Raw genomic sequence first — 42,758 nt, 5'->3', positions numbered from 1 at the left:
CTGCCGTCGACGCGCTCGTGGTGCGCCGCGGCGAGGTCGGCGAGCGGGGCCAGCGCGGGGCAGCGGCGCAGGATCCGGTCGGTCCAGTAGGCGTGCAGCCGCACCCGCTCCCGGTCGGCCGCGCCGAGCGGCCCCGGCCGGTCCCACACCTCGCTCGACACCGCCGCCCGGCCCAGGTCGTGCAGGTGCGCGGCGGCCCGCAGCGTCGCGCGCTCCCCGTCGGCGATCCCGGCCGCGCCCGCCGCGGCGTCGGCGACCGCGGCGACGTGCCCGGAGTGCCCCAGCAGGTGGGTCCCCTTCAGGTCGACGACGACGGCGAGCGCCGCGCACAGGCCGTCCAGTCCGTCCGGGCCGACGACGGCGCCGGGCCCCGGCTCCGCCGCGACGACCGCGGCCGCCAGGTCGGGCACCTCCAGCACCGCCAGCAGGGCGTCGGCGTCGCGGAGGAACGCCGACGCCAGGTCGGGATCGAGGTGCCCGCCGGCCCGCCGCGTGACCTCGGCGCGTGCACCGGCGACGCCGCCGTCGGCGTGGGCGAACACCGCCTGCTCCGCGACGTGCACCGCGCGCCCGACCGTCGAGAGCTGCTCGCCGCTGCGGCCGTCGGGGATGCCGAGGCCGTCCCAGCGCTCGTAGACGTCGTCGAGCGCGTCGATCGCGGCGGCGGGGAGGCCGAGCCGCCCGCCCAGCGCCCGGCTCACCTCGCACCCGGCCCGGGCCGCCCGCGGCCCCTCCGTGGCCGCGACGGCCGTGAACCGCTGTGCCAGCCCGCGCCCGGGCGCCCAGTCACCGAAGCGCGCGAGCTGCGCGGTGAACACGGCCGGGTCGCCGGGGTCCAGACGCTTGAGCGCGGCCTGGAACGCCGTGTCGTCGACGAACAGCGCCGCGTTCTCCGGCGCGTGCGAGGTGCAGCCGACCGAGCGCAGCAGCGCCGTGTGGAACACCGCGAGCCGCTCGTCCCGGCTCCAGCCGAGCGCCCCGGCGAACGCGGTGGCCACGACGCAGGTGCGCAGGCCCTTCTCGAACGGCACGCCGGAGGCCAGGTCGGTGGTGAGCGACAGCGCGGCGAACACCCCCGCGACCCGCAGCCGGGGCATCGCAGCAGGGTAGAACCGCGCCCGGCCGCGGCGACAGGACTCGCGGACGGAATCCGGGGGACTTGCGGACGGAAGTCGGCGGACTCGCGGACGGAATCCGGGGGACTCGCGGACGGAAGTCGGGGGACTCGCGGACGGAAGTCGGGGGACTCGCGGGTGGGGGCCCCGCGAGTCCCCCGTTCCCCGCCCGCGAGTCCCCGGTGAAGCGCGTCACGGGTCCTCGTCCGGGAAACGACCGTGCCCATACCCTGTGCTCGCCGCCGACGAGGGCGGCGACGACCGGTACCCGCCCAGCGGGACCGGAACGGGTGCAAGGAGATGGGCATGGCTGCCGGCCGTCCTGCGCGGCTCGCCGTCGGAGTGGTCTCCGCCGGTCGGGTGGGCGCCGTCCTCGGGGCCGCGCTGGCCGCCGCGGGCCACCACGTCGTCGCCACCTCCGGTGTGTCGCGGGAGTCCGTCCGGCGGGCGGAGTCGCTGTTGCCGGACGTGCCGCTGAAGTCCCCCGACGACGTCGTCGCGGGCGTCGACCTCGCCCTGCTCGCCGTCCCCGACGACGCGCTGCCCGGCCTGGTCCGCGGGCTCGCCGCCGCCGGGTGCTTCCGGCCCGGACAGATCGTCGTCCACACCTCGGGGGCGCACGGGGTGGGCGTGCTCGCCCCCGCCGTCGAGTACGGCGTGCTGCCGCTGGCCCTGCACCCGGTGCTGACGTTCACCGGCCGCGTCGAGGACGTCGCCCGCCTCGCGGGGGCCAGCATCGGCGTCACCGCCACCGAGGGCGACGAGGTGGGCTGGAGCGTCGGCGAGGCGCTCGTCGTCGAGATGGGGGCGGAGCCGGTGCGGGTGCCCGAGGGCGTCCGCCCGCTCTACCACGCGGCGCTCGCCCACGGCGCGAACCACCTGGTCACGCTGGTGCGCGACTGCGCCGACCTGCTCGACCGCGCCGGGGTCCGCCCCGCCGAACGGCTCATCGCACCGCTGCTCTCGGCTGCGCTGGACAACGCGCTGCGCCACGGCGACCGCGCGCTCACCGGGCCCGTCGCCCGCGGCGACACCGGCACCGTCGCGGTCCACCTGCGCGAGCTCGACGCCGCCGACCCCGATCTCGCGCGTACCTACCGCGCGCTCGCCGCCCGGACCGCGCACCGTGCGCAGGCCGCCGGGCTGCTCCCCGACCACGCCGCGCAGGACGTGCTGCGCACCCTGGAGGACCCGCAGTGACCGCCACCAAGCCCCGGGGCTACACCCCCGGCCAGCTCACCGTGCACGCCGACCCGCCCGCGCTGCACGCCGTCACCCGGACGCTGAAGGGCGCCGGGCGCCGGATCGCGCTCGTCCCCACGATGGGGGCGCTGCACGACGGGCACCGCGAGCTGATCCGGCACGCGCGGCTGGCCAAGGGGGCGTCGGTCACGGTCGTGTCGATCTTCGTCAACCCGCTGCAGTTCGGGCCGGGGGAGGACCTGGAGCGCTACCCGCGCCCGCTGGAGGCCGACCTGGAGATGTGCCGGGAGGAGGGCGTCGAGCTGGTGTTCACCCCGGGGGTCGAGGACATGTACCCGGCGGGCGCCGACACCACCGTCTCCCCCGGCGCGCTGGGGGACGAGATGGAGGGCGCCGTGCGCCCCGGGCACTTCGCCGGCGTGCTGACGGTCGTGTCGAAGCTGTTCCACGTGGTCGCTCCGGACGTCGCGTACTTCGGCGAGAAGGACTACCAGCAGCTCGTGCTCGTCCGGAAGATGGCGCGCGATCTGGACTTCCCGCTCGACGTCGTCGGCGTCCCGACCGTCCGCGAGGACGACGGGGTGGCCCGGTCGAGCCGCAACGCCTACCTCTCCGCCGCCGACCGCCCCCGCGCGGCCGTGCTGCAGGAGGCGCTGCGGGCCGGGGCGTCGGTCTCGGCGCAGGGGCCGGAGGCGGTCCTGGCCGCCGCCCGCGCGGTCCTGGCCCGCGAACCCGCACTCGAGCTCGACTACCTCGAGCTCCGCGACCCCGACCTGCGCCCCGACGTGCGGCAGGGCAAGGCCCGGCTGCTGGTCGCCGCCCGTCTGGGCACCACCCGCCTGATCGACAACATCACCGTCCAGCTCGAGATCTAGGGGACCCGCCATGCTCCGCACGATGATGACCTCCAAGATCCACCGCGCGACGGTGACGCAGGCCGACCTGCACTACGTCGGCTCGGTGACCGTCGACCTCGACCTGATGGACGCCGCCGGCCTGCTGGAGGGCGAGAAGGTGGCGATCGTCGACATCACCAACGGCGCCCGCCTGGAGACCTACGTGATCCCCGGCGCCCGCGGCAGCGGCGTCATCGGGATCAACGGGGCCGCGGCGCACCTCGTGCACCCCGGCGACCTGGTCATCCTCATCGCCTACGGCCAGCTCGACGAGGCCGAGGTCGCCGCCTACGCACCGCGGGTGGTGTTCGTCGACGGGGCCAACCGGGTCGTCGAGCTGGGTTCCGATCCCGCGCACGCGCCGGAGGGCTCGGGCCTGTTGTCCGGCGCGGCGTAGATGCTGCTCTGCGTCGACGTCGGCAACACCCAGATCGCGCTCGGCCTCTACCCCGACACCGACCCCGACGAGGTGCGGCCCGCGCTCGTCCGCGACTGGCGGATGCGCACCGACCCGCGGATGACCGGCGACGAGCTGGAGGTCGCGTTCGGCGCGTTGCTCGGCCGGCACGCGGCCGGGGTGAGCGGGGTCGCGGCGCTGTCGACGGTGCCGAGCCTGCTGCGCGAGCTGCGGATCCTCATCGAGCGGCGCGGCGACCCGCACGTCATCGTCGGGCCGGGGGTGCGCACGGGGGTTCCGCTGCTCGTCGACAACCCGCGCGAGGTCGGCGCCGACCGGGTCATGAACACCCTCGCCGCGCACCGGATGTTCGGCACCGCGTGCATCGTCGTCGACTTCGGGACGTCGACGAACATCGACGTGGTCTCGGCGAAGGGCGAGTTCCTCGGCGGTGCACTGGCACCGGGCATCGAGATCTCGATGGACGCCCTCGCCGCCCGGGCGGCCGCGCTGCGCACCGTCGAGTTCGTGGCGCCGCGCTCGGTGATCGGCAAGAACACCGTCGAGTGCCTGCAGTCCGGCGTGCTCTACGGCTTCGCCGGCCAGGTCGACGGCCTGGTGCGCCGGATCCTCGCCGAGCTCGGCCCCCGGACCGGTCCGGTGACGGTGCTCGGCACCGGTGGCCTCGCCCCGCTGATGGCCGGGGTGTCGGACACGATCACCGAGTACGTCCCCGACCTGACGCTCGTCGGCCTGCGCCTGACCTACCTGCGCAACGCCGTGCCGGCCCGCGCCGCGCGGTAGCCGCGCGCACCCTCGGGCCCCGCGCGCACCGTCGACGGTGCGCGCCGCGGCGGGGCGTGCGCGGCGGGGCGTGCGCGGGAGGGCGGCCGGTCAGCGCCGCTGCGCCCGCTGCACCGTCGTCACCAGGGGGAGGGTGAACCGCCCCGGCCGGTCGCCGAGGTGGTCCCGGACCCGTCGCTCGAACGCGGCCCGCTCGGCCGGATCCGCCGCGAGCATCCACGAGTAGGTGCCGAGCCGGGCGATCTCGGCGTCGACGTCGGTCGGCCGCGGATTCGGGAAGCGCCGCTGCGTCACCTCCCCCAGCAGGTCGTGGACGGGCGGGACCCGCCCGTGGTCGTGCCCGACCTCCGGCGCCGAGAGCGGGTCGGCCCGCAGGAACGGGCCCAGCAGCGGGGCGTCGGGATCCTCGTCGTTGCGCACCAGGGCCAGCACCCCACCCGGCCGCAGCACGCGCACGATCTCGGCCGTCGCGCGGTCCCGGTCGAACCAGTGCCAGGCCTGCCCGACCAGCACGGCGTCGACCGCGGCGGCGGGCAGCGGCACGTCCTCGGCGCCACCCACCAGCGCCCGGACGCCGGGCAGCCGGGCGCGGAGCTCGTCGAGCATCGCCGGGTCCGGGTCGACCGCGGTCACCTCGGCCCGGCCGGCCAGCGCCTCGCTGAGCTTCCCCGTGCCCGCGCCCAGGTCCAGTACGTGCGGCGAACCGACGGCCACCGGGGCGAGGGCCCAGGCGACGGCCTCGTCGGGATAGCCGGGCCGGTGCGCGGCGTAGGCCGCCGCCACGGCTCCGAACGACCGTGCCCGCGACCCCGGTTCGTGGTGGTGCATCGTCCCGAGGCTACGGCGCCTGCGCCCACCCCGTGCGGTGCGATCCGGCCGTCCCGCGCCGCGGGCGACGATCCCGACCACCGGTGCGGGGACCCGGGAACGGGGCTCACTAGCCTTGGCGCGTGAGCACCGACGCGCCGGACACCGGAGAGAACGAGCTGCCCGAGCAGATGCGGGTGCGCCGGGCCAAGCGTGCCGACATGCTCGCGGCGGGCCTCGACCCCTACCCCGTCTCGGTGGAGCGGACGACCGGCCTGCGCCAGGTCCGCGACGCCCACCCCGACCTCCCGCCCGACACCGCCACCGGCGAGATCGTGGGCGTCACCGGTCGGGTGATCTTCCTGCGCAACACCGGCAAGCTCTGCTTCGCCACCCTGCGCGAGGGCGACGGCACCGAGCTGCAGGCGATGCTCAGCCTGGCCCTGGTCGGCGAGGACGAGCTGGCCCGCTGGAAGGCGAGCGTCGATCTGGGCGACCACGTGTTCGTCCACGGCGAGGTGGCGACGTCGCGGCGCGGCGAGCTGTCCGTCATGGCCGACGCCTGGGCGATGACGGCGAAGTCGGTGCGGCCGCTGCCGGTGGCGCACCGCGAGCTGTCCGAGGAGACGCGGGTGCGGCAGCGCTACGTCGACCTGATCGTGCGCCCGCAGGCCCGCGAGATGGTGCGCACGCGCGCGGAGGTGGTGCGCACGGTGCGCGCCGCGCTGCACGACGCGTCCTTCGTCGAGGTGGAGACCCCGATGCTGCAGCTGCAGCACGGCGGGGCCACCGCGCGGCCGTTCGTCACGCACGCGAATGCGCTCGACACGGATCTGTACCTGCGGATCGCCCCCGAGCTGTTCCTGAAGCGCTGCGTGGTCGGCGGAATCGAGCGGGTCTTCGAGATCAATCGCAACTTCCGGAACGAGGGGATCGACTCCACCCACTCGCCGGAGTTCGCGATGTTGGAGGCGTATCAGGCCTACGCCACCTATGACGACATGGCGCGGCTCACACAGCACCTCGTGGTGGAGAGCGCACGCGCCGTGTTCGGTTCCACGATCGTCCGTCACGCGGACGGGTCGGAACACGATCTGGGCGGTGAGTGGCGCTCGGTCACGCTGCACGACGCGGTGGCGCAGGCGGTCGGCACCGACGTGGACCCGGACACCTCGGTGGCCGAACTGCGGAAGATCGCCGACGCGCACGACGTCGATCTCAAGGATTCCTGGGGCGCCGGCGAGATCGTGCTCGAACTGTTCGAGAAGCTGGTCGAGCACACGCTGCAGGAGCCCACGTTCGTCCGCGACTACCCGGTCGAGGTCCGGCCCCTGACCAGGCAACACCGGGACGACCCGCGCCTGGCCGAGGCGTGGGACCTGATCGTCTTCGGCACCGAGCTGGCCACCGCGTACTCCGAGCTGGTCGACCCGGTCGTGCAACGGGAACGGCTCACCGCGCAGTCGTTGCTGGCGGCGGCGGGCGATGTCGAGGCGATGCAGCTCGACGAGGACTTCCTGCGGGCGATGGAGTACGGAATGCCCCCCACCGGGGGTATGGGAATGGGGATCGACCGGTTGCTGATGACGCTCACCGGGGCCGGAATCCGGGAGACGATCCTCTACCCGCTCGTGCGTCCGGAGTAAGCAACCTACGCGCGAGTAGGTATCTTGTCCGGGAACGGCGGGAATCGCCGCCCGGACGACGGAAAAGAGGCCGCACAGTGGCACAGGTCAAGGAGATCCGGCTCGTCGACGACCTGGACGGGAAGTCCGCCGACGAGACCGTCGAGTTCGCGATCGACGGAAAGAGCTACGAGATCGACCTCTCGGCGAGCAACGCCGGACGGCTGCGCGACGCGTTCGCCGAGTTCGTGGCCTCGGCGCGCAAGGTCACCGGAGGGCGCGCCCGCCGCGGTGCGGCCGCACCGCGCCGGCCGGTGATCGACCGCGAGCAGAACCAGGCCATCCGCGACTGGGCCCGCAAGCGGGAGATGAAGGTCTCCGACCGCGGGCGCATCCCGTCGGAGGTGCTGGAGGCCTACCACCGGGAGAACAACTGATCCGGAATGCCGCGTGACCGTCGCATGTTGCGACGACCACGTACGTGCGGTCCGCAACGGAGGCGCACACCCGGGGACGCCCGATACAGTGGCGTAGGCGCGTAGCACGGCGCAGCAGGCGAGGAGACGAAATGTTCGAGAGGTTCACCGACCGAGCAAGGCGTGTTGTCGTCCTGGCCCAAGAAGAGGCCCGGATGCTCAACCACAACTACATCGGCACCGAGCACATCCTCCTCGGCCTCATCCACGAGGGAGAGGGAGTGGCCGCGAAGGCCCTGGAGTCCCTCGGGATCGCCCTGGAGGGCGTCCGGCAGCAGGTCGAGGAGATCATCGGCCAGGGCCAGCAGGCACCGAGCGGGCACATCCCGTTCACGCCGCGGGCCAAGAAGGTCCTGGAGCTCTCGCTGCGCGAGGCGCTCCAGCTCGGCCACAACTACATCGGCACCGAGCACATCCTGCTCGGCCTGATCCGCGAGGGCGAGGGTGTCGCGGCGCAGGTCCTGGTCAAGCTGGGAGCCGACCTCAACCGGGTCCGCCAGCAGGTGCTGCAGCTCCTGTCCGGCTACCAGGGCAAGGAGCCCGCCGAGGGCGCCTCCGGTGGCCGCGGCGAGGGCACCCCCAGCTCGTCGCTGGTGCTCGACCAGTTCGGTCGCAACCTCACCCAGCAGGCCCGTGAGGGCAAGCTGGACCCGGTCATCGGCCGGGAGAAGGAGATCGAGCGGATCATGCAGGTCCTCTCCCGGAGGACCAAGAACAACCCGGTCCTGATCGGTGAGGCGGGCGTCGGCAAGACCGCGGCCGTCGAGGGCCTGGCCCAGAACATCATCAAGGGCGAGGTCCCCGAGACCCTCAAGGACAAGCAGCTCTACACGCTCGACCTGGGCTCGCTGGTCGCCGGATCGCGCTACCGCGGTGACTTCGAGGAGCGCCTGAAGAAGGTGCTCAAGGAGATCCGCACGCGCGGCGACATCATCCTGTTCATCGACGAGATCCACACCCTCGTCGGGGCGGGTGCGGCCGAGGGCGCGATCGACGCCGCCAGCATCCTCAAGCCGATGCTGGCCCGCGGCGAGCTGCAGACCATCGGCGCCACCACCCTCGACGAGTACCGCAAGTACGTCGAGAAGGACCCGGCCCTGGAGCGTCGCTTCCAGCCGATCCAGGTGGGCGAGCCGACGGTCACGCACACCATCGAGATCCTCAAGGGTCTGCGCGACCGGTACGAGTCGCACCACCGCGTCACGATCACCGACGGGGCGCTGGTGTCGGCGGCCACGCTGGCCGACCGCTACATCTCCGACCGGTTCCTGCCGGACAAGGCGATCGACCTGATCGACGAAGCGGGCGCGCGGATGCGCATCCGCCGGATGACCGCGCCGCCGGACCTGCGCGAGTTCGACGAGAAGATCGCCAACGTCCGTCGCGACAAGGAGTCCGCGATCGACGCGCAGGACTTCGAGCGCGCGGCGAACCTGCGCGACTCGGAGAAGCAGCTGCTGGCCCAGAAGGGCGAGCGGGAGAAGCAGTGGAAGTCCGGCGACCTCGACGTCGTCGCCGAGGTCGACGAGGAGCAGATCGCCGAGGTCCTCGCCAACTGGACCGGCATCCCCGTCTTCAAGCTCACCGAGGAGGAGACGACCCGTCTCCTCAAGATGGAGGACGAGCTCCACAAGCGGATCATCGGGCAGGAGGAGGCCGTCAAGTCGGTCGCGAAGGCGATCCGTCGCACGCGCGCCGGCCTGAAGGACCCCAAGCGCCCCTCGGGCTCGTTCATCTTCGCCGGCCCGTCCGGTGTGGGTAAGACCGAGCTGTCCAAGGCGCTGGCGAACTTCCTGTTCGGCGAGGACGACGCGCTCATCCAGATCGACATGGGCGAGTTCCACGACCGCTACACCGCCTCGCGCCTGTTCGGTGCCCCTCCCGGGTACGTGGGCTACGAGGAGGGCGGCCAGCTGACGGAGAAGGTGCGTCGCAAGCCGTTCTCGGTGGTGCTGTTCGACGAGATCGAGAAGGCGCACCAGGAGATCTACAACACGCTCCTGCAGGTGCTGGAGGACGGTCGCCTGACCGACGGCCAGGGCCGCACGGTCGACTTCAAGAACACCGTCATCATCTTCACCTCGAACCTCGGCACGCAGGACATCTCCAAGGCCGTCGGCCTGGGCTTCGCCCAGAACAACGACGAGCAGTCCAACTACGAGCGGATGAAGTCGAAGGTCAACGACGAGCTGAAGAAGCACTTCCGCCCGGAGTTCCTCAACCGCATCGACGACATCGTGGTGTTCCACCAGCTCACCGAGCAGCAGATCATCACGATGGTCGACCTCATGATCACCCGGGTCGAGGGTGCGCTGGCCAACAAGGACATGGCCATCGAGCTCACCCCGGCCGCCAAGGGCCTGCTGGCCCGCCGCGGCTTCGACCCGGTGCTGGGGGCGCGGCCGCTGCGCCGCACCATCCAGCGCGAGATCGAGGACCAGCTGTCGGAGAAGATCCTGTTCGGCGAGATCTCGCCCGGGCAGATCGTGATCGTCGACGTCGAGGGCATCGACCCCGACGCCGAGGACTCGAAGGCCGCCGACGACAAGGCGAAGTTCACCTTCCGCGGTGAGCCCAAGCCGGTCATGGTCCCCGACGCCCCGCCGGTCGACCTGGCGAAGTCGGGCGAGGAGTAAGGCACCCGCACCACCGCGAACGGCCCGTCGGGACCTCGGTCCCGGCGGGCCGTTCGCGTAGGTTCTGTCCGTGAGTTCGGTGCGCGCGGTCCCGGAGACCGAGCTGATGGGCGAGGACCTCTCCGCCGACGACGCGTGGCACACCGTGCGCCGCTACCACCTGGGCCACCTGTTCGTGACGGCCTTCGTCCGCTTCCGCTACGGCGACGGGTTCAGCCACGCCCGGGCGTTCGCGCTGCAGCTCGCGCTCGCCGCGGTGCCCCTGGTCATCGCCGGGGCCGGCCTCGCGACCGCACTCGGCGCCGAGTCGATCGCCCAGGTGGTCGCGCGCACCGTCGTCGCGATCTCACCGGGCAGCAGCGACGCCTTGCTCGCGGACGTCCTCGCGAGCGACGACGAGGGCAGCGAGCGTGGCGAGGTCGTGGTCGTCCTGGGTCTGGTGACCGCGTTCCTGGCGGCGACGTCGCCGTTCGCCCAGCTCGAACGCGGGGCCAACCGCATCTACGGCACCAAGCGCGACCGGCCCGCCCTGCGCAAGTACGGCAACGCGGCCCTGCTCACCGCGACCGCGGGCGTCGCCATGGCGCTGGGCCTGCTGCTGATCGTGGCCGGGGAGCCGTTCGGGGAGGCGCTGGAGGAGGTCTACCGCTGGGGTGACCCCGCCGAGACCGTCTGGGACGTCGTGCGCTGGCCGGTGGGGCTCGCGCTGCTCGTCGTCGCCGTCACTCTGCTGTTCCGGTACGCGCCGCGGCGCCGCCAGCCCGGCCTGAGCTGGCTCGCGGTGGGGGCGGCGGTCACGGTGCTGGCCTGGCTCGTGGCCTCCGGGCTGCTCGCGCTCTACGTGGTGGCCGCCGCCGGGTTCGACGAGACCTACGGCCCGCTCACGGCCGTGATGGCGCTGCTGATCTGGGCCAACCTCACCGGGATCGCCCTGCTGGCGGGGATCGCGCTGGCCGCGCAGCTGGAGGCGGTGCGGGCGGGCCGGCCGGATCCGCTGCTGCTCGACAGCGACGACGACGGCATCCCCGACGACCTCGACGAGCACCCGGACTCACCCAGTCGCTGACACCCCGCGCGGCCGCGGTCGCGGGAACAGCCGCACGAAGCGTTCCGCCAGCGCCCGGTCGCCGGTGACGGCGCCGGGCGGCAGGTCCGCACCGCCGAACACGATCCCCTGCGCGGCCGCGGCGTCGGTGGTGAGCACCGCGTCGGGATCGGCGGCCTCGCCCCGGGAGATCCGGAAGCGCCCGTCGGCGATCTCCGCGGTGAACCGGTCCGCCCCCAGGTGCAGGGCGAGCGTGCCCCGCATGCCGCCCGCCGCGTCGGCGTCGAACGTGGTGCGCAGGGCCAGGGCGAAGGCGTCGGCGGTGAGCGCGCCCCGCTCGTGCCGCGGGGCGCGGCTGCCCCACCGGGCCAGGGCCAGCACCGTCTCCTCCAGCTCGTACCCCGCTTCGGTGAGCTCGTAGACCCGGGCGCCCGACGGCGGTCCCAGCACCCGCCGGCGGACGATCCCCTGGCCCTCCAGGTCGCGCAGCCGCTGGGCGAGCACGTTCTGGCTCATGCCGGCGAGCCCGGCGGCCAGGTCGGTGAAGCGTTTCGGCCCGAGCAGGAGGTCGCGCACGACCAGCAGCGCCCAGCGCTCGCCGACCGCGTCGAGTGCCCGGGCGACGCCGCAGGGATCGTCGTAGCTCCGCATGCCACCACTTTAGCTTGCACTTCAGGAGTTTCTACTCCTAGTCTAGGAGTGTGATGGCGCCGACCCAGCGTGTCCCCGGCCTCCCCGCCGCCGACCTCGCCCTCCTCGACCCGACGGAGCCCGCCCGGCTCGCTACGTTCGTGCTGGTCCCGGGAGCGGGCGGCTCGGCCTGGTACTGGCACCGCGTCGTCGCGGAGCTGGAGGGCCGCGGGCACGAGGCGATCGCCGTCGACCTGCCCTCCGGCGACCCGGACGCGCGCGTCACCGACTACGCGGCCGCGATCGTGGCGGCGGCGGGAGGGCGCACCGGCGTCGTGCTGGTGGGGAGCTCGCTGGGCGGGTTCAGCGCCCCGCTCGCCTGCGGACCGCTGGACGCCGCCGGGCTGGTGCTGGTCAACGCGATGATCCCGCTGCCGGGTGAGGACCTGGGGTCCTGGTGGGACGCCACCGGCTTCGAGGCGGCGATCGCCGCCGCCGCCGAGTGCGACGGGCGTGACCTGCAGTCCGACCCCGACCAGCGGGAGACCATGTTCCACGACGTCCCCGCCGACGTCGTCGAGGCGGCGTTCGCGCGGCTCGTCGAGCAGGAGGACGGGATCTTCGCGGGCACCTGGCCGCTCGAGGCGTGGCCGGACGTGCCCACGCGGGTGCTCGCCACCCGCGACGACCGCTTCTTCCCGGTCGACTTCCAGCGCCGGATCGCTCGCGAACGCCTCGGCCTCGACCCCGACGTGCTGCCCGGCGGCCACCTCGTCGCCCTGTCCCGCCCGGCCGAGCTGGCCGGCTACCTGGTCTCGACCACCGAAGGAGCTCCCCGTGTCTGAATTGATCCGGCCCCGCGTGCTGCTCGACGGCCTCGCCTACGTCGAGTCGCCGCGCTGGCACGACGGCCGCCTGTGGTTCGCCCACTGGGGGGCCGGGGAGATCGTCGCCGTCGACCTGGACGGACGGGCCGAGGTGGTGGCCGCGGGCCCGGACGGCCTGGGCTGGTCGTTCGACTTCCTGCCCGACGGGCGGATGCTCGTCACCGGCGAGCGCCTGCTGCGCCACGAGCCCGACGGCACCGTCGTGCCGCACGCCGACTGCGGCGGCGCGGAGATCGTCGTCGACGGGGCGGGCAACGCCTACGTCAACGGGTTCGCGTTCGACTTCCTCGCCGGTGAGGCGCCCTCGCCCGGCTGGATCGACCTGGTCCGGCCCGACGGGGAGGTCCGCCGCGTCGCCGACGGGCTGCGGTTCCCCAACGGCATGGTGATCACCCCCGACGGGCGGACGCTGCTGGTCGCGGAGTCCTTCGCCGGTGTCCTCACGGCGTTCGACGTCGACGCCGACGGCGGGCTGTCCGGTCGCCGCACGTGGGCCGAGGGCCTGGGCCCCGACGGGATCACGCTCGACGCCGCCGGGGCGGTGTGGACGCACGCGGCGAAGGAGCCTGGGGCGACCGGCGGCGACGTCTGCGTGCGGGTGCTGGACGGGGAGGTCACCCACCGCGTGCCGCAGGAGCAGTTCGGCTTCGCGGCCATGCTCGGCGGGCCCGACGGGCGGACGCTGTTCGTGTGCGACGCCGACTGGCGGGGCGTCGAGGGCGTGGAGTCGGCGCTGGCCGACCGCACCGGCCGGATACTGGTGGCCGACGCGCCGGAGCCGCGGGCCGGGTGGCCCGGCGGCTGAGGTGCTACCCGCGGCGCAGGTCGACGGGGCGCGCGTCGTCGGGCGGGGTGCCGAAGACCGTCGCGGGGTCGTGCTCGGGCGCCGGTTCCGTGGTCAGGTGGGCGGCGAGGATGCGATCGGTGCGGAACCAGCGCGGGCCCTCCCGCAACCGGCACCAGGCCAGCAGGTGCCAGTGCCCGCCGGTCGCGGCGAGCGCGGCCGGCTCGACGGCCCGCTCGGTGACGGTGCCGTGCCGGTCGGCGAAGCGCAGGACGGTGACCTGGCGGCGGCGCACCGCCTCGTCGAGCACGCGGGCGACGGCCGGGCGCGGCGGCTGTTCCGGGACGCGCAGCCACAGCCGGGACGCGATCGACTCGGCGCGGGCCAGCTCGGCCTCGGGCATCGCGGCGAGGACCTTGCTCAGCGCGGTACGGGCGTCGGCGGCGAACGGGAGGGTCGGCAGGGCGGCCAGCGCCACCGCGATCGCCGCGGCCTCGGCGCCGGTGAGGTTGAGCGGGGGCAGCGTCGCGACGTCGTCGAGGACGTACCCGCCACCGGGTCCGGACTGCGCCCACAGCGGCACGCCCGCCTGCAGCAGCGCGTCGACGTCGCGCTTGATGGTGCGCGTCGAGACCTCCAGGCGCTGCGCCAGCCAGGCGCCGGTGCGCCCGGCCGGTCCGGCGGCGCGCAGCTCCTCGGCGATCGCGTACAGGCGTTCGGTGCGGTTCACGGGACGAGAATGCCCCGGAACCGGTGACACCACGGTGTCACCGACCCCGCGCGATGCTCGTGTCATGACCATCTGGCACCTGGACCGTCCCGACGGCCGACGCGTCTCCGTCCACGAGCTCACCCCCGACGCCCCCGCGGACGCCCCGGTCGTGCTGCTCCCACGCCGCCCCCGGCTCGGGCGACTTCGACCCGGACCCGGCGGCGACGGCGGGGGTCCGGCTGATCGCCCCGGACCGTCCCGGCTACGGCGGCTCCGACCCGGTGCCCGGCCTCGCGACGGTGGACCTGGCCGCCGCCGACGCCGCGGCCGTGCTCGACCACGTCCTGCCCGCGGGCGGCCGTGCGGGCGTCGCAGGCTGGTCGGCCGGGGGGCGGGTGGTGCTCGCGCTGGCGGCGCACCGGCCCGAGCGGGTCGGGCGCGTCGCCGTCGTCGGCACCCCCGCCCCCGACGAGGAGGTGCCCTGGTACGGCGAGTCGCGCGCCCTGATCGACCCGATGCGCGGCCTGACCGAGGACCGGGCCCGGGCCGCGCTCGACGCGGCGTTCGGACCGATGCTCCAGCAGCTCACCGGCGACGCCCGGTTCACGCTGCTCACCGACCCCGAGGTCGACGCCGCGCTGCTGGCCGCCCCCGGCGTCGCCGACCGGCTGCGCGCGATGCTCGACACCGCGTTCGCGGCCGGGGCCGCGGGGATGGCGGCGGAGGTGGGCGGCTACACACTCGCACCGTGGGGCTTCGACCCCGCCGACGTCCGCGCCGAGGTCCTGCTGGGCTACGGCGCCGCCGACAGCGTGGTTGATCCCGCGCACGGGCGGTGGTGGGAGAAGGCGCTCCCGTCGGCCCGGCTGGAGATCGTGCCGGACACCGGCCACCTGGTGGTCGTCCCGTTCTGGGCACGGGCACTCGCGCATCTGGTCGCCTGACGGGGACTCGCGGACGGGACTCGGGGGACTCGCGGACGGGATCGGGGGGACTCGCGGACGGGATCGGGGGGACTCGCGGGGTGAGCTCGCGAGTCCCCCGATCCCCGCCCGCGAGTCCCCCGGGTTCCGCTCGCGAGTCCGCGCGTCAGGGGGCGGCGATCGTCAGTCGGGCGGTGAGGACGGGACGGCGGGGGTCGCGGGCGGGCAGGGCACGGAGCAGGCGCCGGGAGAGCTCGGGGTCGTCGACGCCGTCGACGGTCCCGGCCATCGCCCACATCGCGTCGACGTCGCGACTGTCGAGCACGGCCCGGCGCAGAGCGGCGGCGAGCAGCTCCCGCTCCTCCCGCACGCCGGGTGCCTCGGAGCGGGGCAGCAGGGGGCCGCGGTGGGCCCGGGCGGCGCCGCGCACGTCGCCCCCGGCCAGCGCCGACCGCACCGCGACGAAGTCGGCGTCGACGCGGGCGCGCAGCCGGTAGGGCTGGGTGCGCAGCACCCCGGCCCCGAGCGCGGCCCGCAGCCGGTGCATCTCCGCGCGCACGGTGACGGCCTTGCCCGCGTCGCCGTGCAGGGCGGTGGCGAGCTCGTCGGCGGTGAGCCCGTCGGGGTGCAGGGCCAGCAGGGTGAGGACCTCGGCGTGGCGCAGCGTCAGCCGGACGTGGCCCCCGTCGAGGCAGGCCAGCGGGCGGACGGCGCCGAGGAACGGCAGCGACAGCACCGGCCGGGGCGGCGAGCCGGTGCGGTGCAGCCGCATCAGCCAGCCCTCGGCGAGCCGCTCCAGCACGCCCTCGCCCGTCTCGCCCAGCGCCACCCGGTCGCCGACCGCCGGCAGGTCGACGCGGGCGGGCAGCCAGTTCGGCGGGTTGGCGGCGAGCACCCGGCCGCCGGGGGTGAGCAGGGCGCCCGGCTCGTCGCGCAGGCCGATCAGGTGGGTGAGGTTGCGGGCCAGCAGCCGCTCGTCGCGCATCGCGAGCCGGGCGCCGAGGTGGCCCTCGGCCAGCCGCGCCGCGGCGACGACGAGCGCGAGCGTCGTGGGGTGGAACGTGCGCACCGGCCCGGTGACGTCGACGGCGCCGATCACCTCGCCGGAGTCGGGGTCGTGGATCGGGCAGGCCGCGCAGGTCCAGCTGTGGTAGGTCCGGACAAGGTGCTCGGCCGAGTGGATCTGCACGGCACGGTCGGCGGCGAGCGCGGTGCCCATCGCGTTGGTGCCGATGCTGTCCTCGGTCCAGCGCGTGCCCTCCACCAGCCCGACGCCCTCGGCGCGGCGCAACACGTCGCGCTGGCCCTCGCGCCACAGGATGTGTCCCTGGGCGTCGGTCACGATCATCATGTGCATCGCCTCGTCGGCGATGGAGACCAGTGTGTCGCGCAGGACCGGGATCACGGCCGCGAGCGGGTGCGCGCCGCGGATGCCACCCACCTCCGCGGGCGAGTAGACGTGCGGCGGGTCGCCGTGCTCGGGATCCACGCGGGCGTCCAGGGAGCGCCGCCACGACTCCGAGACGACCTCGCGCGGCGGCGGCCCGGAGCGGTCGCCCGCGAGCGTCGCCTCCCGCACCCGTGCGAGTACGCGGGCGCGCTGCACCTGGTCGTCGGCCGACACGGTGCCGATCGTCCCCCGCCAGGTCAGTTGAGGCAACCCTGAGTCGTAGTCGCACTGTCGGACCGGTCAAGTGTTGACATCCGCATCTGCGTGCAACCCTCCTGCAACCCCGGCCTTCCTAGTGTCCGCCATCACGTGTCCGAAGACGATGTGAGAGGACCACAGATGGCCATCTACGCGGCACCGGGCCGGCCCGGCAGTGTCGTCAGCTTCAAGTCCCGCTACGAGAACTTCATCGGCGGCGAGTACGTCGCCCCGGTGAAGGGCCGGTACTTCGAGAACCCGACACCGCAGACCGGGGCGATCTTCACCGAGGTCGCGCGGAGCACCGCGGAGGACGTCGAGCTCGCCCTCGACGCCGCGCACGCCGCGGCGCCCGGCTGGGGGAGGACGAGCGTCACCGAGCGGGCCAACATCCTGAACCGGATGGCCGACCGCATCGAGGCGAACCTCGAGATGATCGCCATCGCGGAGAGCTGGGAGAACGGCAAAGCCTGCCGCGAGACCCTGGCCGCCGACATCCCGCTCGCGATCGACCACCTGCGCTACTTCGCCGGGGCGATCCGCGCGTAGGAGGGCGGCATCTCCGAGATCGACAAGGACACGGTCGCCTACCACTTCCACGAGCCACTCGGCGTCGTCGGACAGATCATCCCGTGGAACTTCCCGATCCTCATGGCGATCTGGAAGCTGGCCCCGGCGCTGGCCGCGGGCAACTGCGTGGTGCCCAAGCCGGCCGAGCAGACCCCGGCGTCGATCCACGTGCTCAACGAGCTCGTCGCCGACCTGCTGCCCGCGGGCGTGCTGAACATCGTCAACGGCTTCGGGGTGGAGGCCGGCAAGCCGCTGGCGGCCAACAGCGCATCCGCAAGATCGCCTTCACCGGGGAGACCACCACCGGCCGGCTGATCATGCAGTACGCGAGCGAGAACCTGATCCCGGTGACGCTCGAGCTGGGCGGCAAGAGCCCCAACGTCTTCTTCGACGACGTGGCGGCGCAGAACGACGGCTTCTACGACAAGTGCCTGGAGGGCTTCGCGATGTTCGCCCTCAACCAGGGCGAGGTGTGCACCTGCCCGTCGCGCGCGCTGATCCAGGGCGGCATCTACACCGACTTCCTGCAGGACGCGGTCAAGCGCACCGAGCAGATCACGCAGGGCAACCCGCTCGACACCGACACCATGATCGGTGCGCAGGCGTCGAACGACCAGCTCGAGAAGATCCTGTCCTACATCGACATCGGCCGTCAGGAGGGCGCCCGCGTGTTGACCGGGGGCGAGCGCGCCGACCTGGGCGGCAACCTCTCCGGCGGCTACTACGTGCAGCCGACGGTCTTCGAGGGCGACAACTCGATGCGGATCTTCCAGGAGGAGATCTTCGGCCCGGTCGTGTCGGTGGCCCGCTTCTCCGACTACGACGACGCCATCACCACCGCCAACGACACGCTCTACGGCCTCGGCGCGGCGGTGTGGTCGCGCGACGGCAACGTGGCCTACCGCGCGGGCCGCGATATCCAGGCCGGCCGGGTGTGGGTGAACAACTACCACGCCTACCCCGCGCACGCGGCGTTCGGCGGCTACAAGCAGTCCGGGGTGGGCCGCGAGAACCACAAGATGATGCTGGACCACTACCAGAACACGAAGAACATGCTGGTCAGCTACTCGCAGAACGCCCAGGGCTTCTTCTGATGCCCGAGCGGGTCGCGCTCACGCAGGCGGCTGCGGACCTGCTCGTGCGGCTCACGGAGATCCACGGTCCGCTGATGTTCCACCAGTCCGGAGGGTGCTGCGACGGCAGCTCGCCCATGTGCTACCCGGACGGGGACTTCCGGCTCGGCGGCTCCGACGTGCACCTCGGCGACCTCGCCGTCGAGGGGCTGGCGGAGCCGATCGGGTTCCACATGTCGGAGTCCCAATTCGAGTACTGGAAGCACACCCACCTCACCGTCGACGTGGTGCGGGGCCGCGGCAGCGGGTTCTCGGTCGAGGCGCCCGAGGGCGTCCGGTTCATGATCCGCTCGCGGCTGTTCACCGACGAGGAGTCGGCGGCACTGAACGGCGACTGACACCGCCCGTGCGCGGATATCGTCGCCCTGGCCACGATGTCCGCGCACGAGTCCCGGAGGGATCCATGTCCGAACCCACCACCCTGCGCACCCTGGTCGGCCTGCCGGGGGTACCGGCCAGCCTGGCCGCGTCGACGCTGATCATGGTCGACCTGCAGAACACCTACACCCGCGGCGTGATGGAGCTGGAGAACGTCCAGCCCGCCATCGACGAGGCCGCGGCGCTGCTCGACCGCGCCCGCTCCGCCGGGATCCCGATCATCCACATCCAGCACGACGGAGGCGCGGGCTCGCCCTACGACGTGCGTGCCGAGATCGGGGCGATCGTCGACCGCGTGGCGCCCCGCGACGGTGAGGCCGTCATCGTCAAGAACTTCCCGAACGCGTTCACCGCCACGGACCTGAACGACCGGCTCGCCCCCGGCAGCGACCTGGTGCTCGCCGGGTTCATGACCCACATGTGCATCAACTCGACGGCGCGCGGCGCGTTCAGCCTGGGCCACCGCCCGTCGGTCGTGGCCGCGGCGACGGCCACCCGCGCCCTCCCGGGCGTCGACGGCGACCCGATACCCGCCTCGATGCTGCAGGCCACCAGCCTCGCGGCGATCTCGGACCTGTTCGGCGTCGTCGTGCCGACCCAGGCCGCCGTCCCGGACTAGCGGATCCGCAGCCGGGCGAGCACCGCCCGGTGGTCGCTGCCCGGCACGTCGTGCACCGACGCGCCGGTGCAGCGCACCCCGTCGGGCAGGAGCACGTGGTCGATCCGGATGCCCGCCCAGCGCGGCAACCGGGTCGGCCACGTCGCCACGCCGACGGGGCCTGCGCTGCGCCCGACCGCGCGCAGCAGCCGGTGATCCACCGTCGCGTTGACGTCGCCCGCGACGATCGCCCCACCCGCACTCCACGCGGCCGCGGTCCGCAGCTCGTCGCGCCAGAGGCGGACCGTGCCGGGGCGGGCCGGCGCGGTGGTGTGCACGGCGTACAGCGCCCGGTGGCCCAGCAGTCCCCCACCGGCGCGGACGTGCGGCAGCCGCATCTCGTGCCCCGCCTCCAGCACCACGCCGGCGGCCCGCGGCCCGGCCAGCACCGTGACGCCCCACCCGTCGCGCGCCCCGGGGGCGAGGGCCGCGAGGCCGCGGTGGTCGGGGAGCAGCGGCAGGATCCGGAGGCGGTAGCCGGGTCCTGCCTCCGGGAGCACGACCAGGTCGGGCCGCTCCCGCCGGACCAGGGCGGCCAGCGCGGCGGGGTCGGCCCGGCCGTGCCAGACGTTGAGCACGAGCACGGCGAGGTCGTCGGGCGACGGGAGGGGCCGGTGCCCGGGTCGCCGCCGGTGCAGGGCCGCCGGCACGGCCGCGGCCAGCCCGAGGGTCGCCGCCGTCATTGCCGCCGCCCGCGACCGGCGGACCGAGCCCGCCGCCACCGCAAGCAGCGCGACGCCCAGGTGCGGGCGCCAGGCCAGCACCGGCACCGCGGGGAAGCGGTCCGCGATCGTCATGATCGCGCAACGGTGGGGCCGCCGGGGCGGTTCCCGGGAGTAGAGTCCCCGCCGGCGTCTCCCGTACGCCACCGGTCCGCGGGCAGGGCAGAGCCCCACGGGAGTACTCGGTACTGCCCGGACGCATCCACCTCCTCACTGCGCCGGCGACGCGGACCGCGGGCGAGTGAAGGAGATCGCGATGCCGACCGTCCCCCTGCCCGACGACCCCGATCTCGGTCAGCTGCGCACGCAGGCCCGCGACCTGCAGACGAGCGTCCGCCACGCCTGGCCCGGCTCGCTCGAGCTGGTCGCGGAGCTCCACCCCGACGGCGTTCCCGCTGATCCCGCGCGCTGGCCGCTGCACGCCGCGCAGCTCGTCATCGCCCGGCTGTACCGCTTCCCGAGCTGGCCCGCGCTGGTTCACCACGTCGGCGTCGTCACCGAGCACCGCCGCAGGCCCGACACCGTGGCCCCGTCGGACGACCCGGCCACGGAGTTCCTGCGCCGGGCGAGCCTCACCTTCGGCCCCGCCGACGGCCCGTTGCAGGCGAGCGCGGGAGCAGTCCTCGAGGCGCATCCCGGCATCGCCCGCGGCGACGTCTGGGTGGCCGCAGCCCGCGCCGACGTCGACGAGTTGGCGCGCCTGCTCGCCCTCGACCCGCGACTGGCGGTGCGGGAGGGTGGCCCGCACCGCTGGCCCCCGATCGCCTACCTGGCGTTCGCGCGGCACGAACCGGCACCGGGGCGCGAAGCCGTCGTCGCGACGGCCCGGCTGCTGCTGAGCCACGGGGCCGACCCCGACACCGGCTACCTCTGGCACGGCATGCCCTCGCCGTTCACCCTGCTCACCGGCGCCTTCGGGGGCGGGGAGGGCGGGCAGCCGCCGCATCCCCACCAGCACGCGCTGGCCCGGGTGCTGCTCGACGCGGGTGCCGCCCCCAACGACGCGCAGGCCCTCTACAACCGCATGTTCGACCCCGCCGACGACCACCTGGAGATGCTGCTCGCCGCGGGGCTGGGCCGTGGCGACGGCGGCCCGTGGCGCCGCCGCCTCGGCGACGCGCTGGACGCCCCGCCCGACCTGCTCCGCGCCCAGCTGGCCTGGGCGGTCGTCCACGATCTCACCGGGCGCGTCGCCCTGCTCGCCGCGCACGGCGTCGATCTGCGTGCCCCGCTGCCTGGCCGCTACGGGGTCCCGCAGCGCCCGCCGTACGTCGTCGCCCGCACGAGCGGCCGGTCCGCGGTGGCCGAGCTGCTGGACCGGCTCGGCGCAGCGGTGGATCTCGCACCGCACGAGCGGGTGCTCGCCGCCGTTCTCGCGGGCGACCGGACCGCGGCCGACGACCCGGGCGCACTCGCGCGCGCCCGCGAGGCCCGCCCGGGACTCGTGGTGTGGGCAGCCGTCGCGGCCGGCGCCGACGCCGTGCGGCTCGCCGTCGAGCTGGGCTGGGACGTCGACGCCCGTGCCCGCACCGACGTCCCGTCGGACCAGGAATGGGAGACGGCCCTGCACCACGCTGCCCACGGCGGTGACGACGGGCTGGTGCGGCTGCTGCTCGACCTGGGTGCCGACCCGGGTGCCCGGGACGGCCGGTTCGACGGCACCCCGGCCGACTGGGCGGAGCACGGCGGGCACCCCGAGCTCGCCGGCGTGCTCAGACGCGCTCGTCCAGCGCGGTGAGGGTGGCGGCCGCGGGGGCGGCCAGGCCGACCCCGCGGCCGTGGCGCACCTCGGGTTCGCGGGGGTTGATGCGGACCAGCGCGCCCGTGGCGGCCGAGGCCAGCTCGGCCTCGCGGCGCACCGTCGGGATCTCCGTGCCTGCGCCGATCTCGACGACGGCCAGGTCGGCGCGGTGCTCGCGCAGCCACGCCCGGTGCGCGGTCATCTGCCGACCGGACCGGGCCGGGTCCCACTCGACGTCGCCGAACATGAGGATGTTGGGCCGCGCCAGCTCCGCGCACGACGGGCAGCGCGGCAGCGGCGAGACCGCGCGCATCGTCGCCTCGTCGACGGTGACCGCGACGCCGTCGGCGGGCCAGACCGGCTGCCCGCAGTCGCGGGTGCACTGCAGGTGGTGGATGGACCCGTGGCACTCGGCGACGTCGACGAACCCGGCGCGCTGGAACTGCCCGTCGACGTTGGAGGTGAACACCCGGGTGGGCCGGTGCCGCGCCCACGCGCGCAGGACCGCGAACCCGGCGTGCGGGACGGTGCGGCGGTAGATCGCGAGGCGGTGCCCGTAGAAGCCCCAGGCGAGCTCGGGGTCGTCGAGGAAGTGCACCGGGTCGGCGATCTCGGCGAAGCGCAGCCCCAGCTCGCGGTACGGCGGGTAGGCGCGCCAGAAGCCCTCGGGGCCGCGGAAGTCGGGCAGCCCCGAGTCGACGCCCATACCCGCACCCGCGCACACGAGCAGCGCCCCCGACCCGCGGAGCAGGTCGGCGGCGCGGTCGAGCTCGATGGTCAGGACGGCCCCGGGTCTCAGGACGACGCGACGGAGCGCTGCACGACCTCGAACTCGAGCACCGCCGACCCCGTCCCGACCGGGCGCGCCCGTTCGCCCGCGTGCGCGGCCATGCCCGAGCCCTCCAGCCACGCGCGGTACGACGCGTCGTCGGCCCAGTGCGTCATCACGAAGTAGCGGGACTCCCCGGCGACCGGGCGCAGCAGCTCGAACGACTCGAAACCGGGCTGGCCGTCGACGGCGCCCAGCCGGTTGGCGAACCGCTGCTCCAGCTCCGGGCCCGCGCCTTCGGGGACCTCGATGGCGTTGATCTTCACGACCGACATGCCACCCAGGTTAGCCCGGCCTTGCGAGCGCCGCGGCGACGACGGGTGGGGGCCGGTCAGGAGTCCATGTGGAACAGCTCGAGCTGGATGTCGTCGGGGTCGCGGAACACGATCGTGGAGTACGGCACCGGCTTCGCGGCGTCGATGACGCCGCTGTGCGCCACGCCGATCTCGTCGAGCCAGGCCGCCCAGGTGTCGAGCGCCGCGCGGTCGGCGACCTGGAAGGCGACGTGGTCGAACCCGGTGCGCCGCTCGTCGAAGCGCTCACCCGGATTGGCCTCGTGGTGGTGCAGCCCGATCGCGATCCCGGAGTTCGGGTCGGTCAGCAGCACGGCGTAGCCGCCGTCCTCGTCGCCCCAGTGGGGGAAGGTCACCGGGACGCGGTCCATCCCGAACACCCGCGCGTACCACCGTGCGCTGGCCTCGACGTCGGACACGGTCGGGGAGAAGTGGTGGATGCGGGTCACGGCGGGAGCGGGCACGGCGTCTCCTCGTTCGGCGCGGGATCCTCCATGATGCGAGGGCGCCCGCCGGTCGGACATCCTGCGGAACGACGGACCGGAGCGGCCGACCAGGTGATGCGGAGCGGACGGGGATGGACCTCGCGGTACACGACTTCGGCGGCGACGGTCCGCCGATCCTGTTGCTGCACGGGCTGATGGGCCGGGCGCGTACGTGGTCGCCGGTGGCGCGCTGGCTCGCCGCGCACGGCCACGTCCTCGCCCCCGACGCCCGCGGGCACGGCCGCTCACCGGCTCGCGGGCCGTGGACGGTCGAGGCGATGGCGGCCGACGCGGGCCGGGTGCTGCCGGGGCCGGGCGTGGTGGTCGGGCACTCGATGGGCGGGCTGCACGGCATCGCGCTGGCCGCCGCGCGCCCCGACCTGGTGCGCGCGCTCGTCGTCGAGGACATGGGGGTCGACTTCGTCGGGCACGACGCGGGCGCGGCCCGGGCCTGGTTCGCCGCGCTGCCGCAGCCCTTCCCCTCCCTCGACGCGGTGCGCCGCTGCTTCGGTCACCCGCGCCCGGAGTTCGGCGACTACATGGCGCAGTGCGTGCAGCGCCGGGCCGACGGGTTCCACCTGCTCGCCTCGGTGGAGCACACGACCGCGATCGCGGCGGAGTGGGCGCGGCGCGACTTCTGGGCCGAGCTCGACGCCGTGCGCTGCCCGGTCCTGCTGATCGAGGCGGCCGAGTCGGTGGCCCCGCCCGGGCAGATGGCGGAGATGGCCCGCCGCCTGCCCGACGCCCGGCACGTCCGGATCCCCGGTACCGGCCACCTGGTGCACGCCGCCGATCCCGGGGCCTACCGCGCGGTCGTGGAGGAGTTCCTCAGGCGACCTCGACGCCCACCACCCGCGCCCTCACCGGCGCCACCGGGTGCAGCGCGGTGAACGCCTCGGCCGGCCGTTCGGTGGCCAGCACGCAGTGCGGGAGCCACGCGCCGGGCAGGTAGGCCGCCACCGGCCCCCTGACGCGCCCGGCCAGCGCGTCGTGGACGGCGGCGTGCACCGCCAGCAGCTCGGCGTCGACGACGGCGGCGAGCACCAGCTCGTCGGGGCGCCCGGCCACCGTGCCGAGGGTGGCCAGCCAGATCGAGGGCAGCATCAGCAGCCGCAGCTCGGCCTCCAGCGCCGCCCGGGCCGCCGGGGGGACGGCCGCCGCCGCGGCCACGGTGACCGCCGGCTCGTCGACGGCCGCGAGGTGCCGCGGCAGACGGGCCCGCAGCGCGCGCAGGGCCGCGACGGCGTCGGGATCGAGCCGGAACCGCACGTGCTGGGCCATCGGCTTCCCTCCCGGCTAGCGCGGCAGCGCGTAGCGGCCGTCGTCGTGCTGCTCGGCCAGGCCGTCGACCAGCAGCGAGTGCAGGCACCGGTCGCGCTGCGGCGCGTCCGGCCAGGCGGCGTCCAGCGCGGCGCGCGGCACCGGTTCCGCGGTGCCGCGCAGCACGTCGAGCAGCCGGCCGCGGACCTGCCGGTCGGTGCCCGTGAACCCCTGCACCGGCCGGCGCGGGCCGTCGTAGGCCGGGCGGCCCGCCGCCTGCCAGGCGCACTCGGCGCGCACCGGGCAGGTCCCGCAGCGGGGTGCGCGGGCGGTGCAGACCAGCGCGCCGAGCTCCATCAGGCCCGCCGAGAGGGTCGCGGCCGTCGCGTCGTCGGCGGGCAGCAGGGCGTCGACGTCGGCCAGGTCGGCCCTCGTACGGGCGGGTCCGGCGTCACCGGCGCCGTGCACCGCCCGGGCGACGACGCGGCGCACGTTGGTGTCGACGACCGGCGCGCGCCGCCCGTAGCCGAAGGCGAGCACGGCGCGCGCGGTGTAGGAACCGATGCCCGGCAACGCCTCCAGGGCGTCCACATCGGACGGGACGGTGTCGCCGTGGGACGCGGCGATGGTGGCCGCGGCCTCGTGCAGGCGCAGCGCGCGCCGGGGGTAGCCGAGCTTGCCCCAGGCCCGCAGCACGTCGGCGCGGGAGGCGGCGGCGAACGCCGACGGGGTGGGCCAGCGGGTCATCCACTCGACCCAGATCGGCTCGACGCGGGCCACCGGCGTCTGCTGGAGCATGAACTCGCTGACCAGCACGCCCCACGGGGTGGTGCCGGGGCGGCGCCACGGCAGGTCGCGGGCGTGCGCCCGGTACCAGTCGAGCACGAGAGCGGGCAGCGGCACGACACGAGATCGTGCCACCGCCCGCTCCCGGTACGTCAGACGACCTCGTTGAGCTTGCCGGTGGCGACGTCGAAGACGAAGCCGCGGACGGAGTCCTTGTTCGGGATGAACGGGTTGGCCGTGATCCGGGCGATGGACTGGCGGACGTCGGCGTCGGCGTCGGGGAACGCCTCGGCCGACCAGGTGGGGCGCAGGCCGGTGTCGTCGAGGATGGACTTCTTGAAGTCGTCGTCGGTGAAGGTGACCATGCCGCAGTCGGTGTGGTGGATGAGGATGATCTCCGTCGTGCCGAGCAGGCGCTGGGAGATGGCGAGCGAGCGGATCCCGTCGTCGGTGACGACGCCGCCGGCGTTGCGGATGACGTGGGCCTCGCCTTCGTTGAGGCCGAGGATGCGGTAGACGTCGAGGCGGGCGTCCATGCAGGCGACGACGGCGACGCCCTTGGCGGGGGGCAGCGGCAGCGGGCCGGTGAAGGACTCGGCGTAGGTGGCGTTGTGGGCGAGCAGTTCGTCCGTGACGGACATGGGTGTACTCCGTGGTCTGCGGTGAGGTGACGTCGCGGGCGGGCGCCCACGACAGGTGGGCCCAGCAGGCCGCGCGGCGACCGGGCGGAGGGGAGGGGCGCGGTCGCGCTACGCGGCCGGGCGACAGAGTCCGTCGAACTCCCAGATGCGACGGCTGGGCCAGAAGGCCTCCAGCAACATGCGCATCATGCGATGAGTCAACCCCGGCGCGCGGCGCGGGGCAAGCGGGTCCGCCGGACGGGTGGTTACCGTGGTGTCCCGACGCGCCGACGCAGCGACGGTCCGCAACCCGTGGTAACTGTTCGGATACGCTGCGTGACATGTGGGAGCCGGTCGGTCCGCTTCCCGCCTCGGTCTACTGGAGGCGGCGGTTCGTGGCGATCCTGTCGGCGGTCGCCGTGATCGTCGCGACCGTCTGGGCGGGCGCCGCACTGCTCGCCCCCTCCGCCCCCACCCCCACGGCCCAGCCCGGCCGGGCCGCCATGACCGCTCCCCAGCAGGCCGACCCGTCCCCGGCGCCGGGGACGGGTCCGCCTGACGCGGCCGGCACCGCGGAGGAGACCACCGCCGGTGGCGAGTCGTCGTCCGAGCCGTCGCCGGAGCCGTCCGCGACGACGTCGGAGGTCGTGCTGCCCGACGACACCCCGCGTGCGGCCGTCCCCGTGCCGCCGTCGGTGCCCGTCCCGCCGACCGGCCCGGTGCCGTGCACCAACGAGATGATCTCGGTCGGCGCGGAGATCGACCAGCCCGAGCACCGCGTGGGCGAGCGCCCGACGCTGCGCCTGGTCGTGGTCAACATCAGCGAGCAGCCGTGCGTGCGCGACCTCGACGGCGCCCGCCAGGAGATCGTCGTGTGGAGCGGTGACGGCGTCGACCGGCTCTGGTCCAGCAACGACTGCGTCAACCCCACGACGGTCGACCTGCGCACGCTGATCCCGGGGCAGCCGGTCGCGTTCGCCGTGCGCTGGGCAGGCCGGACGTCGACGCCCGGGTGCGCGGAGGAGCGCACCGAGGTGCCGGCGGGGGCCTACCGCGTCCTCACCCGCGTCGACGACGTCATCAGCGGCCCGGCGCCCTTCCTGCGCAATCCCTAGCGCATCGTCGCGACGACCGAGCGCAGGTCGTGCACCTCGGTGATCCGCATCCCCGCCGGGGTCGTCCCGGGATCGGGGGGCACGAGTGCGTGGGCGAACCCCAGCCGGGCGGCCTCGGCGAGGCGGCGGTCGAGCCCGGTGACGCGCCGCACCTCCCCGGCCAGCCCGAGCTCGCCGAGCACCACCACGTCGGCGGGCAGCGCGACGTCGGTGCGGGCCGAGGCGATCGCCAGCGCCATCGCCAGGTCGGCCGCGGGCTCGGTGACCCGCATCCCGCCGACGGTGGCCGCGTAGACCTCCGCGTCGTGCAGCTTCACCCCCGCCCGCTTCTCCAGCACGGCGAGCAGCATCGCGACGCGGGAGTTGTCCAGACCGCTGACGGCCCGCCGCGGGCTCGGGATGTCCTTGCCGGTGACCAGCGCCTGGAGCTCCGCGGGCAGCGGCCGCCGCCCGTCCATGACGACCGTGACGGCGGTCCCGGGCACGGGCGGGCCGCCGAAGCGGGCCAGGAACAGCCCCGACGGGTCGGGCAGCCCCACGATCCCGGAGTCGCGCAGCTCGAAGCAGCCCACCTCGTCGGCGGGGCCGAAGCGGTTCTTCACCCCGCGCACCATGCGCAGCGTCGAGTGCTTGTCGCCCTCGAAGGACAGCACGACGTCGACGAGGTGCTCCAGCACCCGCGGGCCGGCGATGTTGCCGTCCTTGGTGACGTGCCCGACGAGCAGGACCGGCAGCCCGCGGTCCTTCGCGAGCCCGGTCAGCGCCACGGTGACGGCGCGGGTCTGCGTGACGCCCCCCGGCGAGCCGTCGACGTCCGATGTGGACATCGTCTGGACCGAGTCGACGACGAGCAGGTCCGGCCGCAGCTCGTCGATGTGGGCGACGATCGCGCCGAGGTCGGACTCCGCGGCGAGGTACAGGTCGTCGTGGACGGCCCCGGTGCGCTCGGCGCGCAGCCGCACCTGCCCCGCGGACTCCTCACCCGTCACGTACAGCACGCGCCCGGTCGCCTTCGCCGCCACCTCGAGCAGCAACGTCGACTTGCCGACGCCCGGCTCACCGGCCAGCAGGACGACCGCGCCCGGGACGATCCCCCCGCCGAGCACCCGGTCCAGCTCGGACACCCCGGACGGCCGGGCCCGTGCGACGTCGAGCCCGACGTCGCCGATCCGGCGCGCGGGCGAGCTGGGCGCGCCGGCGGCGACCAGCCGCGACCGCGGGGCCGCGGCGGGTGCCGCTGCGGCCTCCAGCGTGCCCCACGCCTGGCAGGACGGGCAGCGCCCGACCCACTGCGCCGCCTGGTGCCCGCAGTCCGTGCAGCGGTAGGTGCTGCGCGGGGCGCGGGTGCGGCCGGTCACTCGGCGGGCTCGTCCTCGCGCGGCTCCTCGGTGCCGCCGACGGGGGCCTGCACGCGGACCTCGCCCGCCCGCTCGAAGACCAGCACGACGTCGTAGGAGACGCCGGCGCGGATGTCGTCGAGCAGGCCGGTGAGGACGATCTGGGTGCCCTCCGCGGGAGCGGCCTGCACGGGGGCGGCCTCCGCGGTGGGCGTGGCGGACGGCGTGGCCGACGCGTCCTCGCCCTCGGGTGCCTCGGGGGCCTCCGGGGCCTCGCCCTGCACGACGATCGAGCGCCCGGCGGGGATCTCGGTGACGCCGCTGATGGTCACCGAGCTCGCCCACGGGCTGCTGGCGGAGACCAGGCGGTCGGCCTCGGTGCCCTCGTTGACGATCGTCATGCTCATCGGCGCGGAGGCGCCGCGGGGGTACACCGCGCCGCCCTGGGCCTGGTCGCCGAAGGCGATGACGGCGTCGCGCACGGCGATCGGGCCGACGGAGGTGTTGGCGCCGCTCACGGCGGCGACCTGCTCGGCGGTGCCGGCGATCTGGCCGGCACCGCAGCCGGTCAGCGCGAGCGCTCCGACCAGGGCGCCGGCGAACAGAGCGGTGTACGTCCGGGGCGTGCGCACGGTGCGGCTCACGGTTGCTTCGTCCTCTCCGCGCCGGCGGGGGATTCGTCGCGCCAGGGGCGCACCGGCGACCAGGGCTTCCAGCCTAGTCAAGCGATCACGACGGGGCGGACGCGGCTGCTCCCACCACGTTTGGCCCTGCTTGTCAATCCCCTGACCTGCAACGACGGTCCGGGTCGCACGGCGGGGTGCTGGTCGCCCGTGTTAACCTGGGTACAGCGAAAGGGGCTATGGACACATGGTTTTCAAGGTCGGAGAGACCGTTGTCTACCCGCACCACGGTGCCGCTCTCATCGAGGCCATCGAAACCCGCACGATCAAGGGCGAGGAGCGCAAGTACCTCGTCCTGAAGGTCGCACAGGGGGATCTCACGGTGCGTGTACCCGCCGAGAACGCCGAGGTCGTCGGCGTTCGTGACGTGGTGGGCCAAGAGGGTCTCGACAAGGTGTTCGAGGTGCTTCGCGCACCGCACACCGAAGAGCCCACGAACTGGTCGCGCCGGTACAAGGCCAACCTCGAGAAGCTGGCTTCCGGTGACGTGAACAAGGTGGCCGAGGTCGTCCGCGACCTGTGGCGCCGCGAGAAGGACCGTGGGCTGTCCGCGGGCGAGAAGCGCATGCTGGCCAAGGCCCGGCAGATCCTCGTCAGCGAGCTGGCCCTGGCCGAGGGCACCGACGAGGAGCGCGCCGAGGTTCTCCTCGACGAGGTCCTCGCCACCGCCAACGCCTGATCCCGCACCGCGTGCTCGTTCACGCGGTCGTGGTCGTCCCGCCGTCCCCGGACGTCGGCACGCCGCTCGCGGGCGTACCCGTCGTGGTGCGCTCCGTGCAGGCGATGCTGGCCGTTCCGGGGATCCGGCGTGTCGAGGTACTGGCGCCGCGCTCGCTCGTGTCCGAGGTGGACGCGCTCTGCTCCGGCCTGCCGGTGGCCGTGCACCACTCCGTCACGGCCCTGTCGGCCGTGCCGGGGATCACTGCGTCGCGGGCACACGCCGGTCAACGACCGGACGGCTCCGAAGGTGACGGGTCGACCACGCTGGGTTCCTGCGTGCTCGTCCACGACGCCGCGCGGCCCCTCGTTCCGGTGGCCACGGTGCAGTCCGTCGTGGACGCCGTGTGCGCGGGGTACCGGGCCGTGGTGCCCGTCCTGCCGCTGGCCGACACCGTCAAGGAGGTCGGTCCCGACGGCCTGCTGCGCGCCACCCCGGATCGTTCCGGCCTACGCGTCGTGCAGGCGCCGCAGGGCTTCGACGGGTCGCTGCTCGCCGCCGTCCTCGACGCCGCCCGGCCCGATCCGGTACGGGCCTGGACCGGTGCGGGTGAGAAGGTACACACCGTGCCCGGACATCCGCTCGCCTTCGCCGTGGCCGACGACTGGGACCGTGCGCTCGCCGAGCGGGCGGTGCGCGGATGAGGGTCGGCATCGGCACCGACGTCCACCCGGTCGAGGCGGGTCGCCCGTGCTGGGTGGCCGGGCTGCTGTGGCCCGGCGACGACGGCTGCGCGGGCCACTCCGACGGTGACGTCGCCGCCCACGCCCTGTGCGACGCCCTGCTCTCCGCCGCCGGACTCGGTGACCTCGGCGCGGTGTTCGGCACCGGGCGGCCGGAGTGGTCCGGGGCGAGCGGGGTGACCCTGCTGGCCGAGGTGCGCCGGCTCGTCGAGGCCGAGGGGTGGGCCCTGGGCAACGCGGCGGTGCAGGTGATCGGCAACGCCCCCAAGATCGGCACCCGCCGCGCCGAGGCGCAGCAGGTGCTCTCCGACGCCCTCGGCGGCCCCGTCGCGGTCTCCGGCACCACCACCGACGGCCTGGGCCTCACCGGCCGCGGCGAGGGCATCGCCGCCGTCGCCACGGCCCTGCTCCTTCCCCGCTGACGCCCGGGCGCCAACTCGGTCGCACGGATCTCCCGACTCGCGGGGACCTCCCCGCGAGTCGGGACTTTCGTGAGACCGAGTCGTGCGGGGGGTGCGACCGTCAGCCGGACGTCATCGCGGTGGTGCGGGCCTGGACCTGCTCGGGCGTGAGGTCCTCGGTGCGGCGCGCGATCATCCACAGGTGGCCGAACGGGTCGGCGAGGCGGCCGCCGCGCTCGCCGTAGGGCTGGTCGGCCACCGCGAAGACCACCGTCGCGCCGTGGGCGACCATCCGCTCGGCCACCGCGTCCGGGTCGTCGACGTAGAGGGCGAGGATCACCGGGACGGACCCGGACACCGGAGCGGGGTCGTACCCGTCGGCGTCCTTGACGGCGAACCGCACCCCGTCGACGGCCACCATCGCGTGCACGACCCTGCCGTCGGGCCCGGTGAAGCGTTCGGTCACCTCCCCTCCGAACGCGGCGGAGTAGAAGGCCAGTGCGGAGTCGGCGCCCTCGACGACGAGGCGCGGGTAGAGATCGGTCATGGGCGCCAGCGTGACGTACCGCGCGGGCCCCCGTCGTGGACAAAGCGGATGTCCCCTGCTACGAGCCGGGGTGGGGCGGTCCGTAGTCTTGACCCGTGACCCTGCGCCTGTTCGACACCGCCACACGAGAGCAGCGGGACTTCGTCCCCGTGCGTCCCGGGGCTGCGTCGATCTACGTCTGTGGGGCCACCGTGCAGGGCCTGCCGCACATCGGGCACGTCCGCAGCGGGCTGAACTACGACGTCCTGCGGCGCTGGCTCGCCCACTCCGGTCTCGACGTCACGCTGGTCCGCAACGTCACCGACATCGACGACAAGATCCTCGCCAAGGCCGCGGACCACGGACGGCCGTGGTGGGAGTGGGCGGCCACGCACGAGCGCGCCTTCCAGGCCGCCTACGACGCGCTCGGCTGCCTGCCGCCGTCGATCGAGCCGCGGGCCACCGGGCACGTGCCGCAGATGATCGACCTGATGGAGCGGCTGATCGAGAAGGGCCACGCCTACGACGTCGACGGCGACGTCTACTTCGCGGTCCGCTCGTGGCCCGGCTACGGCGCGCTGTCGGGCCAGAAGCTCGACGAGGTCGAGCAGGGCGAGACCGACACGCGGGCCAAGCGCGACCCCGTCGACTTCGCGCTGTGGAAGAGCGCGAAGCCGGGCGAGCCGAGCTGGCCCACCCCGTGGGGCGCCGGGCGGCCGGGCTGGCACCTGGAGTGCTCGGCCATGGCCACCACCTACCTCGGGCCGGAGTTCGACGTCCACGGCGGCGGCCTCGACCTGGTGTTCCCGCACCACGAGAACGAGCTCGCCCAGAGCCACGCCGCGGGCGACCCGTTCGCCCGCTACTGGCTGCACAACGCCTGGGTCACCATGGGCGGGGAGAAGATGTCGAAGTCGCTGGGCAACACGCTCGGCGTCGACGTCCTGCTGCGCAAGGCCCGTGGCGTCGAGCTGCGCTACTACCTGGTCGGGCCGCACTACCGGTCGTCGATCGAGTTCTCCGACACCGCGCTGCAGGAGGCCGTGGCGGCCTACCGGCGGATCGAGTCGTTCGTGCACCGGGTGCGCGAGCGTGCCGGCCTGCCCGGGATCGGCACGCCGTCGGCCGCGTTCGCCGCCGCGCTCGACGACGACCTGGGCACGCCCGGTGCGCTCGCGGCCGTCCACAACACCGTGCGCGAGGGCAACACCGCCCTCGACGCCGGCGACCGCGCGGGCGCCACGGCCGCCGCGGAGTCGGTGCGCGCGATGACCGCCGTACTGGGCCTCGACCCGCTCGACCCCCGCTGGCTGGCCGGCTCCCGGGCCGACGACGCCGCGACGGCCGCGCTCACCGCGCTGGTCGAGGAGCTGCTCGCGCAGCGCACGGCCGCGCGGGCCCAGCGCGACTTCGCCACCGCCGACGAGGTGCGTGCCCGCCTCACCGCTGCCGGGATCTCCGTCGAGGACGGCCCGGACGGACCCACCTGGACGCTCAAAGATGCCTGAGGAAGAGAACTAGATGGCCGGCAACTCCCAGCGTCGCGGAGCGATGCGCAAGGACGGCACGAAGAAGGGGATGGTCGTCGGTTCCGGCGGGCAGCGGCGCAAGCAGCTGCAGGGCAAGGGCCCGACCCCGCCCAAGGAGGAGCGCCCCCACCACCCCGCGGCGCGCCGGGCCAAGCTCGCCGAGCGCTCGGCGGCCAACCGCGGTCGCTCGGGCACCACCGCCAACCGCCGCCGCGCGGGCGACGGCGAGACGCCGGAGACGGTGCTCGGCCGCAACCCCGTCGTGGAGTGCCTGCGCGCGGGCGTCCCGGCCACGGCGCTGCAGGTCGTCATCGGCGGCACCACCGACGAGCGGGTCCGCGAGGCGCTGCACCTGGCCGCCGACATGGGCATCTCGATCCTCGAGGTCGCCAAGGGCGACATGGACAAGATGGCGGGCGGCGCGCTGCACCAGGGCCTCGCCCTGCAGGTGCCGCCGTACGCCTACGCCCATCCCGACGAGCTGCTGGAGATCGCCGGCGACAGCGGGATGCCGGGGCTGATCGTCGCGCTCGACGGCGTCACCGACCCGCGCAACCTCGGGGCCGTCGTCCGCTCGGTCGGCGCATTCGGGGGCAACGGCGTGGTCGTGCCGCAGCGCCGCGCGGCCGGGATGACGGCGGTGGCCTGGCGCACGTCGGCGGGCACGGCGGCGCGCGTGCCCGTCGCGCGGGCCACCAACCTCACCCGCACGCTGCAGGAGTACGCGAGCGCCGGGCTGATGGTCGCGGGCCTCGCGGCCGACGGCGACGTCACGCTCGACGAGTTCGAGCTGGCCACCGACCCGGTCGTCGTCGTGATCGGCTCGGAGGGCAAGGGGCTGAGCCGGCTGGTCAAGGAGACCTGCGACCTCACGGTGTCGATCCCGATGGCCGGTCCGGTGGAGAGCCTCAACGCCTCGGTCGCGGCCGGGGTGGTGCTGGCCGAGATCGCGCGGCAGCGCCGGGCCCGCCTGGCCTGAACCCCTCCGCAGCCGAGCGAACGGCACTCTCGTCCGACCAGTTCGGGCGAGAGTGCCGTTCGCTCAGGCGACGGCGGCCCGGCCGCGCAGCCGGGCGAACACCCGGCAGCCGACGTAGAGCAGGAACGCGAGCGCGGCCACGTAGCCCGACACCGGCAGGCCCGGTGCCAGCGACAGGATCGCGCCGCCCACCAGGGCGATCTCCGCGAACGCCACGGCGATCACGGTGGCCACGAGCGGGCTCGCGGTGACGCGCGCGGCCGCCGCGCCGGGCGCGATCATCACCGACAGCACCAGGATCGCCCCGACGATGGGCACCGCGAGCGCGGTGACGAGCCCGACCAGCACCGCGAACACCAGCGACAGCGCCCGCACCGGCACCCCGCGCGCCACGGCGACGTCGGGGTCGGTGCTGGCGAACAGGAGCGGCCGGTAGAGCACCGCGAGCACGGCGATCACGAGCACGGCGACGACCGCGAGCACGATCAGGTCGGCGGAGTCGACCGACACGATCGAGCCGGTGAGCAGCCCGAACCTGTTCGACGCCCGCCCGCTGTAGAGCGAGAGCATCAGCACCCCGAGGCCCAGCCCGAACGCCAGCACCACCCCGATGACGGAGTCGCGCTCGCGCTGCCGCAGCCCCAGGATCCCGAACACCAGCCCGGCGACGACGGCCCCGGCGACCGCGCCGAGCCCGACGCCGACCCCGATCAGCAGGGCCGCGGCGCCGCCGGTGAACGCGAGCTCGGCGGTGCCGTGCACGGCGAACGCCATGCCGCGCGACACGATCAGCGGGGCCAGCGCGCCCGCCACGACGCCCAGCACGGCGCAGGCGATCAGCGCGTTCTGCACGAAGCCCAGCGCCAGCAGCTCGCCGAGACCCTCGAAGCCGAAGAGCCGGTCCATCAGTGGTGCACCCCGTTGCGGCCGTCGGCGCCCACCACGACGAGCCGGTCGCGCACCCGCAGCACGTCGACCTCGGTGCCGTAGAGCTCCGACAGCACCGCCGACGTCATCACCTCCGACGGCGGCCCGATCCGGAACCGCCCGTCGACGAGGTAGAGCACGCGGTCGACCAGCGGCAGCACCGGGTTGATCTCGTGGGTGACGAACAGGACCGCGGTGTCGTGGTCGCGGCGGCGGGCGTCGATGAGGTCGGTGACGGTGCGCTGGTGGGCGAGGTCGAGGGAGAGCAGCGGTTCGTCGCAGAGCAGGACGTCGGGATCGCCGACGAGGGCCTGCGCGACCCGCAGCCGCTGCTGCTCGCCGCCGGACAGGCGCCCCACCGGGGAGTGGGCATAGGCCGTGCCGCCGACGGAGGCGAGCGCGGCGTCGACCCGGGCCCGCCGCTCGCGGCGCCCGCGCAGCCCGACGCCCAGGCGGTGCCCGTCGAGCCCGAGGCCGACGAGGTCGCGCCCGCGCAGCGGCAGGTCGGGGTCGAGCGCCTTCTGCTGGGGCACGTACCCGATGGTCGGGCTGCCGCGCCGGGGTGCGGCGCCGCCGATGCGCACCTCGCCGCGGGAGAGCGGCAGCAGGCCCAGCAGCACCCGGATCAGCGTGGTCTTGCCCGAGCCGTTGGGGCCGAGCACGGCCAGGAACTCGCCGCGCGCGACGTCGAGATCGAGGTCGTCCCAGAGCGTGCGCTCCCCGAACCGGACGGACGCGCCGCGCATGGCGACGGCGGGGGCGACGGTCGGCACGCGCTCCAGTGTGACGACCATCAGACGGGGTTGAGCGCCGCGGTCAGGGCCTCGATCTGGGCGGTCATCCAGCCGAGGTAGTCGGTGCCCTCGGGCAGCGTCTCGGTGAACTCGACGACCGGCACGCCCGCGGCCTGCGCGGCCTGCCGCACCTGGTCGGTGGTCGGCGTCTCGGTCTGCGCGTTGACGATCAGGGCGCGGATCGGGTCGACGGCGGCCGGGTCGAACAGCGCGAGGGTGGCCGCGACGACGGCCGCGGGCGGGTCGGTGTCCTCCTCGACGGCCTCGGAGAACTCCGGCGGGGTGGCGTCGGTCAGCCCGGTCGTCTCGATCAGGTAGCCGGGCACCGGCTCGGTGACGGCGACGCGCCCGCCCGGCACCGCCGCGCCCGCGGCCCGGGCCTGCTCGGTGAGCCCGCCGACCGCCGCGTTGAACGCGGCGGCGTTCGCGGTGTAGGTGGCGGCGTTCGCGGCGTCGGCGGCGCCGAGGTCCTGGGCCAGCCGTTCGGCCAGGGCCTGCACGGTGGGCAGGCTGTACCAGAAGTGCTCGTTGAGCTCCCCGCGGTCGGGTTCCTCGGTCACCAGCCCGGCCACCTCGACGACGACCGGGTCGCCGCCCGCTGACTCGAGCAGTTGCGGCATGAACACGTCGTAGCCACCGCCGTTGTGGACGACGATGTCGCCGCCCGCGACGGTCGCGGCGTCGGCCGGGGTGCTCTCATAGGAGTGCGGGTCGGCGGCCGGGTCCGTGATCAGCGACTCGACGGTGACCAGGTCACCGCCGACGGCCTGCGCGATGCTGCCGTACACGTTCGTCGAGGCGACGACGGTGAGCGTGCCGTCGTCGGCGGCGGGGGCCGCCGTGCCGCCCGAACCGCACGCGGCCAGGCTGAGGACGGCGGCGAGGGCGGTGGTGGCGCCGGCCAGTGGACGCAGTCGCATGCGACGATCTCCCGAGCAGTAGCGATAACCGTTGTCGATTCACTCTAGCGTGTCGCCCGGGCGGGGCGACCGCCGGACTTTCTACCCCGCGTCTGAACCGTTACCGTTGCGCCGATGCGCGGATCCCGTGACGTACGGCGCCCGGCGACGCTCGCGTCCCTGGCCGCCGAGCTCGGTGTGTCCCGCACCACCGTGTCCAACGCCTACAACCGCCCCGACCAGCTCTCCGCCCCGCTGCGGGCGCGCGTGCTGGAGGCGGCCCGGCGCCTGGGCTACCCCGGTCCCGACCCCGTCGCCCGATCGCTGCGCACCCGCCGGGCGGGCGCCGTCGGCCTGCTGCTCACCGAGGCGCTGTCCTACGCCTTCCGCGACCCCGCGGCCACCGGCTTCCTCGAGGGGCTCGCGCTGGCCTGCGAGCGGGCCGGTTCCGGGCTGCTGCTGGTGCCGGTGAGCCCCGAGCTGGCCGACGTCACCGCGGTGCACCAGGCGGGCGTCGACGGGTTCGTCGTCTACTCCGTGCGCGAGGACGACCCGCACTTCAAGGCGGTGCTGGAGCGCCCGGTGCCGACGGTGGTGTGCGACCAGCCGCTGCACGTCGAGGGCGTCGACCGCGTCGGGATCGACGACCGCGCCGCGATGCTCGACCTCGCCCGGCACCTCACCGGGCTCGGCCACCGGCACATCGGCGTGCTGTGCATGCGCCTGGGCACCGGCCGCTACGACGGCCCCGCCGACGACGCCCGGCAGAACGGCGCCACCTACCCGGTGCAGCGCAACCGGCTCGGCGGCCTGCGCGACGGCTTCGCCGAGGCCGGGATCGACTGGGCGGGCATCCCGGTGCACGAGCGCTTCGCCCACAGCGTCGACGCCGGGCAGGCGGCCGCGGCCGAGCTGCTGGCCGCCCACCCGGAGATCACCGCGATCGCCTGCACCTCCGACATCCTGGCCCTCGGCGCCCTGCGCCACGCCGCCGAGCGCGGGCTGGCGGTGCCCGAGGACCTGACGATCACCGGCTTCGACGGCGTGCCCGAGGGCCTGCGTTCCGGGCTCACGACGGTGCGCCAGCCCGTGCTGGAGAAGGGCCGGGCGGCCGGTGAGCTGCTGCTCGAGCGCGGCGACCGCAACCGCCCGCGCACGGTCGTGCTGCCCACCGAGCTGATCGTCGGCACCACCAGCGCGGTGCCGCGCAGCCCGGAGCGTTGGTTCTCCGGCTGGTAGGCGCTACGCGCGGGCGGCGAGCAGCAGCTCCAGCAGCCGGGCGACGTCGGGCGGTCCGGCGACCCGGTGCCCGGCCGCGGTGTCGCCGTCGCCCACCTTCACCCCGACGTCGCCGGGGCGCAGCCGGGCGAACGCCGTCTCGTCGGTGACGTCGTCGCCCGCGAACAGCACGGCGTCGGCCCCGGTGCGCTCGCGCAGCACGTCGACGGCCATGCCCTTGTTCACCCGGAGCACGGCCAGGTCGATCACGTCCTTGCCGGGCGTGGCGTCGACGCCGGGGCGGGCGGCCGGGCCGTTGCGCACGGCGTCGAGCACCCGCGCGCCCACCTCCGGTGGGGCGCCCCGCACGTGCACCGCGACCCCGGCCGGCTTGTGCTCCAGCTTCACGCCGGGCTCGCCGTCGACGACCGCGGCGAGCTCGGCGGTGAGCGCGTCGAGCAGGGCGCGCTGGTCGTCGTCGAGGACGGCGCCGCCGTCGTCGAACTCGCCGCCGTGGCTGCCGACCAGCCGGATCGGCGTGCCGAAGCCGGAGGTCGCGGCGAGGTCGGCGAGCCCGCGGCCCGAGACCAGGGCGACGACCGTGCCCGGCAGGGTCGCGAGCGAACCCAGCGCGGCGGCCGACTCCGGCAGCGGCCGCGACTCCGACGGCACGTCCACGAGCGGGGCGAGCACGCCGTCGAAGTCGAGGGCGACGAGCAGCGTCGGGACCGCGGCGATCTCGCGGACGGCGGCGTCGAGGTCGGTCACGACGGCAGCCCCAGCGCGTCGAGGAAGGACCGGGCCCAGCGGTCGACGTCGTAGGCCATGACCTGGCGGCGCAGCGCCTTCATGCGCTTGCGCGACTCGTCGGCCGGCATCGTCAGCGCGCGGTGCAGCGCGTTCTTGACGCCGTCGGTGTCGTGCGGGTTGACCAGCACGGAGTCCTTCAGCTCGATCGCGGCGCCGGCGAACTCCGACAGCACGAGCACGCCGCCGAGGTCGCTGCGGCAGGCCACGTACTCCTTCGCGACGAGGTTCATGCCGTCGCGCAGGGGCGTGACCAGCATGACGTCGGCGGCGACGAAGAACGCGGCCAGCTCGTCGCGGGGCAGCGACTGGTGCAGGTAGTGCAGCACCGGGTGCCCGACGCGGGCGAACGTGCCGTTGATCCGGCCCACCGACTGCTCGATGCCCGCACGCATCGTCTGGTAGTGCTCGACGCGCTCGCGGCTGGGCGTGGCGAGCTGGATCATCACCGTGTCGCCCGCCCGGTCCTCCTCCAGCAGCTCCTCGAACGCGCGCAGCCGGACGTCGATGCCCTTGGTGTAGTCGAGCCGGTCGACGCCGAGGATGACCCGCTCGGGGTTGCCGAGGTCGTTGCGGATCTCTTTCGCGCGCTGCTGTACCTCCGGGCTGCGGGAGAGCTCGTCGAGATGGGCGGAGTCGATCGAGATCGGGAACGCGCCCAGCTTGACGGTGCGCCCCTCGTAGGTCACCTCGTTGCGCGCACCGGGCTTGGCGTCGGTGAAGCGGGTGGCGAGCCAGCGGAAGTTGCGGACGCCGCCGGGGGTGTGGAAGCCGACGAGGTCGGCGCCGAGCAGCCCCTCGACGATCTCCTTGCGCCACGGCAGCTGCTGGTAGAGCTCGGTGGGCGGGAACGGGATGTGCAGGAAGAACCCGATCCGCAGGTCGGGGCGCAGCGCGCGCAGCTCGGCCGGCAGGAGCTGGAGCTGGTAGTCCTGGATCCAGACCGTGGCGTCGGGCGCGGCCACCTCGGCGACGGCCTCGGCGAACCGCTTGTTGACCCGGACGTAGGCCTGCCACCAGTGCCGGTGGAACGCGGGCGGGGCCACGACGTCGTGGTAGAGCGGCCACAGCGTGCCGTTGGAGAACCCCTCGTAGTAGTCCTCCACGTCCTTCGACGTGAGCATCACCGGGTGCAGCGTCAGGCCGTCCTCGACGAACGGCTCGGCCTCGGCGTCGGCCAGGCCCGGCCAGCCGACCCACGCGCCCTCGCGGCTGCGCAGCATCGGCTCCAGGGCCGTGACCAGGCCGCCGGGGCTGCGCTTCCAGCGCTGCGTGCCGTCCGGGAGCTTCTCCAGGTCGACCGGCAGCCGGTTGGCCACCACCACGAACTCGGCGCTCTGATCCGCCACGGACTCTCCTCGTCGCTGCCGGGTTGTGACCGCGACGAGCCTACGCGGGGGCGGCGTCCGGTGCGGGGTCCGCGGCGGCCGGACCCGCCGGGCGGTAGGGGCGGGTGAGGAAGTCGCCGAGCGCGACCCCCGCGGCCAGCGCGAGCCCGATGCCGAGCGCGAGGGTGATCGTCACCAGGCCGTCGGCGACGCCCTCGACGGCGAGCTGGTAGAAGCCGCGGTAGGCGCTGAACCCGGGCAGCAGCGGCGTGATCCCGGCGAGGGTGATGACCAGCGGCGGCACCCCGCCGCCGCGCCGGAACAGCCCGGCCCCGATGCCGATGACGACGGCGGCGACGCCCGTGGCGGGCACCGGCCCGATGCCCACGACCTGCACGAGCAGCCCGTAGGTGCCCCAGCCGGCCGCCCCCGCGAGCGCCGCGCCGAGCAGGGAGCGGCCGGGGGCGTAGCCGGCGAGGGCGTAGCAGGCCGCGGCGGTGGCCCCGGCCACGAGCGAGAGCCCGAACCGGCCCGCACCCGTCGGCAGCTCGCCCGCCACCTCCAGGGGAGGGGCGAACTCCAGCCCGACCCGCAGCCCCATCACGACGCCGACCAGCAGGCCCGCGGACAGCAGGAGGATCTCCATCGCCCGCCCCGCCGACGTCACGTAGTTGCCGGAGATCGCGTCCTGCACCGTGCCGACGACCGACAGCCCCGACAGCAGCACTGTGATCGTCGCCGCGATGACCAGCGACGGCCGGGTGCCCGGCGGGAACGCGCCGAGCCCGAACAGCGCCACCGTCGCCCCCGTGGCCAGCGCCCCGCCGACGACCTGCTGGAAGAACGCGGGCAGGCCGCGGCGGTTGAGCAGCCGCCCGACCCGGTCGATCGTGGCCGTGACGCCGAACGCCGCCAGCCCGGTGATCCAGCCCCCGCCGAGCAGCACCGCGATCGACGCGGCCAGCCCGGCCCAGCCGATCGTCGCCACCCAGCGCGGGTACGGATGGCGCGCGTTCACCGCCTCGGACAGCTCGGTGGCCGCCTGCCGCACCTGGACCTCGCCCGCCTCCACGCGGTCGATGACCCGCCCGACCGCGAGCAGCCGGGTGAGGTCGAGCGCCCGGTACCGCACCAGCCGCATCGACGTCACCGGGGTCGCCGCCATCCCGCGGTGACAGCACATCGTGATCGAGGTGAACGTGATGTCGACGTCGACGGCCGAGAGCCCCGATGCGGACGCCAGCCGCAGCATGACCGCCGTCGTCTCGTCGACGCTCTCGCCGCTGGACAGCAGCACCTCGCCCACCCGCATGCAGAGGTCCAGCACCTCCTGGACGTGCGCGTCGTCGGGCACCTGCGGCCCGATCGGCCACATCAGCTGCATGCTCGGCGGGCCGGGTTGCAGCAGGTCGTGGGCCTCCTGGCGCAGCTTGCTGCGAACGCGCCGGGTGAAGCGGGGGGACCGGTCGGACATGCTCAGCCGCCCGTGACGGCGGGGGTACTGCGGGGCATACGACCAGGGTAGGTGGCGTCGACAGGCCGGCGGCCGTGTGCCGCCCCACGTGCACCGGCCCGGGTCGTCACCGCCCGACCTGCCCGCAGGCTCTAGGATCGGGGAGGTTCTGGCCGGTGTAGCTCAGTGGTAGAGCAACCGCCTTGTAAGCGGTAGGTCGTCGGTTCGATCCCGACCCCCGGCTCCACGTCCGACCAGCATGTTCTCTGCTGAGAAGATCATCTTTGCGACGGTCGTGCCGCGGGATGAGCCGCGAACCGCGCACGGCCGGGCGGGACTTCCGGCGGTCGGCAAGGCGCGCGTGAGAGGCAAGGGTGCGTGTCGACCCGGCGACGAAGCAGCGCCACGACCTGGTGCCCTGTGATCCCGCCCGGCCCGAACGCCCCACCGGCTGCGCCGGCTCCGAATCCGCAGCCGCCGTCTCCGCACGGGGCAGCGCGGAGGGTTTGCGCTGACGTCGACAGCTTGTTGCTGTGCTGATCAACCGCGGGAGAGGGGGAGCTCGTGCTCGTGACGCCAGGTCGCGGCCGTTGCCACGGGCCGGGACGGGTCCACGCCCCACTACGTCGGCACTGTCGGTGGCCGGGACTGCGCAGTCCCGCGACGACGCCGGGCACGCCATTGTTGCTGCGCTCGTCGACGCCGTACGTCGGTGGGGCCGACGGGAGTTCGTGGGCACTCTGGGCGACCGGCAGATCGTCGTCCTGCCGTGTCTGGCCGTCGATGGAGTCCGTCGACGAGGACGCGGTGCGCGCGGCAGTCTGCGAGCTCGCCAGGTAGGTGGCGGACATACACACCGCTCACCTCGCCAGCGCCGGCGGGGACAGCCCGACCGTAACGATCCCGACCACACGTCGATCAAGTGAGAGCAGGTGCAAGCTCCCCGAAAGGCCCCCATGCGCTCGTCCGTCCGTATTGCGATCCATATCCTGTTTGCGGCTCTCGGAATCGGGCTGCTTACCGGCTGCATCCCTGCCGCCGACGCGGCGACTCCCGAACCGGCGAGGCCACCGACGGCAACGCCGGACTGAAGTGACCCCCGTCAGCCGGACACCTCGGTCTGTGTCGTGAGCTGGTGTTCGTAGGCGGCGGGGCTGAGGTTGCCCAGCCGGGAGTGCCGGCGCAAGGGGTTGTAGAAGCCCTCGATGAAGGAGAACACCTCCATCTCGAGTTCGTGGCGGGTGGGCCAGGCCCGTCGGTAGATCATCTCTTCCTTGAGGGTGGCGAAGAAGCTTTCG

The 42,758-nt window shown here is 74.4% G+C and carries 43 protein-coding genes, 1 tRNA gene and 2 pseudogenes; 24 read left to right on the top strand and 22 right to left on the bottom strand.

Features of this window, described 5'->3' with window-relative positions; translation table 11 throughout:
- On the bottom strand, window positions 1–1,097 hold a 1,097-nt coding region (locus PHY01_RS24050; protein WP_141282190.1), incomplete at its 3' end, for an HD domain-containing phosphohydrolase.
- A 318-nt stretch (window positions 1,098–1,415) separates the two neighbouring features.
- Here PHY01_RS24050 and PHY01_RS24045 point away from each other — a divergent pair.
- From PHY01_RS24045 to PHY01_RS24030, 4 genes are read left to right on the top strand one after another with little or no spacing between them, the layout of a single operon-like run.
- A complete protein-coding gene (locus PHY01_RS24045; RefSeq protein ID WP_170183958.1) occupies window positions 1,416–2,315 on the top strand; it encodes a Rossmann-like and DUF2520 domain-containing protein in 900 nt (299 codons plus the stop codon).
- Window positions 2,312–3,193 carry a pantoate--beta-alanine ligase gene (gene panC / locus PHY01_RS24040; protein ID WP_141282186.1) on the top strand — a complete coding sequence of 294 codons (882 nt, stop codon included), beginning with the start codon at window positions 2,312–2,314 and terminating at the stop codon, window positions 3,191–3,193. The genes PHY01_RS24045 and panC overlap by 4 nt, the downstream gene beginning before the upstream one ends.
- A gap of 10 nt (window positions 3,194–3,203) precedes the next feature.
- Window positions 3,204–3,611 carry an aspartate 1-decarboxylase gene (gene panD / locus PHY01_RS24035; RefSeq protein ID WP_141282184.1) on the top strand — a complete coding sequence of 136 codons (408 nt, stop codon included), beginning with the start codon at window positions 3,204–3,206 and terminating at the stop codon, window positions 3,609–3,611.
- Entirely contained in the window at window positions 3,612–4,415 is an 804-nt protein-coding gene (locus PHY01_RS24030; RefSeq protein ID WP_141282182.1) for a type III pantothenate kinase, read from the top strand. It begins immediately after the preceding gene.
- Between the two features lie 90 nt (window positions 4,416–4,505).
- Here the strand turns inward: PHY01_RS24030 and PHY01_RS24025 are convergent, their stop codons facing one another.
- Window positions 4,506–5,243, bottom strand: coding sequence for a class I SAM-dependent methyltransferase (locus PHY01_RS24025; RefSeq protein ID WP_141282180.1), 738 nt, complete (start codon window positions 5,241–5,243; stop codon window positions 4,506–4,508).
- A 170-nt stretch (window positions 5,244–5,413) separates the two neighbouring features.
- Between PHY01_RS24025 and lysS the strand changes: the two genes are divergently transcribed.
- From lysS to PHY01_RS24005, 4 genes are all read left to right on the top strand, one after another.
- The gene (gene lysS, locus PHY01_RS24020) at window positions 5,414–6,868 is read left to right on the top strand and encodes a lysine--tRNA ligase (RefSeq protein ID WP_141282204.1); all 1,455 of its coding nucleotides are present in this window, start codon (window positions 5,414–5,416) and stop codon (window positions 6,866–6,868) included.
- 77 nt (window positions 6,869–6,945) lie between these two features.
- Window positions 6,946–7,284 carry a histone-like nucleoid-structuring protein Lsr2 gene (locus tag PHY01_RS24015; RefSeq protein ID WP_141282178.1) on the top strand — a complete coding sequence of 113 codons (339 nt, stop codon included), beginning with the start codon at window positions 6,946–6,948 and terminating at the stop codon, window positions 7,282–7,284.
- 131 nt (window positions 7,285–7,415) lie between these two features.
- The gene (locus PHY01_RS24010; protein ID WP_141282176.1) at window positions 7,416–9,959 is read left to right on the top strand and encodes an ATP-dependent Clp protease ATP-binding subunit; all 2,544 of its coding nucleotides are present in this window, start codon (window positions 7,416–7,418) and stop codon (window positions 9,957–9,959) included.
- Between the two features lie 70 nt (window positions 9,960–10,029).
- Complete coding sequence (locus PHY01_RS24005; RefSeq protein WP_218030317.1) at window positions 10,030–11,025, top strand: YihY/virulence factor BrkB family protein; 996 nt, start codon at window positions 10,030–10,032, stop codon at window positions 11,023–11,025.
- On the opposite strand, the gene PHY01_RS24000 is transcribed toward PHY01_RS24005, so the two are convergent.
- Complete coding sequence (locus PHY01_RS24000) at window positions 11,011–11,655, bottom strand: winged helix-turn-helix transcriptional regulator (protein WP_141282174.1); 645 nt, start codon at window positions 11,653–11,655, stop codon at window positions 11,011–11,013. The genes PHY01_RS24005 and PHY01_RS24000 overlap by 15 nt on opposite strands.
- Window positions 11,656–11,708: 53 nt before the next feature.
- Between PHY01_RS24000 and PHY01_RS23995 the strand changes: the two genes are divergently transcribed.
- Together PHY01_RS23995 and PHY01_RS23990 are read left to right on the top strand one after the other, a co-directional pair.
- The gene (locus PHY01_RS23995) at window positions 11,709–12,479 is read left to right on the top strand and encodes an alpha/beta fold hydrolase (protein WP_141282200.1); all 771 of its coding nucleotides are present in this window, start codon (window positions 11,709–11,711) and stop codon (window positions 12,477–12,479) included.
- Complete coding sequence (locus tag PHY01_RS23990; protein WP_246086118.1) at window positions 12,472–13,326, top strand: SMP-30/gluconolactonase/LRE family protein; 855 nt, start codon at window positions 12,472–12,474, stop codon at window positions 13,324–13,326. The genes PHY01_RS23995 and PHY01_RS23990 overlap by 8 nt, the downstream gene beginning before the upstream one ends.
- 4 nt (window positions 13,327–13,330) lie before the next feature.
- Here PHY01_RS23990 and PHY01_RS23985 read toward each other — a convergent pair whose 3' ends face one another.
- Window positions 13,331–14,035: a helix-turn-helix transcriptional regulator gene (locus tag PHY01_RS23985; protein ID WP_141282172.1), complete on the bottom strand. Its 705-nt coding sequence runs from the start codon at window positions 14,033–14,035 to the stop codon at window positions 13,331–13,333.
- Between the two features lie 173 nt (window positions 14,036–14,208).
- On the opposite strand from PHY01_RS23985, the pseudogene PHY01_RS23980 reads away from it, so the two are divergent.
- Window positions 14,209–14,961: pseudogene (locus PHY01_RS23980) on the top strand (alpha/beta fold hydrolase); the annotation flags it as partial.
- Between the two features lie 145 nt (window positions 14,962–15,106).
- Here the strand turns inward: PHY01_RS23980 and PHY01_RS23975 are convergent.
- Window positions 15,107–16,564, bottom strand: coding sequence for a GAF domain-containing protein (locus tag PHY01_RS23975; RefSeq protein ID WP_246086117.1), 1,458 nt, complete (start codon window positions 16,562–16,564; stop codon window positions 15,107–15,109).
- 165 nt (window positions 16,565–16,729) lie between these two features.
- Between PHY01_RS23975 and exaC the strand changes: the two are divergent.
- From exaC to PHY01_RS23960, 3 genes and pseudogenes are all read left to right on the top strand, one after another.
- A pseudogene (gene exaC / locus PHY01_RS23970) lies at window positions 16,730–18,252 on the top strand (acetaldehyde dehydrogenase ExaC).
- Window positions 18,252–18,629 carry a DUF779 domain-containing protein gene (locus PHY01_RS23965; protein WP_141282168.1) on the top strand — a complete coding sequence of 126 codons (378 nt, stop codon included), beginning with the start codon at window positions 18,252–18,254 and terminating at the stop codon, window positions 18,627–18,629. The pseudogene exaC and the gene PHY01_RS23965 overlap by 1 nt, the downstream one beginning before the upstream one ends.
- A 65-nt stretch (window positions 18,630–18,694) precedes the next feature.
- Complete coding sequence (locus tag PHY01_RS23960) at window positions 18,695–19,288, top strand: isochorismatase family protein (protein ID WP_141282166.1); 594 nt, start codon at window positions 18,695–18,697, stop codon at window positions 19,286–19,288.
- Here the strand turns inward: PHY01_RS23960 and PHY01_RS23955 are convergent.
- A complete protein-coding gene (locus PHY01_RS23955; protein ID WP_141282164.1) occupies window positions 19,285–20,124 on the bottom strand; it encodes an endonuclease/exonuclease/phosphatase family protein in 840 nt (279 codons plus the stop codon). The genes PHY01_RS23960 and PHY01_RS23955 overlap by 4 nt on opposite strands.
- A gap of 181 nt (window positions 20,125–20,305) precedes the next feature.
- Here PHY01_RS23955 and PHY01_RS23950 point away from each other — a divergent pair, with 181 nt between their 5' ends.
- On the top strand, window positions 20,306–21,787 hold the full coding sequence (locus tag PHY01_RS23950) for an ankyrin repeat domain-containing protein (RefSeq protein ID WP_141282162.1): 1,482 nt from the start codon (window positions 20,306–20,308) through the stop codon (window positions 21,785–21,787).
- Here the strand turns inward: PHY01_RS23950 and PHY01_RS23945 are convergent.
- From PHY01_RS23945 to PHY01_RS23935, 3 genes are all read right to left on the bottom strand, one after another.
- Complete coding sequence (locus PHY01_RS23945) at window positions 21,762–22,496, bottom strand: SIR2 family NAD-dependent protein deacylase (protein ID WP_141282160.1); 735 nt, start codon at window positions 22,494–22,496, stop codon at window positions 21,762–21,764. The genes PHY01_RS23950 and PHY01_RS23945 overlap by 26 nt on opposite strands.
- Before the next feature lie 89 nt (window positions 22,497–22,585).
- Window positions 22,586–22,894 carry an antibiotic biosynthesis monooxygenase family protein gene (locus PHY01_RS23940; RefSeq protein ID WP_170183957.1) on the bottom strand — a complete coding sequence of 103 codons (309 nt, stop codon included), beginning with the start codon at window positions 22,892–22,894 and terminating at the stop codon, window positions 22,586–22,588.
- Between the two features lie 56 nt (window positions 22,895–22,950).
- Window positions 22,951–23,376, bottom strand: coding sequence for a VOC family protein (locus PHY01_RS23935; RefSeq protein WP_218030316.1), 426 nt, complete (start codon window positions 23,374–23,376; stop codon window positions 22,951–22,953).
- A gap of 113 nt (window positions 23,377–23,489) precedes the next feature.
- Between PHY01_RS23935 and PHY01_RS23930 the strand changes: the two genes are divergently transcribed.
- A complete protein-coding gene (locus PHY01_RS23930; protein ID WP_141282156.1) occupies window positions 23,490–24,287 on the top strand; it encodes an alpha/beta fold hydrolase in 798 nt (265 codons plus the stop codon).
- On the opposite strand, the gene PHY01_RS23925 is transcribed toward PHY01_RS23930, so the two are convergent.
- From PHY01_RS23925 to PHY01_RS23915, 3 genes are read right to left on the bottom strand one after another with little or no spacing between them, the layout of a single operon-like run.
- Complete coding sequence (locus PHY01_RS23925; protein ID WP_141282154.1) at window positions 24,226–24,678, bottom strand: 2'-5' RNA ligase family protein; 453 nt, start codon at window positions 24,676–24,678, stop codon at window positions 24,226–24,228. The two genes, PHY01_RS23930 and PHY01_RS23925, sit on opposite strands and share 62 nt — an antisense overlap.
- Before the next feature lie 15 nt (window positions 24,679–24,693).
- On the bottom strand, window positions 24,694–25,560 hold the full coding sequence (locus PHY01_RS23920; protein WP_141282152.1) for an HhH-GPD family protein: 867 nt from the start codon (window positions 25,558–25,560) through the stop codon (window positions 24,694–24,696).
- 35 nt (window positions 25,561–25,595) lie between these two features.
- Complete coding sequence (locus tag PHY01_RS23915) at window positions 25,596–26,084, bottom strand: beta-class carbonic anhydrase (protein WP_141282150.1); 489 nt, start codon at window positions 26,082–26,084, stop codon at window positions 25,596–25,598.
- A gap of 320 nt (window positions 26,085–26,404) precedes the next feature.
- Between PHY01_RS23915 and PHY01_RS23910 the strand changes: the two genes are divergently transcribed.
- Window positions 26,405–27,178 carry a hypothetical protein gene (locus PHY01_RS23910; protein WP_141282148.1) on the top strand — a complete coding sequence of 258 codons (774 nt, stop codon included), beginning with the start codon at window positions 26,405–26,407 and terminating at the stop codon, window positions 27,176–27,178.
- Here PHY01_RS23910 and radA read toward each other — a convergent pair.
- Both radA and PHY01_RS23900 read right to left on the bottom strand, forming a co-directional pair.
- Window positions 27,175–28,536, bottom strand: a complete 1,362-nt coding sequence (gene radA, locus PHY01_RS23905; RefSeq protein ID WP_141282146.1) for a DNA repair protein RadA — start codon at window positions 28,534–28,536, stop codon at window positions 27,175–27,177. The two genes, PHY01_RS23910 and radA, sit on opposite strands and share 4 nt — an antisense overlap.
- Window positions 28,533–29,159, bottom strand: a complete 627-nt coding sequence (locus PHY01_RS23900) for a copper chaperone PCu(A)C domain-containing protein (RefSeq protein ID WP_141282144.1) — start codon at window positions 29,157–29,159, stop codon at window positions 28,533–28,535. The genes radA and PHY01_RS23900 overlap by 4 nt, the downstream gene beginning before the upstream one ends.
- 226 nt (window positions 29,160–29,385) lie before the next feature.
- Between PHY01_RS23900 and PHY01_RS23895 the strand changes: the two genes are divergently transcribed.
- Genes PHY01_RS23895 through ispF form a run of 3 tightly spaced genes read left to right on the top strand, consistent with a single transcriptional unit; the run spans window position 29,386 to window position 31,021 of the window.
- A complete protein-coding gene (locus PHY01_RS23895) occupies window positions 29,386–29,877 on the top strand; it encodes a CarD family transcriptional regulator (RefSeq protein ID WP_073457680.1) in 492 nt (163 codons plus the stop codon).
- Between the two features lie 11 nt (window positions 29,878–29,888).
- Window positions 29,889–30,560, top strand: a complete 672-nt coding sequence (locus tag PHY01_RS23890) for an IspD/TarI family cytidylyltransferase (protein ID WP_141282142.1) — start codon at window positions 29,889–29,891, stop codon at window positions 30,558–30,560.
- The gene (ispF, locus tag PHY01_RS23885; protein ID WP_141282140.1) at window positions 30,557–31,021 is read left to right on the top strand and encodes a 2-C-methyl-D-erythritol 2,4-cyclodiphosphate synthase; all 465 of its coding nucleotides are present in this window, start codon (window positions 30,557–30,559) and stop codon (window positions 31,019–31,021) included. The genes PHY01_RS23890 and ispF overlap by 4 nt, the downstream gene beginning before the upstream one ends.
- Window positions 31,022–31,121: 100 nt before the next feature.
- On the opposite strand, the gene PHY01_RS23880 is transcribed toward ispF, so the two are convergent.
- The gene (locus PHY01_RS23880) at window positions 31,122–31,547 is read right to left on the bottom strand and encodes a VOC family protein (RefSeq protein ID WP_141282138.1); all 426 of its coding nucleotides are present in this window, start codon (window positions 31,545–31,547) and stop codon (window positions 31,122–31,124) included.
- 95 nt (window positions 31,548–31,642) lie between these two features.
- Here PHY01_RS23880 and cysS point away from each other — a divergent pair, with 95 nt between their 5' ends.
- Together cysS and rlmB are read left to right on the top strand one after the other, a co-directional pair.
- Window positions 31,643–33,034: a cysteine--tRNA ligase gene (cysS, locus tag PHY01_RS23875; protein ID WP_141282136.1), complete on the top strand. Its 1,392-nt coding sequence runs from the start codon at window positions 31,643–31,645 to the stop codon at window positions 33,032–33,034.
- A gap of 13 nt (window positions 33,035–33,047) precedes the next feature.
- A complete protein-coding gene (gene rlmB, locus PHY01_RS23870) occupies window positions 33,048–34,034 on the top strand; it encodes a 23S rRNA (guanosine(2251)-2'-O)-methyltransferase RlmB (RefSeq protein WP_141282134.1) in 987 nt (328 codons plus the stop codon).
- Window positions 34,035–34,097: 63 nt separating this feature from the next.
- On the opposite strand, the gene PHY01_RS23865 is transcribed toward rlmB, so the two are convergent.
- The 3 genes from PHY01_RS23865 to PHY01_RS23855 are packed head-to-tail and all read right to left on the bottom strand — an operon-like array spanning window position 34,098 to window position 36,675.
- Window positions 34,098–34,940 (bottom strand): metal ABC transporter permease, encoded by an 843-nt coding sequence (locus PHY01_RS23865; RefSeq protein ID WP_141282132.1) that lies wholly within the window; start codon window positions 34,938–34,940, stop codon window positions 34,098–34,100.
- Window positions 34,940–35,755, bottom strand: a complete 816-nt coding sequence (locus PHY01_RS23860; RefSeq protein ID WP_141282130.1) for a metal ABC transporter ATP-binding protein — start codon at window positions 35,753–35,755, stop codon at window positions 34,940–34,942. The genes PHY01_RS23865 and PHY01_RS23860 overlap by 1 nt, the downstream gene beginning before the upstream one ends.
- The gene (locus tag PHY01_RS23855; RefSeq protein WP_141282128.1) at window positions 35,755–36,675 is read right to left on the bottom strand and encodes a metal ABC transporter solute-binding protein, Zn/Mn family; all 921 of its coding nucleotides are present in this window, start codon (window positions 36,673–36,675) and stop codon (window positions 35,755–35,757) included. Before PHY01_RS23855 ends, PHY01_RS23860 begins: the two co-directional genes overlap by 1 nt.
- Before the next feature lie 114 nt (window positions 36,676–36,789).
- On the opposite strand from PHY01_RS23855, the gene PHY01_RS23850 reads away from it, so the two are divergent.
- Entirely contained in the window at window positions 36,790–37,893 is a 1,104-nt protein-coding gene (locus PHY01_RS23850) for a LacI family DNA-binding transcriptional regulator (protein WP_141282126.1), read from the top strand.
- 3 nt (window positions 37,894–37,896) lie between these two features.
- On the opposite strand, the gene otsB is transcribed toward PHY01_RS23850, so the two are convergent.
- Genes otsB through PHY01_RS23835 form a run of 3 tightly spaced genes read right to left on the bottom strand, consistent with a single transcriptional unit; the run spans window position 37,897 to window position 41,481 of the window.
- Window positions 37,897–38,640, bottom strand: a complete 744-nt coding sequence (gene otsB, locus PHY01_RS23845; RefSeq protein WP_246086116.1) for a trehalose-phosphatase — start codon at window positions 38,638–38,640, stop codon at window positions 37,897–37,899.
- Entirely contained in the window at window positions 38,637–40,028 is a 1,392-nt protein-coding gene (locus PHY01_RS23840; protein WP_141282124.1) for an alpha,alpha-trehalose-phosphate synthase (UDP-forming), read from the bottom strand. Before PHY01_RS23840 ends, otsB begins: the two co-directional genes overlap by 4 nt.
- A 40-nt stretch (window positions 40,029–40,068) precedes the next feature.
- A complete protein-coding gene (locus tag PHY01_RS23835) occupies window positions 40,069–41,481 on the bottom strand; it encodes a threonine/serine exporter family protein (protein ID WP_141282122.1) in 1,413 nt (470 codons plus the stop codon).
- Window positions 41,482–41,632: 151 nt separating this feature from the next.
- Between PHY01_RS23835 and PHY01_RS23830 the strand changes: the two genes are divergently transcribed.
- Window positions 41,633–41,707 (top strand) — tRNA-Thr (locus PHY01_RS23830).
- An 855-nt stretch (window positions 41,708–42,562) separates the two neighbouring features.
- On the opposite strand, the gene PHY01_RS23825 is transcribed toward PHY01_RS23830, so the two are convergent.
- Window positions 42,563–42,758: IS3 family transposase (locus PHY01_RS23825; protein WP_141282121.1), on the bottom strand; the 196-nt coding region annotated here is incomplete at its 5' end.

Origin of the sequence: Pseudonocardia hydrocarbonoxydans (assembly GCF_006539565.1) — a bacterium.
Lineage (GTDB): Bacteria > Actinomycetota > Actinomycetes > Mycobacteriales > Pseudonocardiaceae > Pseudonocardia > Pseudonocardia hydrocarbonoxydans.
Note: the sequence above shows the minus strand (reverse complement) of the source record. Positions and strands in the feature narration are given on the sequence as shown.

What these genes read in the sequence shown, in the direction of transcription:
- PHY01_RS24045 (WP_170183958.1), top strand. Translation starts at nt 1,416, where the DNA reads ATGGGCATGGCTGCCGGCCGTCCTGCGCGGCTCGCCGTCGGAGTGGTC.
- panD (WP_141282184.1), top strand. Translation starts at nt 3,204, where the DNA reads ATGCTCCGCACGATGATGACCTCCAAGATCCACCGCGCGACGGTGACG.
- PHY01_RS24030 (WP_141282182.1), top strand. Translation starts at nt 3,612, where the DNA reads ATGCTGCTCTGCGTCGACGTCGGCAACACCCAGATCGCGCTCGGCCTC.
- PHY01_RS24025 (WP_141282180.1), bottom strand. Translation starts at nt 5,243, where the DNA reads ATGCACCACCACGAACCGGGGTCGCGGGCACGGTCGTTCGGAGCCGTG.
- lysS (WP_141282204.1), top strand. Translation starts at nt 5,414, where the DNA reads ATGCGGGTGCGCCGGGCCAAGCGTGCCGACATGCTCGCGGCGGGCCTC.
- PHY01_RS24010 (WP_141282176.1), top strand. Translation starts at nt 7,416, where the DNA reads ATGTTCGAGAGGTTCACCGACCGAGCAAGGCGTGTTGTCGTCCTGGCC.
- PHY01_RS24000 (WP_141282174.1), bottom strand. Translation starts at nt 11,655, where the DNA reads ATGCGGAGCTACGACGATCCCTGCGGCGTCGCCCGGGCACTCGACGCG.
- PHY01_RS23995 (WP_141282200.1), top strand. Translation starts at nt 11,709, where the DNA reads ATGGCGCCGACCCAGCGTGTCCCCGGCCTCCCCGCCGCCGACCTCGCC.
- PHY01_RS23965 (WP_141282168.1), top strand. Translation starts at nt 18,252, where the DNA reads ATGCCCGAGCGGGTCGCGCTCACGCAGGCGGCTGCGGACCTGCTCGTG.
- PHY01_RS23960 (WP_141282166.1), top strand. Translation starts at nt 18,695, where the DNA reads ATGTCCGAACCCACCACCCTGCGCACCCTGGTCGGCCTGCCGGGGGTA.
- PHY01_RS23955 (WP_141282164.1), bottom strand. Translation starts at nt 20,124, where the DNA reads ATGACGATCGCGGACCGCTTCCCCGCGGTGCCGGTGCTGGCCTGGCGC.
- PHY01_RS23950 (WP_141282162.1), top strand. Translation starts at nt 20,306, where the DNA reads ATGCCGACCGTCCCCCTGCCCGACGACCCCGATCTCGGTCAGCTGCGC.
- PHY01_RS23945 (WP_141282160.1), bottom strand. Translation starts at nt 22,496, where the DNA reads ATGGGCGTCGACTCGGGGCTGCCCGACTTCCGCGGCCCCGAGGGCTTC.
- PHY01_RS23940 (WP_170183957.1), bottom strand. Translation starts at nt 22,894, where the DNA reads ATGTCGGTCGTGAAGATCAACGCCATCGAGGTCCCCGAAGGCGCGGGC.
- PHY01_RS23930 (WP_141282156.1), top strand. Translation starts at nt 23,490, where the DNA reads ATGGACCTCGCGGTACACGACTTCGGCGGCGACGGTCCGCCGATCCTG.
- PHY01_RS23925 (WP_141282154.1), bottom strand. Translation starts at nt 24,678, where the DNA reads ATGGCCCAGCACGTGCGGTTCCGGCTCGATCCCGACGCCGTCGCGGCC.
- PHY01_RS23915 (WP_141282150.1), bottom strand. Translation starts at nt 26,084, where the DNA reads ATGTCCGTCACGGACGAACTGCTCGCCCACAACGCCACCTACGCCGAG.
- PHY01_RS23910 (WP_141282148.1), top strand. Translation starts at nt 26,405, where the DNA reads ATGTGGGAGCCGGTCGGTCCGCTTCCCGCCTCGGTCTACTGGAGGCGG.
- PHY01_RS23895 (WP_073457680.1), top strand. Translation starts at nt 29,386, where the DNA reads ATGGTTTTCAAGGTCGGAGAGACCGTTGTCTACCCGCACCACGGTGCC.
- ispF (WP_141282140.1), top strand. Translation starts at nt 30,557, where the DNA reads ATGAGGGTCGGCATCGGCACCGACGTCCACCCGGTCGAGGCGGGTCGC.
- PHY01_RS23880 (WP_141282138.1), bottom strand. Translation starts at nt 31,547, where the DNA reads ATGACCGATCTCTACCCGCGCCTCGTCGTCGAGGGCGCCGACTCCGCA.
- rlmB (WP_141282134.1), top strand. Translation starts at nt 33,048, where the DNA reads ATGGCCGGCAACTCCCAGCGTCGCGGAGCGATGCGCAAGGACGGCACG.
- PHY01_RS23865 (WP_141282132.1), bottom strand. Translation starts at nt 34,940, where the DNA reads ATGGACCGGCTCTTCGGCTTCGAGGGTCTCGGCGAGCTGCTGGCGCTG.
- PHY01_RS23860 (WP_141282130.1), bottom strand. Translation starts at nt 35,755, where the DNA reads ATGGTCGTCACACTGGAGCGCGTGCCGACCGTCGCCCCCGCCGTCGCC.
- PHY01_RS23855 (WP_141282128.1), bottom strand. Translation starts at nt 36,675, where the DNA reads ATGCGACTGCGTCCACTGGCCGGCGCCACCACCGCCCTCGCCGCCGTC.
- PHY01_RS23850 (WP_141282126.1), top strand. Translation starts at nt 36,790, where the DNA reads ATGCGCGGATCCCGTGACGTACGGCGCCCGGCGACGCTCGCGTCCCTG.
- PHY01_RS23835 (WP_141282122.1), bottom strand. Translation starts at nt 41,481, where the DNA reads ATGTCCGACCGGTCCCCCCGCTTCACCCGGCGCGTTCGCAGCAAGCTG.